Annotated in this window: 51 protein-coding genes and 1 pseudogene (1 of these 52 only partly in view); 34 read left to right on the top strand and 18 right to left on the bottom strand. The window is 56.9% G+C overall.

The window, feature by feature from the left end; all coding sequences use genetic code 11:
* Both ACTF5F_RS06430 and tgt read right to left on the bottom strand, forming a co-directional pair.
* Positions 1–655, bottom strand: a 655-nt coding sequence (locus ACTF5F_RS06430) for an LON peptidase substrate-binding domain-containing protein (RefSeq protein WP_438956049.1), incomplete at its 3' end; no start/stop codon positions are given.
* Between the two features lie 466 nt (positions 656–1,121).
* Positions 1,122–2,249 carry a tRNA guanosine(34) transglycosylase Tgt gene (gene tgt / locus ACTF5F_RS06425; protein WP_438956048.1) on the bottom strand — a complete coding sequence of 376 codons (1,128 nt, stop codon included), beginning with the start codon at positions 2,247–2,249 and terminating at the stop codon, positions 1,122–1,124.
* Between the two features lie 130 nt (positions 2,250–2,379).
* Between tgt and ACTF5F_RS06420 the strand changes: the two genes are divergently transcribed.
* The 3 genes from ACTF5F_RS06420 (at position 2,380) to ACTF5F_RS06410 (ending at position 3,468) form a co-directional block, all read left to right on the top strand.
* A complete protein-coding gene (locus ACTF5F_RS06420; RefSeq protein ID WP_438956047.1) occupies positions 2,380–2,742 on the top strand; it encodes an SUF system Fe-S cluster assembly protein in 363 nt (120 codons plus the stop codon).
* A gap of 69 nt (positions 2,743–2,811) precedes the next feature.
* The gene (locus ACTF5F_RS06415) at positions 2,812–3,174 is read left to right on the top strand and encodes a HesB/IscA family protein (RefSeq protein WP_438956046.1); all 363 of its coding nucleotides are present in this window, start codon (positions 2,812–2,814) and stop codon (positions 3,172–3,174) included.
* 24 nt (positions 3,175–3,198) lie between these two features.
* A complete protein-coding gene (locus ACTF5F_RS06410) occupies positions 3,199–3,468 on the top strand; it encodes a TfoX/Sxy family protein (RefSeq protein ID WP_438956045.1) in 270 nt (89 codons plus the stop codon).
* Here the strand turns inward: ACTF5F_RS06410 and ACTF5F_RS06405 are convergent.
* On the bottom strand, positions 3,465–4,388 hold the full coding sequence (locus tag ACTF5F_RS06405) for an isopenicillin N synthase family dioxygenase (RefSeq protein WP_438956044.1): 924 nt from the start codon (positions 4,386–4,388) through the stop codon (positions 3,465–3,467). The two genes, ACTF5F_RS06410 and ACTF5F_RS06405, sit on opposite strands and share 4 nt — an antisense overlap.
* 122 nt (positions 4,389–4,510) lie before the next feature.
* Between ACTF5F_RS06405 and tpiA the strand changes: the two genes are divergently transcribed.
* Positions 4,511–5,248 (top strand): triose-phosphate isomerase, encoded by a 738-nt coding sequence (tpiA, locus tag ACTF5F_RS06400; protein WP_438956043.1) that lies wholly within the window; start codon positions 4,511–4,513, stop codon positions 5,246–5,248.
* Here tpiA and ACTF5F_RS06395 read toward each other — a convergent pair.
* Entirely contained in the window at positions 5,245–6,069 is an 825-nt protein-coding gene (locus tag ACTF5F_RS06395; RefSeq protein WP_438956042.1) for a cobalamin B12-binding domain-containing protein, read from the bottom strand. The genes tpiA and ACTF5F_RS06395 overlap by 4 nt on opposite strands.
* A gap of 212 nt (positions 6,070–6,281) precedes the next feature.
* On the opposite strand from ACTF5F_RS06395, the gene ACTF5F_RS06390 reads away from it, so the two are divergent.
* On the top strand, positions 6,282–7,445 hold the full coding sequence (locus ACTF5F_RS06390; RefSeq protein WP_438956041.1) for a cytochrome P450: 1,164 nt from the start codon (positions 6,282–6,284) through the stop codon (positions 7,443–7,445).
* Here the strand turns inward: ACTF5F_RS06390 and ACTF5F_RS06385 are convergent.
* Positions 7,442–7,903 carry an Lrp/AsnC family transcriptional regulator gene (locus tag ACTF5F_RS06385; RefSeq protein ID WP_438956040.1) on the bottom strand — a complete coding sequence of 154 codons (462 nt, stop codon included), beginning with the start codon at positions 7,901–7,903 and terminating at the stop codon, positions 7,442–7,444. The two genes, ACTF5F_RS06390 and ACTF5F_RS06385, sit on opposite strands and share 4 nt — an antisense overlap.
* 139 nt (positions 7,904–8,042) lie before the next feature.
* Here ACTF5F_RS06385 and cysG point away from each other — a divergent pair, with 139 nt between their 5' ends.
* The 6 genes from cysG to ACTF5F_RS06355 all read left to right on the top strand — a co-directional run bounded on the left by cysG (position 8,043) and on the right by ACTF5F_RS06355 (position 13,447).
* Positions 8,043–9,440, top strand: a complete 1,398-nt coding sequence (gene cysG / locus ACTF5F_RS06380; protein WP_438956039.1) for a siroheme synthase CysG — start codon at positions 8,043–8,045, stop codon at positions 9,438–9,440.
* Complete coding sequence (locus ACTF5F_RS06375) at positions 9,440–9,739, top strand: DUF2849 domain-containing protein (RefSeq protein ID WP_438956038.1); 300 nt, start codon at positions 9,440–9,442, stop codon at positions 9,737–9,739. Before cysG ends, ACTF5F_RS06375 begins: the two co-directional genes overlap by 1 nt.
* A 3-nt stretch (positions 9,740–9,742) precedes the next feature.
* Positions 9,743–11,410 carry a nitrite/sulfite reductase gene (locus ACTF5F_RS06370; protein WP_438956037.1) on the top strand — a complete coding sequence of 556 codons (1,668 nt, stop codon included), beginning with the start codon at positions 9,743–9,745 and terminating at the stop codon, positions 11,408–11,410.
* A complete protein-coding gene (locus ACTF5F_RS06365; protein ID WP_438956036.1) occupies positions 11,400–12,122 on the top strand; it encodes a phosphoadenylyl-sulfate reductase in 723 nt (240 codons plus the stop codon). Before ACTF5F_RS06370 ends, ACTF5F_RS06365 begins: the two co-directional genes overlap by 11 nt.
* A complete protein-coding gene (locus tag ACTF5F_RS06360; RefSeq protein WP_438956035.1) occupies positions 12,119–12,529 on the top strand; it encodes a DUF934 domain-containing protein in 411 nt (136 codons plus the stop codon). The genes ACTF5F_RS06365 and ACTF5F_RS06360 overlap by 4 nt, the downstream gene beginning before the upstream one ends.
* A 69-nt stretch (positions 12,530–12,598) precedes the next feature.
* Entirely contained in the window at positions 12,599–13,447 is an 849-nt protein-coding gene (locus ACTF5F_RS06355; RefSeq protein ID WP_438956034.1) for a ferredoxin--NADP reductase, read from the top strand.
* Between the two features lie 69 nt (positions 13,448–13,516).
* On the opposite strand, the gene ACTF5F_RS06350 is transcribed toward ACTF5F_RS06355, so the two are convergent.
* Entirely contained in the window at positions 13,517–14,005 is a 489-nt protein-coding gene (locus ACTF5F_RS06350) for a hypothetical protein (protein WP_438956033.1), read from the bottom strand.
* 268 nt (positions 14,006–14,273) lie between these two features.
* Here ACTF5F_RS06350 and infC point away from each other — a divergent pair, with 268 nt between their 5' ends.
* The gene (gene infC, locus ACTF5F_RS06345) at positions 14,274–14,819 is read left to right on the top strand and encodes a translation initiation factor IF-3 (RefSeq protein WP_438956093.1); all 546 of its coding nucleotides are present in this window, start codon (positions 14,274–14,276) and stop codon (positions 14,817–14,819) included.
* A gap of 13 nt (positions 14,820–14,832) precedes the next feature.
* Here the strand turns inward: infC and ACTF5F_RS06340 are convergent, their stop codons facing one another.
* Entirely contained in the window at positions 14,833–15,882 is a 1,050-nt protein-coding gene (locus ACTF5F_RS06340; RefSeq protein WP_438956032.1) for a LacI family DNA-binding transcriptional regulator, read from the bottom strand.
* Between the two features lie 77 nt (positions 15,883–15,959).
* Here ACTF5F_RS06340 and ACTF5F_RS06335 point away from each other — a divergent pair, with 77 nt between their 5' ends.
* Positions 15,960–17,105 carry a phytanoyl-CoA dioxygenase family protein gene (locus ACTF5F_RS06335; protein ID WP_438956031.1) on the top strand — a complete coding sequence of 382 codons (1,146 nt, stop codon included), beginning with the start codon at positions 15,960–15,962 and terminating at the stop codon, positions 17,103–17,105.
* Positions 17,106–17,180: 75 nt separating this feature from the next.
* A complete protein-coding gene (locus tag ACTF5F_RS06330) occupies positions 17,181–17,645 on the top strand; it encodes a hypothetical protein (RefSeq protein WP_438956030.1) in 465 nt (154 codons plus the stop codon).
* On the opposite strand, the gene ACTF5F_RS06325 is transcribed toward ACTF5F_RS06330, so the two are convergent.
* Entirely contained in the window at positions 17,642–17,926 is a 285-nt protein-coding gene (locus tag ACTF5F_RS06325; protein ID WP_438956029.1) for a hypothetical protein, read from the bottom strand. The two genes, ACTF5F_RS06330 and ACTF5F_RS06325, sit on opposite strands and share 4 nt — an antisense overlap.
* Positions 17,927–18,036: 110 nt before the next feature.
* Here ACTF5F_RS06325 and pyrC point away from each other — a divergent pair, with 110 nt between their 5' ends.
* From pyrC to ACTF5F_RS06310, 3 genes are all read left to right on the top strand, one after another.
* Positions 18,037–19,092, top strand: a complete 1,056-nt coding sequence (gene pyrC, locus ACTF5F_RS06320) for a dihydroorotase (RefSeq protein ID WP_438956028.1) — start codon at positions 18,037–18,039, stop codon at positions 19,090–19,092.
* A gap of 12 nt (positions 19,093–19,104) precedes the next feature.
* The gene (locus ACTF5F_RS06315) at positions 19,105–19,773 is read left to right on the top strand and encodes an orotate phosphoribosyltransferase (RefSeq protein WP_438956027.1); all 669 of its coding nucleotides are present in this window, start codon (positions 19,105–19,107) and stop codon (positions 19,771–19,773) included.
* 215 nt (positions 19,774–19,988) lie between these two features.
* Positions 19,989–21,482, top strand: coding sequence for a replicative DNA helicase (locus ACTF5F_RS06310; protein ID WP_438956026.1), 1,494 nt, complete (start codon positions 19,989–19,991; stop codon positions 21,480–21,482).
* A gap of 102 nt (positions 21,483–21,584) precedes the next feature.
* On the opposite strand, the gene ACTF5F_RS06305 is transcribed toward ACTF5F_RS06310, so the two are convergent.
* Positions 21,585–21,791: a hypothetical protein gene (locus tag ACTF5F_RS06305; protein WP_438956025.1), complete on the bottom strand. Its 207-nt coding sequence runs from the start codon at positions 21,789–21,791 to the stop codon at positions 21,585–21,587.
* A gap of 109 nt (positions 21,792–21,900) precedes the next feature.
* Between ACTF5F_RS06305 and alr the strand changes: the two genes are divergently transcribed.
* From alr to ACTF5F_RS06240, 13 genes and pseudogenes are all read left to right on the top strand, one after another.
* Entirely contained in the window at positions 21,901–22,938 is a 1,038-nt protein-coding gene (alr, locus tag ACTF5F_RS06300) for an alanine racemase (RefSeq protein ID WP_438956024.1), read from the top strand.
* Positions 22,935–23,711: an MlaE family ABC transporter permease gene (locus ACTF5F_RS06295; protein ID WP_438956023.1), complete on the top strand. Its 777-nt coding sequence runs from the start codon at positions 22,935–22,937 to the stop codon at positions 23,709–23,711. The genes alr and ACTF5F_RS06295 overlap by 4 nt, the downstream gene beginning before the upstream one ends.
* Positions 23,708–24,418 (top strand): ABC transporter ATP-binding protein, encoded by a 711-nt coding sequence (locus ACTF5F_RS06290; RefSeq protein ID WP_438956022.1) that lies wholly within the window; start codon positions 23,708–23,710, stop codon positions 24,416–24,418. The genes ACTF5F_RS06295 and ACTF5F_RS06290 overlap by 4 nt, the downstream gene beginning before the upstream one ends.
* Positions 24,419–24,430: 12 nt before the next feature.
* Positions 24,431–24,886: pseudogene (locus ACTF5F_RS06285) on the top strand (paraquat-inducible protein A).
* 51 nt (positions 24,887–24,937) lie between these two features.
* Positions 24,938–26,302 (top strand): DNA repair protein RadA, encoded by a 1,365-nt coding sequence (gene radA, locus ACTF5F_RS06280; RefSeq protein WP_438956021.1) that lies wholly within the window; start codon positions 24,938–24,940, stop codon positions 26,300–26,302.
* A gap of 22 nt (positions 26,303–26,324) precedes the next feature.
* Positions 26,325–26,891: a CvpA family protein gene (locus ACTF5F_RS06275; protein ID WP_438956020.1), complete on the top strand. Its 567-nt coding sequence runs from the start codon at positions 26,325–26,327 to the stop codon at positions 26,889–26,891.
* A gap of 252 nt (positions 26,892–27,143) precedes the next feature.
* Entirely contained in the window at positions 27,144–27,392 is a 249-nt protein-coding gene (locus ACTF5F_RS06270; RefSeq protein WP_438956019.1) for a hypothetical protein, read from the top strand.
* A gap of 69 nt (positions 27,393–27,461) precedes the next feature.
* Positions 27,462–27,578 carry a PEP-CTERM sorting domain-containing protein gene (locus ACTF5F_RS06265; protein ID WP_438956018.1) on the top strand — a complete coding sequence of 39 codons (117 nt, stop codon included), beginning with the start codon at positions 27,462–27,464 and terminating at the stop codon, positions 27,576–27,578.
* Between the two features lie 143 nt (positions 27,579–27,721).
* Positions 27,722–29,191: an amidophosphoribosyltransferase gene (purF, locus tag ACTF5F_RS06260; protein WP_438956017.1), complete on the top strand. Its 1,470-nt coding sequence runs from the start codon at positions 27,722–27,724 to the stop codon at positions 29,189–29,191.
* 24 nt (positions 29,192–29,215) lie between these two features.
* Positions 29,216–29,860: an SDR family NAD(P)-dependent oxidoreductase gene (locus tag ACTF5F_RS06255; RefSeq protein ID WP_438956016.1), complete on the top strand. Its 645-nt coding sequence runs from the start codon at positions 29,216–29,218 to the stop codon at positions 29,858–29,860.
* Between the two features lie 105 nt (positions 29,861–29,965).
* Positions 29,966–30,751 (top strand): 5'/3'-nucleotidase SurE, encoded by a 786-nt coding sequence (surE, locus tag ACTF5F_RS06250; protein WP_438956015.1) that lies wholly within the window; start codon positions 29,966–29,968, stop codon positions 30,749–30,751.
* Complete coding sequence (locus tag ACTF5F_RS06245) at positions 30,748–31,389, top strand: protein-L-isoaspartate(D-aspartate) O-methyltransferase (protein ID WP_438956014.1); 642 nt, start codon at positions 30,748–30,750, stop codon at positions 31,387–31,389. Before surE ends, ACTF5F_RS06245 begins: the two co-directional genes overlap by 4 nt.
* 54 nt (positions 31,390–31,443) lie before the next feature.
* Positions 31,444–32,613 (top strand): peptidoglycan DD-metalloendopeptidase family protein, encoded by a 1,170-nt coding sequence (locus ACTF5F_RS06240; protein ID WP_438956013.1) that lies wholly within the window; start codon positions 31,444–31,446, stop codon positions 32,611–32,613.
* Positions 32,614–32,656: 43 nt separating this feature from the next.
* Here the strand turns inward: ACTF5F_RS06240 and ACTF5F_RS06235 are convergent, their stop codons facing one another.
* From ACTF5F_RS06235 to ACTF5F_RS06215, 5 genes are all read right to left on the bottom strand, one after another.
* Positions 32,657–33,157, bottom strand: a complete 501-nt coding sequence (locus tag ACTF5F_RS06235) for a hypothetical protein (protein ID WP_438956012.1) — start codon at positions 33,155–33,157, stop codon at positions 32,657–32,659.
* Between the two features lie 79 nt (positions 33,158–33,236).
* Positions 33,237–34,073: an ATP-binding protein gene (locus ACTF5F_RS06230; protein ID WP_438956011.1), complete on the bottom strand. Its 837-nt coding sequence runs from the start codon at positions 34,071–34,073 to the stop codon at positions 33,237–33,239.
* Positions 34,070–35,035: a twin-arginine translocase subunit TatC gene (tatC, locus tag ACTF5F_RS06225; RefSeq protein ID WP_438956010.1), complete on the bottom strand. Its 966-nt coding sequence runs from the start codon at positions 35,033–35,035 to the stop codon at positions 34,070–34,072. Before tatC ends, ACTF5F_RS06230 begins: the two co-directional genes overlap by 4 nt.
* Positions 35,032–35,538: a Sec-independent protein translocase protein TatB gene (tatB, locus tag ACTF5F_RS06220; protein ID WP_438956009.1), complete on the bottom strand. Its 507-nt coding sequence runs from the start codon at positions 35,536–35,538 to the stop codon at positions 35,032–35,034. The genes tatC and tatB overlap by 4 nt, the downstream gene beginning before the upstream one ends.
* A 6-nt stretch (positions 35,539–35,544) precedes the next feature.
* A complete protein-coding gene (locus ACTF5F_RS06215; RefSeq protein WP_438956008.1) occupies positions 35,545–35,757 on the bottom strand; it encodes a twin-arginine translocase TatA/TatE family subunit in 213 nt (70 codons plus the stop codon).
* A gap of 183 nt (positions 35,758–35,940) precedes the next feature.
* Between ACTF5F_RS06215 and ACTF5F_RS06210 the strand changes: the two genes are divergently transcribed.
* Complete coding sequence (locus tag ACTF5F_RS06210; protein WP_438956007.1) at positions 35,941–36,648, top strand: helix-turn-helix transcriptional regulator; 708 nt, start codon at positions 35,941–35,943, stop codon at positions 36,646–36,648.
* Here ACTF5F_RS06210 and ACTF5F_RS06205 read toward each other — a convergent pair.
* Together ACTF5F_RS06205 and dusA are read right to left on the bottom strand one after the other, a co-directional pair.
* On the bottom strand, positions 36,606–37,352 hold the full coding sequence (locus tag ACTF5F_RS06205; RefSeq protein WP_438956006.1) for a hypothetical protein: 747 nt from the start codon (positions 37,350–37,352) through the stop codon (positions 36,606–36,608). The two genes, ACTF5F_RS06210 and ACTF5F_RS06205, sit on opposite strands and share 43 nt — an antisense overlap.
* A 37-nt stretch (positions 37,353–37,389) precedes the next feature.
* A complete protein-coding gene (dusA, locus tag ACTF5F_RS06200) occupies positions 37,390–38,385 on the bottom strand; it encodes a tRNA dihydrouridine(20/20a) synthase DusA (protein WP_438956005.1) in 996 nt (331 codons plus the stop codon).
* A 106-nt stretch (positions 38,386–38,491) separates the two neighbouring features.
* Here dusA and ACTF5F_RS06195 point away from each other — a divergent pair, with 106 nt between their 5' ends.
* Positions 38,492–39,598: a THUMP domain-containing class I SAM-dependent RNA methyltransferase gene (locus ACTF5F_RS06195; RefSeq protein ID WP_438956004.1), complete on the top strand. Its 1,107-nt coding sequence runs from the start codon at positions 38,492–38,494 to the stop codon at positions 39,596–39,598.
* A gap of 58 nt (positions 39,599–39,656) precedes the next feature.
* On the opposite strand, the gene ACTF5F_RS06190 is transcribed toward ACTF5F_RS06195, so the two are convergent.
* Complete coding sequence (locus ACTF5F_RS06190; protein WP_438956003.1) at positions 39,657–40,745, bottom strand: Gfo/Idh/MocA family protein; 1,089 nt, start codon at positions 40,743–40,745, stop codon at positions 39,657–39,659.
* Between the two features lie 5 nt (positions 40,746–40,750).
* Positions 40,751–41,467 carry a GntR family transcriptional regulator gene (locus tag ACTF5F_RS06185; RefSeq protein WP_438956002.1) on the bottom strand — a complete coding sequence of 239 codons (717 nt, stop codon included), beginning with the start codon at positions 41,465–41,467 and terminating at the stop codon, positions 40,751–40,753.
* Positions 41,468–41,567: 100 nt separating this feature from the next.
* On the opposite strand from ACTF5F_RS06185, the gene ACTF5F_RS06180 reads away from it, so the two are divergent.
* Both ACTF5F_RS06180 and ACTF5F_RS06175 read left to right on the top strand, forming a co-directional pair.
* The gene (locus ACTF5F_RS06180) at positions 41,568–42,728 is read left to right on the top strand and encodes an LLM class flavin-dependent oxidoreductase (protein WP_438956001.1); all 1,161 of its coding nucleotides are present in this window, start codon (positions 41,568–41,570) and stop codon (positions 42,726–42,728) included.
* Positions 42,725–42,907: the 5' end (the start) of an aldo/keto reductase gene (locus ACTF5F_RS06175; protein WP_438956000.1), read on the top strand. Its footprint extends 708 nt past the window's final position; 183 of the gene's 891 nt are visible here — the first part of the coding sequence; it begins with the start codon at positions 42,725–42,727; its stop codon lies off the right edge, out of view. Before ACTF5F_RS06180 ends, ACTF5F_RS06175 begins: the two co-directional genes overlap by 4 nt.

The raw sequence follows: 42,907 nt of genomic DNA, 5'->3' as shown, positions 1-42,907 counted from the left end.
TCTGGGTTTTGACACGGGTTTTAATCTTTTTCTCAACCTGTAAGACGGACATTTCGCCTTGCATCAGGCCAAAGACCTTTTCCAAGCGTTCGGTCACAACCAGTGTTTCCAAAAGCTCCTGCTTTTGGTTCACCTCGATCCCAAGATGGCCCGCTACGAGATCGGCCAGCTTGTCAGCCTCTGTTGTCTCACCGACAGCGGCCATCGCTTCTTCGGGGATGTTCTTTTTAACTTTGGCGTAGCGCTCAAACTCATTGGCCACAGACCGCACAAGCGCGTCGATTTCGTCCAAATTGCCGGGCTCTTCGGTCAGATACTCGGCAGAGGCTTCAAAGAAGTTCGGATTGTCGTAAAATTCTGTGATCTGCACACGACTGCGCCCTTCGACCAGCACTTTTACTGTGCCATCGGGCAGCTTCAATAGCTGCAACACGTTGGCCAGCACGCCGGTCCGGTAGATGCCGTCAACCTGCGGATCATCCTCCCCTGCATCTATTTGACTGGACAAGAGGATTTGTTTGTCGTCCTGCATCACCTCTTCCAGCGCGCGCACGGATTTGTCGCGGCCCACGAAAAGCGGAACGATCATATGTGGGAAAACCACAATGTCGCGTAAAGGCAGGACTGGGTAAGACGAACTCAACGGTTCTTGCATGCTCAATTTCCTTTTTTCGCAAGACATCCCGTCCCGCCTGGCGGCAACATCGATATCTCTGTTCCGGAGTTATTATCTGGGGGTCGAAATAGCAGTTTCAACCATCAACGCGACCGCACTATGTAGTTGTGCCAGCGTGGGCAGAGCAGGGCAAGGGCCTGCAACGATTTTCCTGTGAATCAAATAGGAAATTCACCCATCAGGCGATCAATCCCCTGTGAGACCCTGAATTGTTCTGATTTGAAGCTGGGTTAACCCAGCATCGCAACGGCGACGCCGGTGGCTGCGGCCCAAGACAAAGACACAAACAAAAATGGCATGACGTAAAACCTGACAAACACTCACTAACGAAAGGTTAACGCTGCAGGCGCGCACCTGAAATGGAGCGATTCCTTACCATTCGTGCAGACGGGACGGTGGGCGGGGCGCGTTTGGCGCTGCCAAATAGCGGCGCCCGTCCCATCGCTTAAAGCAGCTCGATATCGCCGTTAGCGCGACCCGCGTGGAAATCGGCCTCCCATGCGGCGAAAGTCCCCGCCGCAATTGCGTCCCGCATATCCTGCATAATATCTTGAAAATATTGTAAATTATGCCATGTCATCAGCATACCAGAAATCATCTCTTGCGAGCGGAAGACGTGATGCAGATAGGCCCGTGAATAATTAGAGCAGGCCGGACAACTGCAATTCTCATCCAATGGGCGCGGATCATCGGCGTGGCGAGCGTTTTTTATGTTCACAACGCCGTGCCGTGTGAAGCACTGTCCTGTGCGGCCTGATCTCGACGGCAGCACGCAGTCCATCATATCCACGCCGCGCTTCACAGCGCCCACGATGTCATCCGGCTTGCCCACGCCCATCAGATATCGCGGCTTGTCTTCCGGCAGCTGATCCGGCGCAAAGTCGAGGCAACGAAACATCGCCTCCTGCCCCTCGCCCACAGCCAATCCACCGATGGCATAGCCTTCAAATCCAATCTCGCGCAGTGCTTCGGCGCTTTCGGCGCGGAAATCTTCTTCTAGACCGCCTTGCTGAATACCAAAAAGCGCATAGCCCGGACGGTCGCCAAATGCCTCCCGCGACCGCTCCGCCCACCGCATCGATAGGCGCATGCTTTCGGCAATTCGGTCACGTTCCGCTGGCAGCGCGGGGCATTCATCAAAACACATCACGATGTTGGAACCCAACAGCCGCTGAATTTCCATCGATCGCTCTGGCGTCAACTCATGCTTTGACCCGTCGATGTGGGATTGGAAGGTGACGCCCTTCTCAGTCAGCTTTCTAAGCCCCGCAAGGCTCATCACCTGAAAGCCACCGCTGTCGGTGAGGATGGGCTTGTCCCAATTCATAAACTTATGCAGGCCACCCAGTGCGTGAATCCGCTCCGCCGTCGGGCGCAGCATCAGGTGATAGGTGTTTCCCAAAAGGATATCTGCGCCAGTCGCCGCCACGCTTTCAGGCATCATCGCCTTCACCGTCGCTGCCGTTCCCACAGGCATAAAGGCAGGTGTGCAAATGTCGCCGCGCGGCGTCGAAATCATGCCTGTCCGCGCCTTGCCGTCTTGGCGGGTTTTCTGGAACTGAAACTGCGTCATATCCTGTCCGTTCTCTGCCACGCCCCTATGCACAAAGTTCCAAAGCGACGCAATCTTTGTCCAATTGCGCTTTACCGTGGCGGTGTCCCTTCCTATATCGGTGGTCGAGACATGCGTTTGGAACCACTCAATGACCGACGACACACCCATGATGGAAGGGACACCCCTGATCAAACCGTCAACAACGGAACACCCGTTATTCGATACGATCGTTGAGGCGTGCAAGACGGTCTACGACCCAGAAATTCCAGTGAATATTTACGATCTGGGCCTGATCTATACGATCACGATTGATGACGAGTCCGCTGTAAACGTCATCATGACCCTAACAGCACCTGGGTGCCCCGTCGCTGGCGAGATGCCTGGATGGGTCGCCGATGCGATTGAGCCGATCCCTGGTGTGAAACAGGTCGATGTGAAAATGACGTTTGAGCCGCAATGGGGCATGGAAAACATGTCGGATGAGGCGCGGCTTGAATTGGGCTTTATGTAAGCCAATCCCTCGAAAGGCTTGAGCCAAAGCCGCCTACCCCCTATCTCTTATCTGTAAGGAGATACGATCATGTTCTGTATTCCCGGCAAACAAGCCGTCACCCTGACAGACAAAGCCGCTGCGCAGATTGCCAAACTGATGGCGAAAGACGCGCATGAAGGCTTGCGCATTGGCGTCAAGAAAGGCGGTTGCGCGGGTATGGAATACACGTTGGAATACGTGACGGAGGTTGATCCGCTCGACGAGGTTGTCGAGCAGGATGGCGCCCGCGTGATGATTGCACCGATGGCGCAGATGTTCCTTTTTGGAACAGAGATTGATTATGAAGTCAGCCTCCTCGAAAGCGGCTTCAAATTCCACAACCCGAACGTCGTGGATGCTTGCGGGTGTGGGGAGTCCATTAAATTTAATGAGACGATCACCGCCAAATGATCATGTCAGAGGCGGATATCGCCTTTGCGCTTGAACTCTTTGATCCTTTGGGGGGGGCTGACCGTCCGCAAGATGTTTGGCGGGATGTGCCTTTATCACGACGGAACGGTCTTTGCGTTGATGAGCGCGGATAGGCGCCTCTACCTCAAAGCCAAAGACGACGTCGCAGCCGATTTGATTGCTGAAGGCGGTGAGCAGTTTCACAAGATGCCTTACTGGTCCTTGCCAGAAGATGCGCTTGAAGATCTAGGATCCGCACTCGTTTGGGCCAAACGAACGCTTGCGACGCTTTAGCTCGCCTTTTGTAGGTGAACGTAGGTTTCTTTGTAGCGTTGCTCCAAATGATCCCCGGCTGAGATCGGCTCCTTCCCCTCAGGCGCGACATTGGCGTCGTAATTCGGATTAAAGAACAGTGGGATAGAAATGCGTTCCGCATTCGTGCCGACAACACGGTGCGGTGTCGCCTTAACCTTGCCACCAGTCCAGAACTCCAACATTTCACCAAAGTTGATGACAAACTCACCGGGCGAGGCTGAGACAGGGATCCAGCCCCCACCACGTTTGCGCACCTCAAGTCCTGGCGAGCCATCCGTCGCCAGCAGAATCAGACAGCCATAGTCCGTATGGGTCGCAATTCCAAAATCCTTCTCCCCCGCCCAAGCAGGGCGTTCGGGATAGAAATTCCCGCGCAGAAGGGACATAGGATAGCTGAACTGTGTGCGGAAATAGTCAGCATCGGACCCAATCGCATCGGCAATGCCACACAGCAAACCGAGCGCAAAACCAGTGCTGGCATAATAATAGTTCCGCAGCGCATCCGCGAAGCCTTCCGGCGCATCCGGCCAGATGTTTGGCGCATAGCACAACAGGCCCTTCGTCCCCTCAGGTGTTGCATCCGGCAGGATCGAACCGATGTCGAAGACCTGTTTGTAGTCAGGATTGGCATTCGGGTCGACTTGTTCAGACCCCGGCGCGCCCCAACCCCGGTTGGAGCCGGTCTTGGCCATATCGTACTGCGCCTTTTCCGCAGCGGGCAGATGAAAGAACGCGCGGTAGCGCTCAATCAAATCGCGGACCCACTCTTCTGAAATGGGCGTGTTGTGGACGGTCATAAACCCAATACTGGTCGCGGCGTCGGCCACTCGCGCGCGCATTTCCTCGTGACGCTCATGCGTTGGATCAAGCAAGGCTGCTGCATCAATGCGCGGGATCATATTGGTCCGCCTCCGTCGTTTTGGTCGGGCTTCACATGCGAGACAATGTCCAAAAATGCAAGCGGTTACGCTCCGCCACAAAGGTTGGTAAAGAGGGCGAAACAGTTTTGAAGGGGCCCGTCATGCCAAGAAAGATCGCCGCAGGAAATTGGAAAATGAATGGGACTGCGGAGGATTTGTTGCAACTGACTGCCCTGAGTTCTGCGCACCCAGACCCCACTGTTGATGTCATCATTTGCCCACCTGCCACGCTGATTTCTCAGGCCCGTACCAACGCTGGCAAAATTGGCATCGGTGGTCAGGATTGTAACACGGCGGTAAGTGGCGCGCATACCGGCGAAATCTCTGCCTCCATGATGAAAGCGGCAGGTGCCACAAGCATCATCGTCGGACATTCGGAGCGACGCACGGATCACGGCGAATCCGACGCGCTGATCGCGAAGAAGGCGCAAGCCGCCTACGCCGCCGGATTGGTTGCGATTATTTGTATCGGTGAGACGCTGGCAGAGCGTGAGGCTGGCACAACATTGGACGTGATGGATGTGCAATTAGCGGGGTCCGTGCCAGATGATGCCACCGCTGCTAACACAGTGATTGCCTACGAACCTGTTTGGGCCATCGGAACGGGAAAAGTCCCTTCGACCGAACAGATCGCAGAGGTACATGCGCATATTCGCAGAGTGCTGAAAGTGCGCTTCGCTGACGCGAACGAAATACCCTTGCTGTATGGCGGGTCCGTCAAAGACAGCAATGCGGCGGAGATTTTTGCCGTCGATAACGTCGACGGTGCTCTGGTCGGTGGGGCGAGCCTGAAAGCCGTGGACTTCTCACCAATCATCAGCGCGCTGGAAAAAGCCTAGCCCATATCGACGATAGCCCCCAGTCGGGCCACCGCGCTTTCCATGTCAGGAATAACGTCATCGGCCCCCACAAGGGTCGTGACGTCTTTGACTACATCGACAATTTTACCCGCGACAACGACATAGGCTAAAGGCTGCGTGATCCGGACAGCCAACACGAGGCTGATGAGGTTGGCCAACATATGTTCGGAATGGGCGACCAGCACGATTGAGCGGAACCGCCGCTGTTGAGTGACTGCAACAATCGCGTCATGGGTCTCGCCAACCAGCATTTCAGCTTCCCAGCCTTCGCGTCGGAACACTTCAGTAGCGATTTCGATCCCGAGCGTATGAGACTCGTCGGGGACGAGTGCGAACAGCACATTGCGGTCGGGTCCGGGCAAGCTAACAGTTTCATCGACCACGTGGCGCAGGCCACGGATGATGCGGTAGAGACGTCCAGACGCAATTGTGACTTCGACAAAGGACACGCGGTCGTCGTCCCACATTTCCCCCAGCATCCGCGCCGCGCCCGCAACGTAGCCAAGGTTCAGCATTTCAGGGCTGACGCCATCGCGCCGCGCGGCAAGAATGATGCGGTCAGCTGCGATCTCATCTTTGGACAACAGGGCTTCACACAGCGCCATAATTTCGGCTTCTGTCGGTGCGTGGTCTGGGGGGAGGTTCCGCGGAAGTCGGAAAGCGATGCGCACCACCACTTCTTTGGCGAGCGCTTCAACGGCATCTTTCGACAAGCGGTTTCGGACAAGCCGGAAGTGTTCCTCCGCTTGTTCATAAGCTAGACGGTCAATCTGTTCGTCGTCCAATGGCGTCTGTGCCACTTTACGACCTCCCTGGTTTTGTCGGACCCTTCTAGTTGGCCAAACCGTGCGTCCCTAACGTCGGTGTACCATAGAATGCAAAATCACAGAAGCGTCAGAAGGTCGCGATTCCAGAAAATTTGGCGGGAGGACGCGATTCCAGAAAATTTGGCGGGAGGACGCAACGTCGAACGACCCTTGCCAACGCGCGGCCGAACGCCCATCAGAGTTTTATGAAACACGCGGCGCAATCCCCGACCGATCCGACGTTCGTCCAAAACCCTTACCCCTTCTATGACCGGATGCGGGCCGCAGGTGACGTGTTCTGGTGGGATGACTACGATATGCCCTGCGCGGTCAGCCATGCCGCTGTGATGGCCGCGCTGAAAGACCGTCGGATGGGGCGGGAGGCACCGACCGAGATGGCACCCAACCATGCAGAACACCTCAAGCCCTTTTATGATATCGAGGCACACTCGATGCTAGAGCTTGAGCCACCCCGCCACACACGCCTGCGCGGCTTGGTTCTGCGGTCCTTCACCAGCCGCCGGATTGCGGCTTTGGAGCCTGAGATTGATGCTCTCGCCCGCGACCTTCTTGGCAATGTGCCAGATAGACCCTTCGATCTGCTCAAGCAGTTCGCGCAACCCCTTCCCGCAATCGTTATTGCGCGGCTGATCGGTGTCCCCGACAGCGCCGCGCCCGATTTGCTGCGCTGGTCCAACGCAATGGTCGCAATGTACCAAGCGTGCCGCACCCGCGCCGTTGAAGACGCCGCCGTTGCAGCGACGCAGGAGTTCAAAGCCTTTCTCGAAGATGTGCTAACGGAGAAACGACAGAAACCCGCAGACGATCTTATCTCGGCCCTGCTTGCGGCGGAGGAGGATGGCGACCGCTTGAGCAAAGATGAGTTAACGACAACCGTTATCCTTTTGCTCAATGCTGGGCATGAGGCGACGGTCCACACGATGGGCAATGGGGTGAAAGCCCTTTTGGAGCGTGACATTCGCAGCATCACTCCTAGCGTCGTGGAAGAGGTGATGCGATTCGATCCGCCCCTGCACATGTTCACGCGCTGGGTCTATGAGGACATCGATTTTTTCGGGCACTCGCTCAACCGCGGCCAACAAATCGCCTGCCTCTTGGGTGCCGCCAATCGGGATCCCGCAGCCTTTGATGACCCAAACGTGTTTCGACCGGAACGCAACAAGCCCGCACATGCGGCCTTTGGCGGCGGCATTCACTTCTGCGTCGGCGCGCCGCTCGCCCGTTTGGAATTGCTCGTCGGTCTCAGGGTTTTGTCTGAGACCTTTCCAAACCTCACCTTGGCGGAGCCGCCGCAATACGCCGACGTCTTCCACTTTCACGGGCTGAAGTCGTTGAGGGTGACCTCCTAAAGCGGCAGCGCCACGGTCAACTTCAATTCTTCCATTGACAGCAGTGCAGTTACGTTGTGCACGCGCACCTCTGATATCAAAGCTTGATAAAACTTGTCATAGGCCCTCGCATTGGCGACGCGCACTTTAAGGATGTAGTCAATGTCGCCCGCCAGACGGTGCGCCTCTTGCACTTCCGGCCTGTCTCTCAGCGCCTTGAGAAACTTCGCTTGCCAGCTCGCCTCATGCTCTGACGTGCGGATCAGCACAAAAAAACATGCCTCAAACCCCAAAGCCTCCGCATCCAGCAAAACGGTCTGCTGGCCGATGATTTTCGCTTCCCGCATCTTCTTGATGCGGTTCCAGACAGGCGTCTTGGAACTACTCACATTCTTGGCGATTTCATCCAAAGACTGCGCCGCGTCGCGCTGAAGCTCTGCGAGTATTTTCCGATCTGTGTCGTCAATCCGGACCGCCATTCCGAAATTCCCCAATTCTAAGGCCAAAAGGCCTGATTCGCCGCATATATGGAATAATAATTCTTAATTATCCGGATATATGGGCAATTAATAGAACAATATTCTATAGTGAGCACAAGAAACTATGAAAGCCCTTCCCATGGACCACTTTCCTATCTTCATGGCAGTTGCTGGTCGTCGCATTGTTTTGGCGGGTGGCGGTGATGCTGCTTTGGCGAAACTGCGGTTGATCTTAAAGACTACCGCGAAAGTAACTGTTTTCGCAGAAAAGGCCGCAGCTGAAATCCATGCTTGGGCGGCGGAGGGCAAACTCACGTTTATTCCGCGTGCTTTGGAAGCAGGCGACGCGATGTGTGCGGTCTTGTTCTACGCCGCGAATGAGGATGACGCAGAAGATGCGCGCGTTGCGGACTTGGCCCACGCGGATGGGGCTAAGGTGAACATAGTCGATAATCTCGCAGACAGCCAATTCATCACGCCCGCCATCGTCGATCGTGATCCCGTCACCATCGCCATTGGTACCGAAGGCGCGGCGCCAGTTCTGGCCCGCGCGATCAAGGCTGATCTGGAGGAGCGTCTTCCCTCCTCTCTCGGTCTGCTGGCTCGAATTGGTAAGACCTTCCGTCACGCAGTTGACGTCCTGCCAATGGGTCTCAAGCGCCGGGCGTTCTGGTCAGAGTTCTATTTCAAAGACGGGCCCGAAACCGTTGAGACAGAGGGGGCTGAGGGCATTCTTCCGGCCCTTGGCACCCTTCTGGACAAACATGTGATGGCAGAGACCAATTCAGGTCACGTCGATCTTGTTGGCGCTGGCCCCGGTGATCCCGAGCTTTTAACGCTGAAAGCGCGTAAGGCTTTGGACAAGGCAGATGTGGTGATCCACGACCGGTTGGTCACGCCTGAAATCCTTGAACTGGCACGCCGCGAGGCGACGATCATTGACGCGGGCAAAGAAGGCTTTGGCAAAGCGGTGAAGCAGTCCGACATTGACGCGTTGATCGTAGGCTACGCCGCAGCAGGCGCACATGTCGTGCGCTTGAAAGCGGGTGATCCGACAGTGTTCGGACGACTGGATGAAGAGATTGAGGCCTGCGATGCCGCGGGTGTTAGCTGGCGCGTTGTACCAGGGATCACGGCGGCCTCCGCTGCGGTCGCCTCCATCGGGCAGTCGCTGACCAAACGGAACCGCAATTCCGCCGTCCGTCTGATCACAGGCCATGACACGAAGGGGTATGCCGATCAGGATTGGCGCGTACTGGCAGAGCCGGGACAAGTGGCGGCGATCTACATGGGCAAGAAAGCCGCGCGGTTCATTCAAGGACGCCTACTGATGCAAGGGGCCGATCCCGCGACGCCTGTCACGATCATCGAAAACGTCAGCCGCACCGATCAGCGCGTGATCGCCACAACACTGGCGGAGATGGAGCCGACGATGTCCAAAGCGGGTCTCACCGGCCCAGCCCTCACATTCTACGGTCTTGCCCCACGTGACGCGGTTGCGGCCAGCTATGACATTCAAGAACAGGAGTTTGCATAATGCCGCGTGCCTTCACCCCAAAAGTCATCACCGCCAACGCCTTGTTGGAAGGCGATGCGATCTGGCTCACCGAGACCAATGACTGGTCCCGCGACATCGCGGATGCCGAGCTTCTGACGGATGAGGCCCACGCGGAATTGCGTTTGATCGAGGCCCAAGCCTTCACCGATCAAATCGCTGGTGCCTATTTGGCCGACGCCAAACAGACCGCCGATGGCCCCGCACCCACGCATTTCCGCGAGTCGTTCCGTACACGCGGACCATCCAACTACCCCCACGGCAAACAGGCAGAGGTCTAAGCCATGTATCTATACAATGATTTTGACGAAGCCTTTGTGCGCGAACGTGTGGCGCAATTCCGCGATCAGGTGGAGCGCCGCGTTGATGGCTCTTTGACCGAGGATGAGTTCAAGCCGTTCCGTTTGATGAACGGCCTTTATTTGCAACTGCACGCCTACATGCTCCGCGTAGCCATCCCATATGGCACGTTGAACAGCCGCCAAATGACCCAGTTGGCCTACATCTCTGAGACGTGGGACAAGGGTTACGGCCACTTCACCACCCGCCAGAATATCCAGTACAACTGGCCGAAGCTGCCCGATGTGCCGGATATGTTGGAGGCACTGGCGGATGTGGAGATGCACGCCATCCAAACCTCCGGCAACACGATCCGAAACGTGACAGCCGACCATTTCGCAGGGGCCGCGGGCGATGAAATCTTGGATCCCCGTCCGGTGGCGGAGCTTTTGCGCCAATGGTCGACCGACCATCCAGAGTTTCAAGCCCTGCCCCGCAAATTCAAAATCGCCGTCTCTGGGGCAGAGAATGACCGCGCCGTGATGCGCGCCCATGACGTCGCTGTTCAGATCGTCGAAAAAAACGATGCGCGCGGCTACCGGATCTTTGTTGGCGGCGGGCTTGGCAGGACACCGATGATTGGCAAAGTGCTGCGCGATTTCCTCCCCGAAGCGGACCTGCTGCCATACGTCGAAGCTGTCGTCAGCGTTTGGAACCTGCTTGGCCGGCGCGACAACAAATACAAAGCGCGGATCAAAATCACCGTGCATGAGAATGGCATCGATAGGATTTCTGAACTCGTGGAAGCGCGGTTTGACGAGATCCGCAAAGGCTTCACAGGTGTGGATCAGGAGCTTTACTCTCAGATCCAAGACCATTTTGCAGAACCGACCTACAAGTCCGGCAGCGTGGAAGCTTTTGACGCCTACAAAGCCGCCAACCCTGCTTTCCGTTCTTGGGCGGATACCAATTTGGCCGCGCATAAAAACAGCGAATACGCGATCGTCTCCATCTCGCTGAAAGCACATGGCGCAACGCCTGGTGACGCGAGCGCTGACCAGATGCGCTTGATTGCTGACCTTGCTTTGCGTTTGGGCCACGACGAACTGCGCATCAGCCACGAACAGAACGTGATCCTGCCGCATGTCCATAAATCCGACCTGCCAGAGATCTATAACGCCCTGCGCGAGCATGGTTTGGCGACGGCCAACATCGGTCTCATCAGCGACATTATCGCTTGCCCCGGCATGGATTATTGCGCCTTGGCGACCGCGCGCTCCATCCCCATCGCGCAGGAGATTGCGACGCGCTTTGACGAACTAAAACTCGAGCATGAGGTTGGCCCGCTGAAGATCAAAATCTCCGGCTGCATCAACGCTTGTGGCCATCACCATGTTGGGCACATCGGCATCCTTGGCCTCGACCGCGCGGGTATTGAAAACTACCAGATCACGCTCGGCGGTGACGGGACAGAGGACGCAGCTATTGGGGAGCGGGCCGGCCCCGGTTTTTCCGCCGATGAGATTGTGCCCGCCATTGAGCGCCTCGTGCTCGGCTACCTCGATCTCCGCGAAAACGCGGAGGAGACATTCCTCCAAACCTATCGCCGTGTCGGAATGGAGCCGTTCAAGGCTGTGCTTTATCCAGAAAAGGTTGCCGCCAATGCCGCTTAAAGAACTCGCAGAGCGCCGCAACCTGCTGCACCGCAAAAGCGACGCGCAAACCGTTCTGAAGCACGCGCTTGACGACGTGCAAATCGGGCCGGTGGCCTTAGTCAGCTCCTTCGGTGCGGAAAGCGTTGTGTTGTTGCATATGATCGCTCAGATCAATCAAGCGACACCTGTGATCTTTTTCGACACCGAGATGTTGTTTGAAGAAACGCTACAGTATCAAAAGGACGTCAGCGCCAAGCTGGGCCTCACAGATGTACGCATCGTGCGCCCCGCCCGCGCCGCTGTTTTTGAACGTGATGTCGATGGGTTGCTGTATCAGGCGGACATTGATGCTTGCTGCACACTGCGCAAAGTTGAACCGCTCGAGCGTGCGTTGAAAGAGTTCGGCGGTTGGATCAACGGCCGCAAACAATTCCAAAGCGGGCAGCGGACGAAGCTTCCGCTTTTTGAAAAGGACGGCTTTAAAATCAGGATCAACCCGCTGGCTAACTGGACGCGCGACGGCATCGCGGCCTACATGGATCAGTACGACCTGCCGCGCCATCCGCTCGTCGCGCAAGGGTATCCATCGATCGGCTGCATGCCGTGCACAACCCGTGTGGGCGACCATGAAGACCCACGCGCCGTACGTTGGCGGGATAAATCCAAAACCGAGTGCGGCATTCATTTTGACGGCGGCAAAGTCACCCGCACCGAAGAGGTTTCAGCATGATTACGATTGTGACCGATACAGGCTTTGCACCTGATGATTGGACTGGCCATTTTGTGGGTCCGGATGCCTGCGCCGCAAATGACTGCGACTATGCGGTTGATCTGGCGTCCGACACCGCACCCGATGTCTTGGCGGGTCTCGTCAACGCCCCCATGATCCGCATTGATTTTCCAACCTACGCCGACGGACGCGGCTTCACGCTGGCTGCGATATTGCGCCGTGCGGGGTTCAATGGCCGCCTGCGGGCCAAAGGACATCTGCTGGCTGACCAATACGCGATGGCCCGCCGCAGCGGCTTTGACGAAGTTGAAATCGACGCGGCACTGGCCGCGCGTCAACCTGAAGAGCAATGGCTGCGCCGCGCGGATTGGCAAGCGCACGACTATCAGGCTCGCCTGCGCGGATAAGACAAGCTTTATTCCACCCTCCAAACAGACTAATTGTAAGGCGCGGCGCGTTTGCCGCGAAGATGAAACATGACAGAGCAATCACCCGTGGACCAAGTCGCCGCAAAACCAGCGCCAACCTTGCCTGACGCGCAAACCGTTACAGAGGTGAAGCATTATACTCACCGCCTTTTTTCATTCCGCGTGACACGGCCTGCGTCGTTGCGGTTTCGGTCCGGCGAGTTTGTGATGATCGGCTTGATGGGCGATCCACATTTTGAGACCGGCAAGCAAAAGCCTCTTTTGCGGGCCTACTCCATCGCTTCACCTTCTTGGGATGAAGAGTTGGAGTTTTACTCGATCAAGGTGCCTGATGGCCCGCTGACATCAAAGCTGCAGCACATCCAACCGGGCGACGAGATCATCTTGCGTCCGAAACCCGTGGGCACGTTGGTCCATGATGCCCTCCTCCCCGGCAAACGGCTTTATTTCTTTGCGACCGGCACAGGCTTTGCACCTTTTGCATCGCTCTTGCGGGAGCCCGAAACCTATGAGGACTATGATGAGGTGATCATCACGCACACCTGCCGTGATGTGGATGAGCTGACCTATGGCCGCGACCTGATCGAAGGTTTGAAGACGGATGAATTGCTGAACGAGCTGATCGGCGAAGGGTTCGCCGACAAGATCCGCTACTATCCGACGACGACACGGGAAGAGAGCCCGAAAATGGGCCGGATCACCACATTGATCGAAAATGGTGAGTTGTATTCAGACCTTGGCGTCCCTCCGCTGAACCCAGAAACCGACCGCGCGATGGTTTGCGGGTCACTAGCCTTCAACCTCGACATCAAAGCGTTGCTTGAGAAAGCGGGCTTAGAGGAAGGTGCAAACTCCGACCCGAAGCAATTCGTGATTGAAAAAGCCTTCGTTGGCTAAGTTCACGTTCATCTGAAACGAAAACGGCCGCAGTGGGAAGCTGCCGCCTTTCTTGATTGATCTTTAGGCTTAGTGGCCCAGAGCTTCTTTGACTTGATCAAAAACCTGCTCCCGCAGTTCTGAGTTATCTTTCGCCGCATCCTGCGCCGCACCCAATGTAGATTTCTGGAATTCGCCAAAGTCGGAATTCTGGATCAATTCGCTGACTTTCTCGGCATCGAACCCATCTGCGGACAGAAGTTGCGAGATCAGGTTGTCGGAACCTTCCGCAGCGGCGTCAGCCGCGTCAGCGGCAGTATCGGTAACCGTTTCGGCTGCGTCAGTGGCAGTATCAGCCGCATCGATTACAGTCGCAGTCACCGCGTCCGCGGCGTCACCAGCTACGTCAGTTGCGCTTTCAACAGCATCCGTCACACTTGATGCCGCATCACCAGCACCCTCGACCGCGTCACCGGTCGAAGCGGTTGCCGCATCTCCGGCATCGCTTGCCATTTCACCAGCGGAGTCGGACATATCTCCTGCTGCATCGGTGGTTTCGCTCACCGCCTTGGCCAGCATGTTACCATCTACAAAATATTGATACCCAAAAAATCACAACACAGCTGCGACAGCAATGATCAGTAGTGCTCTCCTTGGGTCTATCCTCTTAATTTAGTTCTCTCGGCCTTACGCAGGCTATTGGCGCGTCTATGTCAGCTAGATGGGGAGAGGTGAATGTCTGTTTAAGGGGAATTCTGCTTGCATAAGCGCTTTTTTGCGGGTTGAAGGCATCAGGCTGCCTCATTAGTTTGAGGCGACGCTATTCATTGCTTGAAGGACGAAAACCATAGCACGCAGACCCCACAACGCGCCTCCACAGCGCGATACCGGCCCACGCATCAACGATCGCATCCAGGCCTCCGAAATCCGCCTTATTGGCGCAGAGGGCGAAAATGTCGGAGTTGTCACTCCAGAACGTGCCCTGATAATGGCCGAAGATGCCGGTTTGGACCTGGTGGAGATTTCACCAAACGCCAACCCACCCGTCTGCAAGATCATGGACTATGGTAAGTTCAAGTACGAGACGCAGAAGAAAGAAGCTGAGGCTCGCAAAAAGCAAAAGACCATCGAAATCAAAGAAGTGAAGTTCCGCCCCAACACGGACAACCACGACTATGATGTGAAGATGCGCAACGTTTTCAAGTTTTTGGAAAACGGCGATAAAGTCAAAGTCACGCTCCGTTTCCGCGGGCGTGAGATGGCACACCAAGAGCTAGGTCGCCAATTGCTAGAGCGCGTGGCCGAAGACACCAAAGAGTCTGGTAAGGTCGAAAACTTCCCGAAGATGGAAGGCCGCCAAATGGTCATGTTGATCGGGCCGCTGCCAAAGTAAGCGGGCCCATAAATCATTCGAAACTCCGTCTTCTGGCGGCGTTTTTATTTGCTTGGAAACGTTTTGGAATGTTGCTCCTCATAACAATCTGGACGTCAGACATGTTTGCTGCCGGAGCGGCTGATACCGCTCTGTGAAATCCGCACAACTGACGAAACACTTGAGCCATGTCATCGGCGAGATCGTGGTAAAGCACGTGACTGATCTCACCCGACCTCAACAAACAGACATTATCGCTGTCCAAATCATGCGCAATATAAAGACTGGGCGCCACACCATGGTCGTCCAGCGCCGCGCGGATCGCACGGTTGCCCCCGCTCATCGAATAGACAGCAATAGGTCTAAGCCCAGCAGTCAATACCTTTCGAACGGCAGAGCTCGCATCAGTATTCAAGCCTCCAAAATCCCGAATGAGATGCAGGTCGAACAAATCCGATAACTCTGCCGAGAACGCGGCCCATCGCGCATCTTCGCCCTCGAATGCCTGATTGCTTATGGTGCCAAGGATCTGACCCTTGAAGACCTCTCGCTTGATTAATCCAGCCGCCGTACGTCCCGCTTGCGCGTTGTCCAATCCTGCGTAGGCGATACGGTCGGTCGCCGGTACATCGGTCACAAAGGTCACGACCGGTATGCCTTTTGCACAAAGCATGGCGATGCCATCGCGTACATCAGGTATATCGCGCGCTTTCAGAATGATTCCGTCGCTACCGCGTTTGGCAATTCTTGCAAGGATTGCCAAAATCTGGGCCCCGGTCAGAACTTCGGCCCCAGCAAATCGAGCCCGTAGGTTGAGCGGGGCGAAGCTTGGCAAGACATGCTCGACTGCATGCCGAACCTCTCGCGCAAACCGCTCCGGAGCCTCTACAACAACGTCAAAGAACATGCGGCGTCCACGGGACGACACTTGCTGTTCTTGTTGTACTAATTCTGCAATAGCGGCATGCACCCGCATTCGCGTCTGAACACTCACATTGGCACGATCATTCAGGACGCGATCAACAGTTGCGGTGCCCAACCCGGCCTGTGCGGCAATAAGTTTGATTGGAAATCGATGTGTCATTGATGGTTTTTTGATGTGTTTTGAACCTGACGAAAAGGTTTTTTTTGCTCAATCTACAATCAAAATGGGGAGTTCGAATGACAGCATATTTTGACAGAACACATTGCGACATCGCCGGTTTCGATAAACATGTCGGGGGCACGACGAAAAAGGTCAACACACCCTTCGCAGCAGACATCGTCAAGAATGTCCCGGTTTATGACATCCCCACTCTCGCCAATGCGATGCGGGGCGCGGACCGCAAAGCTCTGATGGCCGAATGGGCTCGCGTGATGCGTGAGGGCGCGGGTGTGATTGCGTTGCGCAGTGCGTATAAGGACACCTCCGCTATTGATGCCGCGACCATGGTGTATGAAGAGATTATCGCCGAGGAAAAAGAACATGGCGGTGACGGTGCGGATCATTTCGCTGCAGCTGGCAGCAATGACCGCGTTTGGAACTCCCTCCAAAAACTGTGCTTACGCGATCCAGAGCTTTTTGCCCGCTATTTCGGCAATGAAGCGATTCAAACGGCGAGCGAGGCTTGGCTCGGCCCCTTCTACCAGATGACGGCGCAGGTGAACCTCGTACATCCGGGAGGTGCGGCGCAGCACGCGCATCGGGACTACCACCTTGGCTTTCAAACTGAAGAGATTGCCGGTGCCTTCCCAGCGCATGTCCACGACCTATCGCCAGTGTTGACGCTGCAAGGCGGGATCGCGCATTGCGATATGTCGGTGGAGAGCGGGCCGACGAAGCTGTTGCCCTTTTCGCAGTCCTACCGCCCCGGCTACATGGCCTATCGGTTGCCCGAATTCCGCGACTATTTTGAGGAACATCACGTCCAGATCCCGCTGTCGAAAGGCGATGTGATCTTTTTCAATCCCGCCCTTTTCCATGCAGCGGGTGAGAACCGGTCGAAAGATGTACACCGGATGGTAAACCTGTTACAGGTTGGGTCGGCTCTCGGCCGCTCGATTGAAACCGTGGACAGAACGGCCATGTGCAAGGCGCTCTATCCCACAATCCGGAACATAGAGATGTCGGAAGCGGAGAGAGACGCGGCCATCGCGTGCTGTGCGGAAGGCTATTCCTTTCCCACAAACCTCGACAGCGATCCTCCCATTGGCGGGCTGGTACCAAAGATGCAGGCGGACCTGTTTTATGAAGCATTAGCGACAGGCATGTCTCCCGAAGACTTCAACGCGGCTTTGGACACGATGGACGCGCGCCGGCGCGCATAAAAAGGGCGCTCTCGGCGCCCTCTTCCCTCACAACTTGTTGCGGTCTAGCTCACGGCAGCAACCGCACGGCCTGTTATGACGTTGACCAGATGCGCGGGGTTGGCCATTTGCACGCAGGCCACTCTAGATCCACTTATTGTAAGTTTTGACAACCGCTACAAAGAATTCCGCCGCTACGATTTCACAAGCCGCTATGGATTTTCCCCTGCGATGATTGACGCCGCACAACAGGCTTATATCGTTTATGAGCCGACCCAAGTGTTGGATGCTGCACATGCAGCCCTCTTCGCCCACCCAAATGTGTCGTTCTTGCACGCGAAAAGCATGGGCCACGATATTGAGAAAGCCTTCGACGGATTAGACATCCACGACGACATGTTGTTGGCCACGATGGATGGTCGGCTGACAACCCTGTTCTTCGCCCGCCTAATGCGCGTGCGCGAGGACACGTATTTCTACAAACAGCTTCAAGTGCTGAAAAAAGACGGGATCAAACCACAACAAGCGCGGCTGGCACGCGAAGTGGCTGGCAAAACCTAGTCTTTGGGGCGTCCGTCCACCGCCGCTTTCACCATCTCCACGATCCGGGTGCCAAAGTATCCAAGCGACGTGCCGATCACGACACTGAACATACCGCCCGCATCAAGTGCCGCGCAGACAACCGCTGCGATCAAAAGCGCCAGCATGAATGCCAAAAGACGCATTTCGGAGTGTTCAATCTTGATCTGCTGACCGATGGCCTTTGCCAGCGGCTCCGCCAAAGGCTTTTCAAAATAGGGCGTCAAAAACCCTGCGACGAGCGAAATGAGAAGTCCAAACATCCTGTGCTCCTAATTGAATGGCTCGTCCCATCATGGGAAATGTGCCGGTTTCCATCAAGGGGAGGCATTGGCCTATGGTCACCGTCGAAAATGCGGTGTAATCGGTGCCTATGCCTGACAAAGACCTGACAGAAATCACGCTGCGTCGCCCTGACGACTGGCATCTTCATTTGCGCGACGGTGCGATGCTCAAGGCCGTTTTGCCGGAAACCACACGGCATTTTGAGCGGGCGATTGTAATGCCCAACTTGGTACCACCGGTTGTGACCGCCAAAGAGGCAGCGGCTTACCGAGCTCGCATCTTGGCTGCCCGTCCTGATGGCTCAACCTTTACACCGCTGATGATGCTTTATCTGACGGAGGACACTGATCCAAACGATGTGGAGTATGCGCATAAGAACGGCATCGCGACAGCCGTGAAGCTCTACCCCGCTGGTGCAACAACAAATTCTGCCTCCGGCGTGCGGGACTTTGACAAGGTGCGGCCCGTTTTGGACCGCATGGCCGAAATCGGGATGCCGCTTTGCGTCCATGGGGAAGTGACCGACAGCGAGATCGATATCTTTGATCGGGAGGCGGTGTTCATTGACCGCGTCTTGAAACCCATACGCAAAAAGAACCCCGATTTGCGCGTTGTGATGGAACACGTCACGACCGAGGATGCTGTGGACTACGTCCGCGATCACCGCAAAAACCTCGCCGCAACGATCACAACGCATCACCTGATCATCAACCGCAACCACATCCTCGCCGGTGGAATCAGGCCGCATTACTACTGCTTGCCCGTCGCGAAGCGCGAAAAGCATCGCGTAGCCTTGGTGCAGGCCGCCATCTCTGGCGACAAACGATTCTTTCTTGGCACCGACAGCGCCCCGCATACGGATGTTAACAAACTGCAGGAATGCGGCTGCGCAGGTGTCTTTTCAGCAACCAACACCATGTCCTGCTTGGCAGAAGTGTTCGAAGCGGCAGGTGCGCTTGGCAAACTTGAAGCCTTCACATCCCTCAACGGTCCAGCTTTCTACGGTATGGAGCCGAATGAGGCGACCATCACCCTGCGCAAAGGCGACGCCGCCAACTACCCCGCACAGATCCAATCTGGCGATGGCCCGGTCACTGTGTTTGACCCAGGCTTCCCGCTCCACTGGCACGTTCACACCACATAGAAAGGCACATCAATGATCCCCACTTCGTTTCCCAGCAAAGAAGAAATCGCCCGTCTGACTGCGGGAATGCTGATCGAAATTGGGGCCATTGATTTCAATGCGAAGGAGCCGTTTACCCACGCCTCCGGCAAGCAGGCCCCGACGTATGTGGATTGTCGCAAGCTCATCTCCTTCCCGCGAATTCGTGCAACTTTGATGGATTTCCTCGCCGTGACGATCATGCGCGAAGCGGGATTTGAGTCATTTGACAACGTGGCGGGCGGCGAAACCGCCGGCATCCCCTTTGGCGCAATGATTGCGGAGCGTTTGGCGCTGCCGATGACCTACGTGCGCAAGAAACCCAAAGGCTACGGCCGGAACGCGCGGATCGAAGGGGTGATGACCGAAGGCCAGCGCGTTATCTTGGTCGAAGACCTCACGACAGATGGCGGATCGAAACTGTCCTTTGTCGAAGCCATCCGCGAAACGGGTGCGACCTGTAACGCGACAGCGGTGATCTTTTACTACGGGATTTTCGACGGTGTGGAGAAGACATTGGGCGACCACGGCGTGCAGCTTCTTAGCCTCTGCACGTGGTGGGACGTATTGGCCGTGGCCAAGGAGAAAGGCGCATATGACGCCCAAACCCTTGTAGCGGTTGAGGCTTATCTAAACGATCCGAACGGCTGGTCGCCAGCCTGATTTTCTTATCCACAGGCGGCGCGACTCGGCAATTGTCGAATCGACAGCCAGCACCAGATTTGGTAAGCTAAAGCCCGGTTTGGGCCACATATCGCTGTTTGGGATCGACCCCCAGCTTTGTTCATAGCAGTTCAGGGTCACTTATCCCCAGACTTAATCAGATGGCCGCTCCGCTTGAATTGGTGCTAAACCCAGGCTGAGCCAAGGGAAGACAGATGAACGAGATCACGCAATTCAACGCGACCGGCGCGAGCGAGGCGGACGGCGACACGCTCCCCCATTCGGTGGAAGCTGAACAACAGCTCTTGGGCGCGATTCTCACCAATAACGACATTTTCGATCGGATCGCCTCGATCGTTGGGCCCCAACACTTTTATGACCCTGTACACGCGCGGATTTTTGAGACGGCCTCGACCCGCATCGCTAAGAACGCGCTCGCTTCTCCGGTGACGTTGAAAGCCTTCCTTGAAGACGACGAAGGCCTAAAAGAACTGGGTGGTCCGGCCTATCTTGCTCGTCTGGCGGGGGCTGCGATTTCTGCTTTTGCGGCGCGGGATTACGCGCAAATGATCTATGACCTCGCCATCCGGCGAGAGTTGATCCAAGTGGGTCAGACGATTGCGGAAAAAGCCAGCCGCGTAGCTGTCGATAGCGAACCAAAAGATCAAATTGTCGAAGCAGAACAAGAGCTTTATCGGCTGGCAGAGCAAGGCAGCTCTGAAAGCGGATTTCAAAGCTTTTTGAAGGCCGTAACGGATGCTGTTAATGTCGCTAATGCCGCCTATCAGCGGGATGGGCAGCTCTCCGGCGTGTCCACCGGACTCATCGACATGGACCGCAAGCTTGGCGGGCTTCACAAGTCCGACCTGTTGATCCTAGCAGGGCGGCCATCGATGGGCAAAACCTCCCTCGCGACCAACATCGCGTTCAATATTGCGAAGGCCTACAGGAAGGGCCTCCTCCACGATGGGACCGAAGGCGCCGTGAATGGCGGCGTTGTCGGGTTCTACTCCCTTGAAATGAGTGCCGAGCAGCTCGCCGCACGGATCCTGTCAGAGGCATCAGAAGTGCCCTCAGAACAGATCCGGCGCGGCGACATGACGGAGGCGGAATTCCGACGTTTCGTCGAAGCGGCAAAAGCCTTGGAAGCCTGCCCGCTTTTCATCGACGACACACCTGCGCTGCCCATTTCTCAGCTTGCCGCACGCGCGCGCCGTTTGAAGCGGACACACGGCCTTGATGTGTTGATGGTCGACTATCTTCAGCTGGTGCGCGGAACAGGCCGGTCAGAGAACCGCGTGAACGAAATTTCTGAAATCACTATGGGGCTCAAAGCGATAGCCAAGGAACTTAACATTCCAGTCATCGCGCTATCGCAGCTATCGCGTCAAGTCGAAGCACGCGAAGACAAGCGGCCGCAGTTGTCGGACTTGCGTGAATCAGGATCAATCGAGCAAGACGCCGACGTCGTCATGTTCGTGTTCCGAGAGGAATACTATGCCGAGCGCGAAAAGCCAGGCGATCACGAGATGGAAAAGATGGCCGAATGGCAGGAAAAGATGGAGCGTCTGCACGGCAAGGCCGAAGTCGTCATCGGCAAACAGCGTCACGGGCCAATTGGCACGGTCGAGCTTAGCTTTGAAGGCCGCTTCACCCGCTTTGGTAACCTCGTGAAACCGTGGCAACAGGGCGGTGAGCAGGAGTTTTAAGCTCTAGCCCAGAAGAATCCGCTGCGGGCTGACGCCTTCCATACGTTTCAGATCACCAGCGACCTCAAGCTCAAACTTTACCGACATGCTGTGCCAGCCGAGTTAGCCAAGCTTGCTCTTTTGCGCATCCGTGATCCGTTCTCCGGCCGCTGACGCCAAATCTTGAAACGGAAATCCATGAGGTTCGGCGCCGCCGCCGACAGCCAAAATATGTTCCCGCTTCAGATCAAATTTCCATGTGGGGATGCGCGTCACGCTTGATTTGCCCTTGGCGGGCGCGCGGCACGCTGTTCGGACATCCTCTGGCATATCCACCCCTTGCTAACACTAGGCCCTCAATCGGCAATCCATTGGACACCCATCCGAATTTCAAAAGCAACCCCTTGCCGCGATAACCGTCCCCTGTCACAACGCCGATATGAGTACGGGATATCTGACAATTGATCTTGATGCGCTGGTGGCAAACTGGCGTGCGCTGGATGCCAAAACCAACTGCGAAACGGCAGCCGTGGTGAAGGCAAACGGCTACGGTCTGGGCTCTGGCAAGGTTGCCACCGCTTTGGCCCGCGCAGGCGCGCGCAAGTTCTTTGTGGCCGTCGCCGAAGAAGGTGCCGCCGTGCGCGAAGCCTTGGGTCCGGGTCCAGAAATTTCTGTCTTTGGTGGGCATATGCGCGGTGACACTGACATGATCGGCGATCTTAGTCTTACGCCGATGCTCAATTCCGTTGAACAAGTGACGCGCCACCTCGAAGCCCTGCCCGGTCATGCCTTTGGCATGCAGCTTGATACCGGTATGAACCGCCTTGGGGTGGAATGGGATGAATGGGCCGCGGTCGCGAAAATCACTCTTGCCCAGAAACCCACGCTGGTGATGAGCCACCTTGCCTGTGCAGATGAGCCCGATCACCCAATGAACGCTTATCAACTGGACGTGTTTCACCAGATGACCGACGGGATCAGCACACCACGGTCCTTGGCCGCGACGGGGGGCATTCTGTTGGGCAAGGACTATCACTTCGACCTTTGCCGTCCGGGAATCGGGCTTTATGGCGGGATGCCCTTTGCCGAGGCGCGCGATGTCATTCAGATCGACCTACCCGTCATCCAAATCCGGCATTTGGAAGAGGGCGAAGTCGTGGGCTATGGCAACGCATGGCAATGCAAGAGACCGTCGAAAATTGCTACAGTGTCGGCGGGTTATGCGGATGGATTGATCCGCGCCATCTCTGACAAAGCGACCTTTTGGTACGGCGATCAGAGCTGCCCACTGGTCGGCCGCGTGTCGATGGACCTCATAACCGTCGATGTGACCGATCTTTCCGAAACCCCGCAAGCATTGACACTTATTGGCCCGCAGCAAGGGGTCGATCAGCTTGCCGATGTTGCAGGCACGATCGGCTATGAAATCCTGACCTCGCTCGGCGCGCGATATGCGCGGCGCTACAAGGGATCATGACAGCCGCTCTCGCGACCCTTGGCGCAGCGGTTTTGTCCGCTTTAGCCGCCATTGGACGCGTCGCGATCTTCACCGCACAGACGGTTTGGGATACTGTAACGCCGCCATTCTATGGACGTGCGTTTATGCAAGCGCTCTACCAACTTGGGTACTTGTCCCTGCCCGTCATTGGCCTCGCCGCGCTTTTCACAGGCGGGGCGCTTGCCCTGCAAATCTACTCCGGCGGCGCGCGTTTTGAAGCAGAAGAAGCCGTCCCTCAGATTGTCGCCATCGGTATGGTGCGGGAGCTTGGGCCAGTGTTGGTCGGTTTGATGCTAGTGGCGCGTGTCACCTCCTCCATCGCGGCGGAGATTGCGACGATGAAAGTGACGGAGCAGATCGACGCGCTCGTCACCCTCTCCACCAATCCCAGCAAATATCTGACTGTACCCCGGGTGCTTGCCGCGACGCTTGTGACGCCCGTTTTGGTGGCTGTTGGCGACATCATCGGCATCCTGGGCGGGTATCTGGTTGCAACCAGCCGCCTTGGGTTTTCATCGGCCAGCTATCTGCACAACACCATGTCGTATCTTGAAGCGCACGACATCACATCGTCCCTCATCAAAGGCGCTTTGTTCGGTGCAATCGCCGCTTTGATAGGCTGCTACTTCGGCATGCGGTCGGATCGCGGGGCTTTGGGGGTAGGCGTTGCCACCAAAACAGCGGTCGTCGCCGCATCGGTCCTGATCCTTGCCGCAAACTTCTTACTGACGGAGGCGTTCTTCTCCGCATGATTGATGTTCGTGACCTCCATAAGACGTTCGAAGGTACCAACGTTCTAAAGGGCGTGGACCTATCGATTGCAAAAGGACAAAGCCTTGTGCTGATTGGTGCGTCCGGTAGCGGCAAATCGGTTCTTCTAAAATGCATCCTTGGGTTGGAGACACCCGACCGCGGCACCATCACCGTTGGTGGACAGCCCACGCTTCCGCCAAAATTCCTCGACCGGTTCGGAATGCTGTTCCAAGGTGCAGCGCTGTTCGATGGGATGCAGGTGTGGGAGAACGTCGCCTTTCGCCCGTTGCAATCCGGAATGGCCCGCGACAAAGCCCGCGCTTTGGCTATTGAGAAACTGGATCGCGTCGGCCTCAGCGCCGCCACAGCCGATCAATTCCCATCAGAGCTTTCGGGTGGCATGCAAAAACGCGCAGGGCTCGCACGCGCGATTGCGACGAACCCAGAGATCATCTTTTTCGATGAACCAACCACCGGCCTCGACCCGATCCGCGCAAGGCAAATTAACGCGCTGATAAGGGAGGTTGTGGACGACCTTGGAGCGACCACCCTGACCATCACCCACGATATGACCTGCGTCCACGCGATTGCGGACAATGTTGCTTTTTTGAAAGACGGACGGATTGAGTGGGCCGGAACACCCGAAGAAATATTCAATATTGACCAGCCCTACCTAAAGGCTTTCATCACGGGAACGCCGACTTAGTAAAGGCCATCCATGCAGAACGTTCTGCGCATTGCCAACCTCAGCCTGTTGATCCTATTCCCAATTGCATGGTTCGCACCACTCATGCGGGCTGGCCTTCTGCCGCTTTTCGACCTGTCTAAGATCAGCGTCATTTCCGGTCTGCAAGCGCTCCAGGAAATCGATATCGCCCTAGCACTGCTCGTCACAGCCTTCGCGCTTTTCGCGCCGTATCTCAAAACCATCGGGCTTGGTCTCGTGCATTTTGGATTGCTCAAGGACAAAACCCCGCCGTTTCTCAACTAGATGGGAAAGCTGGCGATGGCAGATGTGTTCCTCATCGCGCTTTACATCGTTGTTGTGAAAGGCGTCGGCATCGGCAAGGTAGAGACGGCATGGGGACTTTACCTTTTCACCGCCTGCATCCTCGCCTCAATCCTGATTTCAGCCATGACATGCCGCAAAGAACGCTCCGCCGAAACGGACTAAACCCACCGCCCAAACCATTGCGGGCCGCGCCCCAATCAGGCACAAGACGCTATGGCGAAAGATATCAGTTATTCCTGCACCGATTGCGGCGCTGTCACCTCCAAATGGTCAGGGCGCTGCGAAAGCTGTGGCGCGTGGAATACGATTGAAGAGGATCAGCCGCTATCCTCTGGCCCAAAGTCGAAATCGTTGGGCAAACATCGTGGCAAACCCATCGAACTGACCGATCTGGCGACCGAACAAAAGGACCCGCCGCGCACGCTGGCTGGTGTTTCTGAACTGGACCGCGTGCTCGGGGGCGGCTTGGTCAAAGCCTCCGCCCTTTTGGTCGGTGGTGATCCGGGGATCGGAAAGTCTACACTGTTGTTGCAGGCCGCCGCCCGCTTTGCGCGAAACGGGCTGAAAGTCGTTTATATCTCCGGTGAAGAATCCTCTGCCCAAGTGCAAATGCGCGCCCGCAGGCTTGGCTTGACCGAAAGCCCTGTGCAATTGGCAGCCGCAACAAATCTGCGCAACATACTGACAACGCTTGAGGCGGAAAAACCCGACCTCGCCATCATCGATTCCATCCAAACCATGTGGGCCGACAATGTCGACAGCGCCCCCGGCAGTGTGTCGCAAGTGCGCGCATCTGCCCATGAGCTGACAACCTTCGCCAAAAGCCAAGGCATTTCCGTCGTGATGGTGGGCCACGTCACTAAAGAAGGCGCATTGGCCGGGCCCCGCGTGGTGGAGCATATGGTCGACACCGTGCTCTATTTCGAAGGGGAACGCGGCCATCAATTCCGCCTCCTCCGCGCGGTTAAAAACCGGTTCGGCCCTGCGGATGAGATTGGCGTTTTTGAAATGACCGGCAAAGGGCTGGCCGAGGTTAAGAACCCCTCTGCCCTGTTCCTGTCAGACCGTGGCGATCCGGCACCTGGATCCGTGGTCTTCGCGGGGATCGAGGGCAACCGCCCCATGCTGTGCGAGATCCAAGCACTTGTGGCACCTTCGCCACACAGCCAACCGCGCCGATCCGTGGTCGGATGGGACGGTGCGCGACTTGCCATGATCCTTGCCGTGCTTGAATCCCGTTGCGGCCTCGCCTTTGCCGGATTGGACGTTTACCTCAACGTTGCAGGAGGTTTGCGCATTTCCGAGCCTGGTGCAGACCTCGCCATTGCAGCTGCACTCGTCTCGGCACGAGAGGAATCAGCCTTACCGAAAGAGGCCGTGGTTTTTGGCGAAATCTCCCTTTCCGGCGCGCTCAGACCTGTTGCGCAGACGGAAAATAGATTGAAAGAAGCCGAAAAACTTGGTTTTACATCCGCAATTTCGTCGCAATCACAAAAGAAAAGAGCGGCGTCTGGGCTGGAGCTGCGCGAAATGGCAGATTTGGCAACATTTATAAAAGAGGTTTTCGGCGCGCAGTGAAAGCGCCCGTAGGAGTAGGACCATGGAAGGCTTCACCCTGATCGACGGCATCGTTGCCGCAGTCATCATCGTATCGGCACTACTGGCTTACAGCCGCGGCTTTGTTCGCGAAGCAATGGCCATTGCAGGGTGGATCGGCGCCACGATCTTGGCCTTTATCTTTGCCGATCAGGTTGAACCTTTGATCAAACAAACGCCCATCTTGGGCGATTTCATTGGCGACAGCTGTGAACTTTCCATCATTGCCGCATTTGCAGCCGTGTTTGCGGTCGCGCTGGTGGTCGTTTCGATCTTCACGCCGCTCTTCTCCACAGTCGTGCAAAGGTCAGCCCTTGGTGGTTTGGACCAAGGGGCAGGCTTCCTTTTCGGTGTCCTACGAGGCATTCTTTTGGTGGCTACGGCGTTCTTTGTGTACCAAACGGTTCTTGCCACACAGGACATCGCGATGATCGAAGACAGCCGGTCGGCGAAAGTTTTTGCTCGCATAACGGGTCAGCTTGAAAACCAAGATCCGGAAGCAACTTTGAGCTGGATAACGACCCAGTATGAGCAGCTTGTCGGAAGCTGTGGGGCGGCAGAAGAGCAATAAAGTTTCTTGGCTATCGCCTAGGTCTTGCCACATTTGAACCATCTTAACGCCAAAGTTCTCGGCTAGCTTCCGCCTGCGTGTCTATTAGGACGGCTAGTTATCGCAGTTTTGAGAACACTTCTTACGACTATTTTTGTGATTGCATTCGCGACCACAGCAAATGCGATTACGATTCTTTATAATTTTGAGAACAACGGCAACGACACATTCTCTGAACTCCAGTTTGATGGCGTGACATCGTCTGGGACTCTGATGACGATTAACTCTTTCGGTGAGGCCATCAACCAAGGCAATCGCGGTCTTGGCGTCTCCGGTGCCCCTGTGGGAGGTCGCCTCGGACTGGGCGAAGCGCTGATATTTTCCGTCACCGGATACAACATTGAGGCGGTTACCGCGACGTTCTTCGAAACAGGCAATCAAGATGAAGACCTGTTTTTCGGAACCCAAGCAGTGACCGTTCTAGGTGGAGGCGGTGGTGCATCGACGCAATCTTTCTCTTAGACCTTTGCTGCGCCACTTTCCAGCTTCAGCGTTTTGGGATTGGAACCAAATGCTGCAGGCAATCGCGGCGTGCGAGTCGCTAGTATTGAGCTGACGCTCCTGTCAGTGCCCGTCCCTGCAAGCGGCGGTCTGCTTCTGTTGGCCCTGATCGGGCTGTTGCTGAACAATAAGCTTCGCAAGCGTTAAAATCAGCAAAACACAGCATCTAAAATTTCAGAGCGCCTGGCCGATCAACGTCCGGGCGCTTTTGCATGACAAGCACATGACACCGTGTGCGTTAACAGGTATGAAGTCTCCAAACTGTGCAATAGGATTCGGAGCTGCTCGCCTTGTCCGCGAATTTACCGCCCGCCCACCCGTTTGATGATGACAAATTACGCGAAGAATGCGGGGTCTTTGGGGTCATAGGCGTCGCTGACGCGGCAAACTTCATCGCACTTGGCCTTCACGCGCTGCAACACCGTGGACAAGAAGCAGGCGGCATCGTCACCCATGACCCCGACACTGGTTTCAACCAGATGCGCCGCTTTGGTCTGGTGCGTGACAACTTCACATCTCCCGGCAGCATGGCACAGCTTCCCGGTTCAATCGGAATCGGTCACGTGCGGTACTCCACCGCAGGCTCAAAGGGGCAAACCGCGATCCGCGATGTGCAGCCATTCTTTGGTGAGTTTTCCATGGGCGGCGCGGCCATTGCGCATAATGGCAACATCACCAACGCTCTGTCCCTGCGGCGCGAGTTGATCGAGCGGGGTTCGATCTTTCAAAGTTCTTCTGACAGCGAATGCATCGTACACCTGATGGCCCGCTCTATGGGCCGCAACATCCCTGACCGAATGGAAGAAGCCCTGCGCAAGGTCGAAGGTGCCTTCTCCGTCGTGGCAATGACACGAACGAAACTAATTGGCTGCCGCGATCCTTTGGGCGTTCGGCCACTGGTCTTGGGCCAAGTCGGTGAGGGTTGGGTACTAGCATCAGAGACCTGCGCGCTTGATATCATCGGTGCTGAGTTCGTGCGGGAAATTGAGCCTGGCGAAATGGTCGTCATCAACGGCAACGGCGTGCAAAGTCATTTCCCGTTCCGTCAGGCCGCACCTCGGTTCTGCATTTTTGAGCATGTCTACTTCAGCCGCCCCGACAGCCAATTGGGCGGCCGGTCTGTCTATGAAACCCGCGAAAACATCGGGCGGGAATTGGCCAAAGAAAACCCTGTTGAGGCGGACCTTGTCTGCCCTGTGCCAGACAGCGGCACGCCAGCAGCGATCGGCTACAGTCTTGAGAGCGGGATTCCCTACGCAATGGGCATCATCCGCAACAATTACATGGGCCGGACGTTCATCGAACCGACAGAGCAGATCCGCAACATGGGCGTACGCCTCAAGCTCAACGTCAATCGGGCGCTGATCAAAGGCAAGCGCGTCATCCTGGTCGACGACAGCGTCGTGCGCGGCACCACGAGCCGTAAGATCAAGGAAATGATCCTTGATGCTGGCGCGGCGGAAGTGCATTTCCGCATCGCATCACCCCCAACATCATGGCCGTGCTTCTACGGTGTCGACACACCACAGCGCGAAAAGCTTTTGGCCGCCACAATGTCGGAAGAGGAGATGCGCGATCACCTTGGTGTGGATTCGCTCAAATTCATCTCCCTCGACGGGCTTTATCGTGCGGTGGGCGAAGCCAACGGGCGCGACTCCAACTGCCCTGCTTATTGCGACGCCTGCTTCTCTGGCGAATATCCGGTGGCCCCGTCCGATATGATCGAAGACGGTTTCCAAATGAAAACGGCGGCAGAGTAGCTCCGCTCAAACGGCACATTCATTATGACAAAAACAGCCCTTATCACTGGTGCCTCGCGTGGCCTTGGCGCGGCTATGGCGAAAGCCTTAGCTCCCACGCACCACATCATAGCCGTTGCCAAAACAACTGGCGCGCTCGAAGACCTCGACGATCATATCCAAGCGGCAGGCGGTCAGGCGACGCTGGCCCCAATGGACATTACCAAGGACGCAGCCATGCAGCAGCTCTGCCGGTCGATTTATGATCGTTGGGGCAGCATTGACCTGTGGCTGCACCCTGCAATCCACGCAGCCCCCCTGTCCCCCGCGAGCCATATCGGCGAAAAGGATTTTGACAAGTCGGTGAACACGAATGTCACCGCCACATCGCGCCTGATCCGGTATGTGGCGCCCCTGCTCGGCACCAATGGTCAAGTGGTCTTCTTTGGCGACCCCTCCGCTGGGGAAAGCTTTTTCGGCAGCTACGGTGCCACCAAAGCGGCGCAAATCGCGCTTGCCCAAAGCTGGCAGAAAGAGACACGGAACACTGGCCCAAAGGTTCACATCACAACGCCAAACCCCATGCCCACCGCCGCCCGCGCGCGGTTCCACCCGGGCGAAGATCGCGCACCACTTGCTGACACGGACGCTGAAGCAGTCCGTATTCTGGGTGAACTTGGCATCGTCTGAATTGCGCCTTCGCAGTCACATTTCACGCCCTGCCGCTGCGACCCTCTTGTGACTGCCCCCTTGCCTGACTAACAAAACAGCAAGAACAAAGCGGGCGGGCACAGCATGCGCATCATGATCACCAATGACGACGGCATCAACGCGCCGGGTCTCGCTGTGTTGGAAGAGATCGCGGCAAAGGTCGCTGGCCCTGCCGGAGAAGTTTGGGTCGTCGCCCCAGCGACCGAACAGTCGGGCGTCGGGCATTGCATCAACTACACCCGCCCCACAATGGTCGCGCAACATGGAAACCGCCGGTTCGCTGTCGAAGGCTCACCCGCCGATTGTGTGTTGGCGGGTCTGCATCATTTCATGAAAGACACGCCGCCCAATATCATCTTGTCTGGCATCAATCGCGGGAACAACTCCGCCGAAAATACGCTCTATTCCGGCACGATCGGCGCTGCGATGGAGGCGGCATTGCAAGGCGTTAACGCCATCGCGCTTTCCCAGTACTACGGCCCCGCCAACAGGGATCTTGCCGACCAATTCGAAGCCTCCCGCAACTTTGGGGCTGACCTGATCAAAACCCTGATCCAAGAGGGCCGCTGGGATGATGCAGATTACCGGCTCTTCTATAATGTCAACTTCCCACCTGTCCCTGCTGCGGAGGTAAAAGGCACCAAAGCCGTCCGCCAAGGTTTCCGCCGCGATTTGTCCTTTGGCGTCAAAGACCAGTCCGCCCCGAACGGACGCACGTTCCTTTGGGTCGTTGGTTGCCCGCAGCATGTCCCGACTGCTCCCGAAACGGACGCACATGCCAACCTTGACGGCTATATCTCCGTCACGCCGATGCGCGTTGATCTGACGGATGAGGCTGTCTTAGCTGACCTGCAAGGTGTCTTCCCGTGACCTTCGACGCCGAAACCAAGATGCAGTTTCTTTATGCGTTGCGCTCCAAAGGCGTTACAGACGCCCGCGTCCTCAACGCAATGGAAAAGGTTGACCGCGCTGTGTTTCTGCAAGGCATCTTTTCAGAACGCGCCTATGAAGACACACCGCTGCCAATCCCGTGCGGCCAAACAATCAGCCAACCCTCTATCGTGGCGCTGATGACGCAAGCGTTGCAGGTCAATGACCGATGTAAGGTGTTGGAGGTCGGCACTGGCTCCGGCTATCAAGCGGCGATCCTCAGCCAGTTGGCCCGACGGATCTATACAGTTGACCGTTTCCGCCGTTTGGTGAAGGAGGCGCAGGCTGCATTCGATGCGCTGGCCATCACCAACATCACCGCGATGACCGCCGATGGCAGCCGCGGATTGCCCGAACAGGCCCCGTTTGATCGCATCCTATTGACCGCGGCGGCAGAGGACCCACCCGGCCCCCTCTTGGCGCAATTGCGCGTAGGGGGTATTATGGTGCTACCCGTCGGTCAGTCCGACGCGGTACAAAGTTTGATTAAAGTGACCCGCAATGAAGACGGGTATGATTATGAAGAGCTTAGAAACGTGAGGTTTGTGCCCTTGATTGACGGGCTTGGCGCAGACTAAACCAACCGCGAGGTGTTCCGGCCAACAAGGAACCCCGTGATGAGGAGCAGAGACATGGCACCCAACCGCATTCTGTTTTGTGGGGCGGCAGCACTTGCGCTGGCCGCGTGCGACGGCATCCCCGATTTCGATTTGCGCAACCTTGGTAATGGCTTTGACACCAGCGCTGCGGTGGCAAACCTGCCTGACCGCCCTGCGCCTGATGATCGCGGTGTGATCTCCTACCCGAACTATCAGGTGGTGGTGGCTCGCCAAGGCGACACAATCACTACCATTGCAAACCGCGTTGGATTGGATGCCGCCGAATTGGCCCGGTACAACGGCATGGACTTGAATATTCCTCTGCGGAGCGAAGAAGTCATCGCCCTGCCGCGTCGTGTGGCAGAACCCGCTGGCGGAAGGATTGAAACCTTCGACATCACAGATGTGGCCACAACCGCCTTGGACCGTGTGGACAGTCAGGCACCGACGGTCACAACGCTCCCCTCAGCCACGCCGCAAGCAGCACCAGCGCCACAGGCGCAATCCACTGCACCAGCTGAACCGCTTCAGCACAAAATCGCTGCGGGTGAGACGATTTTCTCCATTAGCCGTCTCTATGGTGTGCCTGTGCAAAACTTGGCCGAATGGAACGGCCTCGGCTCTGACCTGACAATCCGCGAAGGAGCTTTCCTGCTGATCCCGCAATCGAACGCGCGGCCACCAGCAGCCGTCGAAACTCTGACAGAGGTGATCACGACACCCGGCACGGGATCAGAAACACCGCTGCCACCAAGCGCGTCGCAACCGCTGCCAGAAGATGACACAACAGCGGAGGCGAATGCGCCCGACGCGCCAGAGGCCCCCGACCTTGGCACGCAGACTACGACCGAGACCGCCCGCCTGCTCCGCCCTGTCGAAGGCAGCGTGATCCGCGCCTATGCACCAGGCCGTAATGAGGGAATCGACATTGGTGTACCCGCTGGAACGTCTGTCAAAGCCGCAGACGGAGGAACCGTCGCGGCGGTCACAACCGACACGAACGGAGTCGCGATTGTGGTCATCAAACACCCAGACAACCTGCTGACCGTCTATACCAACCTTGAAGAGCTGACCGTCTCCAAGAACGTAACAGTCGCCCGTGGCCAGACCATCGGCAGCGTCAGTGCAGGAGATCCAAGCTTCCTACACTTTGAGGTGAGGCGCGGCCTGCAATCCGTTGATCCAGCTGACTTTCTTCCATAACTGAACGACCCTGCGCAGCTCGTTTTCCGCCCGGGGGCTTCGATCAATTGTTGTCGGGAATGGTTTCACCCGCAGCCATCAGCGCGTCCATGAAACCGGATTCCTGCATCCGCTTCACCTGAATGGCCATCAGGCCGCAGTCCTGTGAAATGTCAAAGACCAAGTCTTCACCCAGACCTGGAGGCGACATCGCATCGGCGATATCGGATTCGGAAAATTCCGTCATCGTCATTTCGGCCATCAGCGGCATCGCCTGCTCCATCCGATCAAGCATTTCACCGACAACCTCTTCGCCCAACTCTGCTTCGTATCGCGCCAACAAACATTCACTTGCCGCTGTGCTTTCTTGATCGAAAATCTGCTTAGGCACCGCTGCACGAATGATGTCACCGTCGCCCCCCTGCGCATCGATTTCCTTGGCCATCATCTCCGCCATAAGGTCATTCATCTCTGCAGAAATGGCCTCAAACCGGTCCATCCGGTCGGCCATCGCGCTGGCGGGGATAAAGGCCACAGCGGCGCACAATAGGAGCTTTTTCATCATATCACTCTTCGTTTGAAATTCGGTTGGCTCATCCTGTCCCGAAGGATGGTGCGATACAAGGACCAAGCGCTTGAAAGGGCTAAAGGGTCACACCCCGACGACCGGTCAGATCGACGAAATACTGCCAAGCAACGCGGCCAGACCGGCTGCCGCGCGTGGCCTGCCATTCAATCGCTTCGGCCCGCAGGGTGTCCTCATCGATCTCAACCCCATGTGCATCACAATACCCACGGATCATGGCGAGATATTGATCCTGATCACACGGATGGAACCCAAGCCAGAGCCCGAAGCGGTCTGACAGGGAGACTTTCTCTTCCACCGCCTCACCGGGGGTAATGGCTGTTGAGCGCTCATTCTCGATCATATCGCGTGGCATCAGGTGGCGGCGGTTGGATGTGGCGTAGAGCACGACATTCTCCGGCCGACCTTCGATCCCGCCGTCCAGAACCGCCTTCAACGATTTGTAATGCGCATCATCATGATTGAACGACAAATCGTCACAAAACAGGATAAAGCGTTTGTCGACGCCGCGCAGAATGTTGAGGCAACGTCCTATGGCCGGCAAATCCTCACGCTGCACTTCCACGATCTTCAGATCGGCATGATCTGCGTGAAGCTTTCCATGCACAGCTTTGATAAGGCTGGATTTTCCCATCCCCCGTGCGCCCCACAGCAAGGCGTTATTGGCAGGCAATCCTTTGGCGAATTGCAAGGTGTTTGCCATCAACGTATCGCGGGAACGATTAATACCGACCAGCAAATCCACATCGACGCGATTGACTTTGGAAACCGGCGCCAAGCGGTCTGGATCAGGGTGCCAGACAAAAGCCGATGCACTGTCGAAGTCAGGCGCGTCAGAGGGCGGCGGGCTAATCCGTTCCAACGCTGCAGCAATGCGGACCAGCGGGTCACTCACGCTTGGGATTCCTCAATCTCATCATCCTCATCTTCGGTCTCATCGAATAGGCTTTCACCTTCCCCAATGATCCCCTCGGCCCGTGCCGCGCGGTCCTTGCGACGCTCAACACCGGCCACCAGATGGATCGAGATTTCATAAAGCCCATAGACGACGACGAAGAGGATCACCTGAGTGATCACGTCAGGCGGTGTGATTAGGGCGGCCACGACAAGAATGCCCACAATCGCGTATTTCCGCGTGTTGCGCAGCCCGCGCGAGCTGGCGAGACCCGCCTTGCCCATCAACGTCAGCAAAACCGGCAACTGAAAGCAGAGGCCGAAGGCCACAATCATTTTCAACGTTATATCAAGGCTTTCGTTGACTTTGCCGTTGAACACGATGTCGATGCCTACATCCGGCTGTGGCATCGGCAACGCCCCATCCACACCTGACCCCGGCAACAGCTCAGATCCATCCGTCTGCGGCGGGAAATTCTCTGTAATCAGCGCTTGCACCATCGACGGGATGTCCGCAAATCCCAAGAAGAACGCCATTGCAAGCGGCACAACGACATAATGCGCGAACGCTGCGCCGAGGATAAACAGGAATGGCGAAGCAATCAGAAACGGCAGGAACGCTTGCTTTTCGTTCTTATAGAGACCCGGGGCCACGAACCGCCAAAGCTGATGCGCGATGACGGGGAATGATAGGCAAAGCCCGCCGACCACAGAAATCCGCACAAGGGTAAAGAAATACTCCTGCGGCGCAGTGTATTGCATCACTGGGTTCGGATCACCCAAGGCGCGCATCGTGTTCTCAATCGGGATCAACAGGAAGTCGAGGATCGAGCTGCCGAATGTGAAGCAAATGATCATCGCCACCAAGAACGCACCGACAGAGCGGATCAACCGCGTGCGCAGTTCGGCCAAATGCTCAATCAGCGGGGCGGAGCTGTCTTCGATATCTTCGGCGGCGCTCATGTATCAGCCTTTGGTTTGGCTTTCGCTTTTTGCTTGGCTTTTATTGTGGTCTTTTTTGCAGGGGCTTTCTTGGCCGATGCTTTCTTCGCCACAGGCTTTCGGGCTTCTGCTGCGGCTGCGGCCTCTGCCGCGCGCTCCCGCTCCATCCGTTCGTTGGCAGCCTTCCGCATCGACGCGTCTATTTTGGCCTTCTCGGCCTTATGCTCGTCAGACAGGGTCGATTCATCGTCACCCGGTTTCAGGCTCGACGCGACGGAGTCACGGATGGCGTCGGTTCCAAACTTCACGGGGTTCGTCGCGGCGCGGATCGTCTTATTTATGTCGTTGACGCCGGATTCGTCCGCCGCCTGCTCCATCGCGCGGCTGAACTCACGCGCCATGCGCCGTGCCTTACCGGTGAACTCACCCAATGTGCGGAACATTCCGGGTAAGTCTTTCGGTCCGATCACAATGAGGGCGACGACACCCACCACCAATAACTCGCCCCAGCTTAGTCCAAACATGGGGGCTTAAGCGTTGTCTTTTTCTTCTGCAGGCGTGACGTCCTTGGCATCTGCCAAGCCGTCCTCGATCTCTTTCTTGCCGTCATCCACGCCCTTCTTGAACGCGGTGATGCCTTTGCCCACTTCGCCCATCAGGGATGAGATTTTGCCGCGGCCAAACAGAACCAGCACGACAACTGCAATTAGCAGCAGACCTGGCAATCCGATGTTGTTGAGCATTGTACGTCTCCTCATGTTGGGCCGTGGCCCACATCTTCCTACGTCAGAGATAGGGACCTTACTGCAGCCAGGAAAGGGAAAAGAGCGTATTCCTCCTCTGCTAGCCCCTTTTTTTCTTTAAGAAACTCAAATTTACTGACAAAATATTGTCAGTTGTCAGAAATATGACAAAAGGAACCTTAAATGCGCCGTGCCGACCGACTGATGGATTTGATCCAAATCCTGCGCGACGGCACACTTCACAAGGCGGAGGAATTGGCAAGACGCACGGGCGTCTCCCTCCGTACGATCTACCGCGACATGGAAACGCTCGCGGCGTCCGGCGTTCCCATCGAAGGGGAGCGAGGGATTGGGTACCGCGTCACGGCTGCGATCACCCTTCCCCCGCTCAATATGACGATGCTGGAGGTTGAGGCGCTGCATCTTGGCCTTCTCGCCGTGTCCCGCGCCGATGATCCTGACCTCGCGCAAGCGGCGCACTCTTTGTCACGACGACTAGAAGGCGTCTTGCCGGAAGACCGCACGAGGACGCCCGATGGTTTCAACCTTGCGGTTTATCCTTTCGCTGAAGCCTCCAAAGGGTTCCAGCACTTGCCCTTCATCCGCCAAGCGATCCGCACACGGCAAAAAATCATGGCGCGGATTGGCGACAAACGCCAAACTTTACGGCCTCTGCAACTCGACTACTGGGGCCGACTATGGACCTGCATCGCATGGAGCGAGACAGCCAAGAAGTTCGTCCAACTGCGCTTAGACCAGATCACAGCAATCCGCGCACTGCCCGGTCTTTTTGTCGATGAACCCGGCAAATCGCTGGAAGATTACTGGGACCAGCATGCCGCTGGCGATCACAGCCAGTCGGGAAGCTCTGACACCAACGGCCGGAAATAGGCGACCTGACGCCCCTCTACCACGGCCGGACCGGCCCACGGTGCCACCCCATGCACCAAATGCCGATGCAGAAGCACCGCCTGACCCGGCACCAGCGGTACCTCCACCCGCTCGCATGTTTCAAAAACCTGACGTCGTGCCGCCTGATAGGGCTCCGTCACATCGAGACCGCCCCAACTTGCTGGCGGGTGCTTCTCCAATAGACCTCGAAACGCCTCTTGCATAATCACATGGCTGCTTGGCCAGACGACCAAAGGGCTCGCTACAACTGCGTTGAGCGGCATTCCCACGATAAAGGCGTGCGCCTCCCGCAGATGGCGTCTCCGCTCTGGTCCCTCTGGCAAAAGTCCATCCATATGCGCCGCATCACGATTGACGCGAAACCGATGCGCCGCCTCACTCTCCTCCGCGTCGCGCTTGGGATAGCCGTCATAAACGATGGAGACCTGCGCCGCGTGCCAGCCGTCAAACCGTGGATGGTCTTCCAACCGCTCCATCCATGTGCCCGCCAGCGGCACCCCATTGACTGAGCCATCCGCCTCATTGGGGAGGGCATCGACCCCCACAAACCACGTCCGCCCATGCCGGCGTTCGCTGGTATCGATCTTCAGAACGGCATTGCCTGCAGAATCCGCCCAGCGCAGAACACCCGGTTCGACGTCAAAGACTTCAAAGCCATCGATCAAAACCCAACGACCTTCCACAACATGACCGCCATCACGGCCAACAACCCCATATCCACTACGCCGCCTCCCGCGTGACAAAGCCCAAGGCAGTCTCGACCACCTCAACGCCTGCTGCATCCTTATGCGCATTCTCTGACAAATACCGCCGCCACAACCGCGCACCTGGCCGCCCTTGGAAAAGGCCCAGCATATGGCGCGTCACATGATGCAACCGCCCTCCTTGCGAAATATGCGCGGCGATGTAGGGCAACATCTCCCCAACAGCGTCCTCCGTTGTCGGACCTTCTGCTCCTCCAAATATCCTGCGATCGGCGTCGAGAAGAATGTCAGACGGTGCATGATACGCCGCGCGCCCGATCATCGCCCCGTCGAGGCTTTCCAAAGCCGCCTCCGCCTGATCCAGCGTCTCGATCCCACCGTTTAGCGACAGATGCAAATGCGGGAAGACCGCTTTCATCTCCCGCACCAGATCATAGTCCAACGGCGGGATGTCACGATTTTCCTTGGGGCTCAGCCCCTGCAACCATGCTTTGCGCGCATGAACCGTAAACCGCCCGACGCCCGCAGCCGAGACCCGCGCAAGGAAGTCTGGCAAAACCTCTTCCGGCTCCTGATCGTCGACCCCGATCCGGCATTTGACGGTCACAGGCAGAGCGACCGCTTCGATCATCGCGGCACAACACTCCGCCACCAGCGCAGGTGTTTCCATCAACACCGCTCCAAAGGCACCAGACTGCACGCGGTCGGAGGGGCACCCGCAATTGAGATTCACCTCGTCATAACCGAAATCCTCGGCAATCTTCGCGGCTTCGGCGAGCTGCACAGGATCAGATCCACCCAGCTGCACCGCCACCGGATGCTCCGTATCATCGAAACCCAACAACCGCTCCCGATCGCCGTGGATCACGGCCGGAGCTGTCACCATCTCCGTATAAAGCAACGCATGTTTCGTCATCTGCCGATGCAGATAACGGCAATGCCTATCCGTCCAATCCATCATCGGGGCGACGGAAAGGCGTGCGGCAGTCTCTAATCGGGTTTCAGAAACCATGTTTTGTAATGCTCACGGCAGTTCAGCACAGGCCAAATCTACCAAATCTCTCATCATGTCCAGAGTTTCACTGTGCATCCATCGCCCAACAAGATAGTACGCCCGCATGAGCAAGCCATTCGAAATCTTCGCAATCACCGTCCCCGGGATGGAGGAAACGTTGTGCGATGAGGCCATCGAGGCAGGGTTCAAGAACGCACAAGCCGTCCCCGGTGGGGTGACATTCATGGGACATTGGACGACGGTTTGGAAGGCAAACCTCTGGCTGCGCGGGGCCACGCGCATCCTCGCCCGCATCGGCCAGTTCCGTGTGTTTCACCTGGCAGAGCTTGACCGCAAGGCGTCCGAGTTTGATTGGGCGGACCATTTCAAACCGAGCACGCGCGTCACTGTCGACGTCACCTGCAAAAATTCCAAAATCTACCACCAAGGTGCGGCAGCCGAACGGATCAGCACTGCGCTGACAAAAGTGCTTAGCCCGACGCAGGATGGACCAGTGGTTGCCTTGAAAGTGCGAATTGAGAACAACCTCTGCACACTCTCCATCGACACATCCGGCGCACCGCTTCACCGGCGTGGCTTCAAATCCTTCGTCGGCAAAGCGCCGATGCGCGAAACGCTCGTGGCGCTATTTCTGCGCCAATGCGGTTATACTGGGGATGAGCCGGTCCTCGACCCCATGTGCGGCTCTGGCACCTTCCTGCTCGAAGCCGCGGATATCGCCACAGGCCGCGCCCCGGGGCGATATCGCAGCTTTGCGTTCGAACAGCTCGCTCCGTTTCAACCGGACCGCTGGGCGGCTCTCAAGGCGGACCTCTCAGACACCCAAAAGCAGCACACCTTCTATGGCAGCGACCGGAACGAAGGGGCAATCACAGGCGCAACACAGAACGCCAAACGCGCGGATCTCGCCGACCGGATCCACTTCACCCATCAAAGCCTGAGCGATCTGACACGCCCCAACGGGCCAAACGGTCTGGTCATCCTAAACCCGCCCTACGGCGACCGGATTGGCGACAAGAAACGGCTCTTTGGCCTTTACGCCACCCTTGGCAAGGTCCTGAAAGAGCGTTTCGCGGGCTGGCGCGTGGGCCTAGTGACCGCTGAGCGGCAGCTCGCGCAGGCGACAGAGCTGCCCTTCAAGCCCCAATCAGCGCCGATCCCACATGGCGGCATTCGCATCACCCTTTATCAAACAGATCCATTGCCCTGAGCTGATGGGATGGTGGGTGGGGCGCCTCTTTCCGGCAGGAAAGAGAGCGCCATCCCCCTCACAGTGTTACAGCCTGCCCTGTCGCTGCACTCTCCTGAGCGGCTAATCCGATTTCAACCGCGCGTGCGCCGTCGCGCACCGTGACCTCGACACCGCCCTGTCCGCGCACAGCCGCATTGAACCGTATGTGCTGGTAATAGGTCGATCCATTGTGATCCCCCGCCATCAGCAGTTTCGGATCAACGGGTATCTCGGATTCCAACGGCCCTTTCGGCGCACGGGGGGAGATCACCAATTTCGGCACCGGCGGCTTGCCCAGCGCCTTGGGCCAGAACCGCCCCGGTCCCGGTACGAAACACTCAATCTTGCCTTTGGGGCCCACGGCAGAAATTTCCTCCTGAAACTCCGACCCTTCAGCAAACATACACAACTCCAGCATCGCTCGCGAGCCATTGTCGAAGTCAATAATGACATAGCCGTTGTCCCAAATGTCGGGCACGCGACCATCATAGCGCTCATCCAAATGGTTCATCGCTTGTCCAGAGGACGCCATCACGCGCACAGGCTCGGCCTTCAAGATAAACCGCATCAGATCAAAGAAATGGCAGCACTTTTCGACCAAGGTGCCACCTGTGTTCTCATTGAAGCGGTTCCAATCGCCTATCTTGGGCAGGAACGGAAAGCGATGTTCCCGAACCGTCAGCATAGCGATGCCGCCTGTCGCATGATCCGCCTGTTCAATCAGCGCGGCCACCGGCGGCATATAGCGATACTCCATCGCGACCCAGACCGGATGCGGGTAGCCGTCAAACAGCGCCTCAAGCTCCGCCTTCTGTTCGGGCCGCGTATAAAGCGGTTTCTCACAAAGGATCGGCAGCGGTCGCTTTGCGACAATCTCCTTCAATTGCCCCACATGCTCAAAGTTTGGGCTGACGATCACCAGCGCGTCGAGGTCATCACGCGCTAAAAGGTCATCAAGGCTCTGCGCGACATAGGCCCCGCCTGCCAGTTCCGCAGACACCTCTGCCAGCTCTATAAAGGGATCATAAACAGCCGTCACCTCTCCGGTCGGGAGCAGGTTAATATTCTTGACATGCTCTTGGCCCATCATGCCGCATCCGATCAGACCATACTTGACGTTTTCCAATATCTTTATCCTTTTCCCATCCGCGACAGGTATCGCGCCTTATTGTAATCGAACCAAGTGCGCGAAAACTCGACAGGGGATGACGCGCTGTCCCAACTCACCCGTTCGATATAGCCGCAGGCCGAACCAGCCGTGAGCCCGAACCGCTCATCGGCCCAAGCGGGCACGCTGTCCACCCCTATTTCATCGGCCACCGAGGCAATGATGACACCGAGCTTTTCGCGGTAATAGAGGTAAAGCGAGTCCGACAAATCCTCCGTCGTGATTTCTGGCGCGGCATCGCCATCGAGCCAAATCTCTTCCACCGCGATCACATCATCATCTAACCGCCGCAGCCGCCGGATCCGATGCCCCTGACGCGATGCACCAAAGCTCGGCGCCCCATCAGGTTTTTGCATCCGATCAACCGACAAAACCTCCGCCGTCGGCAAGCCACCGCCCTCGATCTTCTCTAACCGGAAGAAGGCATAGACAGAGGCCACCTGCGGTTTGTGCCGCACATAATTGCCAGAGCCTTGGATCCGCTCCAGCATCCCCTTGCTCTCCAAATCCGCCAAGGCTTTGCGCAACGTGCCCACCGCGATCCCCAAATCAGCGGCCATGTCGCGTTCCGGCGGCAAGCGCGCGCCATCCACAATGTGACCCGCCGCGATTTCGCGGATCAATCGCTCGCTGATCTGCACATAAATTGGCAGCGCTTGAGGTGTCGCGGATTGCGCCATGACGACCGCCCCTCCTGTGGCACCGCCAAATTGATCTACTATTGCTACACATAAAAGCCCGTGCTACGCATTTGGCAAGAGGATTCTTCGGGGGGACAGCATGAACCAAGTTGCACCGGCCACAAGCGCTGATCTGGATGCGGCTGAGGTCAGCTGGTTTTCTGCTTTATGTTCCGACGATTACCAATTTTTGGGCGTCCCTGGCGGCGATCTGCGCTCGTCTTGGGAACATTGCCGCGACATCGCCCTGACAGCGGAGGAGCAAGGCTTCCGCAACATCCTTGCCCCGTCGTCTTACCAAGTGGGCCAAGACACGCTCAGCTTCGTCGCGGGCATGGCACCCCTGACCAGCAAGATGAACTTTCTCGCCGCGATCCGCTGCGGGGAAATGCAGCCGATCATGCTGGCACGCACCGTGGCCACGCTTGACCACATGCTCAAAGGTCGCCTGACGCTGAACGTCATTTCCTCCGATTTTCCGGGCGAGGTCGCCGAAAGCGCTTACCGCTACAAGCGCAGCCATGAGGTCGTCGAAATCCTACGCCAAGCCTGGACGCAGGATGAGATCAATTTCAGAGGCGACGTCTACAATTTTGAGAACGTCCCCACCGGCCCCGCCAAACCCTACCAACAAAACGGCGGTCCGCTGCTTTACTTCGGCGGTTACTCCCCTGCTGCGCTCGAACTTTGCGGCGCGCAGTGTGATGTCTATCTGATGTGGCCCGAAACCAAAGACATGCTGGCCCAACGGATGAGGGATGCGCATGCCGTCGCAGAACGCCACGGGCGGACGCTTGATTATGGCCTGCGGGTCCACATGATCGTGCGCGATACTGAACAAGAAGCGAAAGAATACGCCGATTACATCGCCTCCAAACTCGACGACGAATACGGTAAACTGATCCGTGACCGTGCCCATGACAGCATCAGCTTGGGCGTTGCACATCAGGCCCGCGCCCGCGAACTGGCTGACAAATACGGCTATACTGAGCCCGGCCTCTGGACCGGTGTCGGCCGCGCCCGCTCTGGCTGCGGCGCAGCGCTTGTCGGCTCGACCGATCAAATCCTCAGCAAAATCGAGGACTACCAAAAGATGGGCATCCGTGCTTTCATCTTCTCAGGCTACCCCCACATCGACGAAGCCAAACATTTCGGCAAACGGGTGATGCCAGAACTCAAGACCTGCTCGCTGCCCCATGCCTATGGCCGGGTGCCAGCTGACACTCCCGCAACTCCCTTGGGCACAGGACCACGTACGTGAAGCGCATACCAATCACCAAAGACCTTTCCTTCAGCCAGATTATCTACGGCATGTGGCGCTTGGCGGAGGCGGACGACACCTCCCCCGCTCACGTGCAGGCCAAGATCGAGGCCTGCCTCGAACAAGGCATCACCACGATGGACCAGGCCGACATCTACGGCGGTTATGAAGCGGAAGAA

Origin of the sequence: Cognatiyoonia sp., assembly GCF_965661665.1 — a bacterium.
Taxonomy (GTDB): domain Bacteria; phylum Pseudomonadota; class Alphaproteobacteria; order Rhodobacterales; family Rhodobacteraceae; genus Cognatiyoonia.
This window is presented reverse-complemented; position numbering and strand designations above follow the sequence as displayed.

Coding starts and splice junctions, on each gene's coding strand:
- tgt (WP_438956048.1), bottom strand. CDS start 2,249: ATGACGCAGTTTCAGTTCCAGAAAACCCGCCAAGACGGCAAGGCGCGG.
- ACTF5F_RS06420 (WP_438956047.1), top strand. CDS start 2,380: ATGACCGACGACACACCCATGATGGAAGGGACACCCCTGATCAAACCG.
- ACTF5F_RS06415 (WP_438956046.1), top strand. CDS start 2,812: ATGTTCTGTATTCCCGGCAAACAAGCCGTCACCCTGACAGACAAAGCC.
- ACTF5F_RS06405 (WP_438956044.1), bottom strand. CDS start 4,388: ATGATCCCGCGCATTGATGCAGCAGCCTTGCTTGATCCAACGCATGAG.
- tpiA (WP_438956043.1), top strand. CDS start 4,511: ATGCCAAGAAAGATCGCCGCAGGAAATTGGAAAATGAATGGGACTGCG.
- ACTF5F_RS06390 (WP_438956041.1), top strand. CDS start 6,282: ATGAAACACGCGGCGCAATCCCCGACCGATCCGACGTTCGTCCAAAAC.
- ACTF5F_RS06385 (WP_438956040.1), bottom strand. CDS start 7,903: ATGGCGGTCCGGATTGACGACACAGATCGGAAAATACTCGCAGAGCTT.
- cysG (WP_438956039.1), top strand. CDS start 8,043: ATGGACCACTTTCCTATCTTCATGGCAGTTGCTGGTCGTCGCATTGTT.
- ACTF5F_RS06375 (WP_438956038.1), top strand. CDS start 9,440: ATGCCGCGTGCCTTCACCCCAAAAGTCATCACCGCCAACGCCTTGTTG.
- ACTF5F_RS06370 (WP_438956037.1), top strand. CDS start 9,743: ATGTATCTATACAATGATTTTGACGAAGCCTTTGTGCGCGAACGTGTG.
- ACTF5F_RS06365 (WP_438956036.1), top strand. CDS start 11,400: ATGCCGCTTAAAGAACTCGCAGAGCGCCGCAACCTGCTGCACCGCAAA.
- ACTF5F_RS06360 (WP_438956035.1), top strand. CDS start 12,119: ATGATTACGATTGTGACCGATACAGGCTTTGCACCTGATGATTGGACT.
- ACTF5F_RS06355 (WP_438956034.1), top strand. CDS start 12,599: ATGACAGAGCAATCACCCGTGGACCAAGTCGCCGCAAAACCAGCGCCA.
- ACTF5F_RS06350 (WP_438956033.1), bottom strand. CDS start 14,005: ATGCTGGCCAAGGCGGTGAGCGAAACCACCGATGCAGCAGGAGATATG.
- ACTF5F_RS06340 (WP_438956032.1), bottom strand. CDS start 15,882: ATGACACATCGATTTCCAATCAAACTTATTGCCGCACAGGCCGGGTTG.
- ACTF5F_RS06335 (WP_438956031.1), top strand. CDS start 15,960: ATGACAGCATATTTTGACAGAACACATTGCGACATCGCCGGTTTCGAT.
- ACTF5F_RS06330 (WP_438956030.1), top strand. CDS start 17,181: ATGACGTTGACCAGATGCGCGGGGTTGGCCATTTGCACGCAGGCCACT.
- ACTF5F_RS06325 (WP_438956029.1), bottom strand. CDS start 17,926: ATGTTTGGACTTCTCATTTCGCTCGTCGCAGGGTTTTTGACGCCCTAT.
- pyrC (WP_438956028.1), top strand. CDS start 18,037: ATGCCTGACAAAGACCTGACAGAAATCACGCTGCGTCGCCCTGACGAC.
- ACTF5F_RS06315 (WP_438956027.1), top strand. CDS start 19,105: ATGATCCCCACTTCGTTTCCCAGCAAAGAAGAAATCGCCCGTCTGACT.
- ACTF5F_RS06310 (WP_438956026.1), top strand. CDS start 19,989: ATGAACGAGATCACGCAATTCAACGCGACCGGCGCGAGCGAGGCGGAC.
- ACTF5F_RS06305 (WP_438956025.1), bottom strand. CDS start 21,791: ATGCCAGAGGATGTCCGAACAGCGTGCCGCGCGCCCGCCAAGGGCAAA.
- alr (WP_438956024.1), top strand. CDS start 21,901: ATGAGTACGGGATATCTGACAATTGATCTTGATGCGCTGGTGGCAAAC.
- ACTF5F_RS06295 (WP_438956023.1), top strand. CDS start 22,935: ATGACAGCCGCTCTCGCGACCCTTGGCGCAGCGGTTTTGTCCGCTTTA.
- ACTF5F_RS06290 (WP_438956022.1), top strand. CDS start 23,708: ATGATTGATGTTCGTGACCTCCATAAGACGTTCGAAGGTACCAACGTT.
- radA (WP_438956021.1), top strand. CDS start 24,938: ATGGCGAAAGATATCAGTTATTCCTGCACCGATTGCGGCGCTGTCACC.
- ACTF5F_RS06275 (WP_438956020.1), top strand. CDS start 26,325: ATGGAAGGCTTCACCCTGATCGACGGCATCGTTGCCGCAGTCATCATC.
- ACTF5F_RS06270 (WP_438956019.1), top strand. CDS start 27,144: ATGACGATTAACTCTTTCGGTGAGGCCATCAACCAAGGCAATCGCGGT.
- ACTF5F_RS06255 (WP_438956016.1), top strand. CDS start 29,216: ATGACAAAAACAGCCCTTATCACTGGTGCCTCGCGTGGCCTTGGCGCG.
- surE (WP_438956015.1), top strand. CDS start 29,966: ATGCGCATCATGATCACCAATGACGACGGCATCAACGCGCCGGGTCTC.
- ACTF5F_RS06240 (WP_438956013.1), top strand. CDS start 31,444: ATGGCACCCAACCGCATTCTGTTTTGTGGGGCGGCAGCACTTGCGCTG.
- ACTF5F_RS06235 (WP_438956012.1), bottom strand. CDS start 33,157: ATGATGAAAAAGCTCCTATTGTGCGCCGCTGTGGCCTTTATCCCCGCC.
- tatC (WP_438956010.1), bottom strand. CDS start 35,035: ATGAGCGCCGCCGAAGATATCGAAGACAGCTCCGCCCCGCTGATTGAG.
- tatB (WP_438956009.1), bottom strand. CDS start 35,538: ATGTTTGGACTAAGCTGGGGCGAGTTATTGGTGGTGGGTGTCGTCGCC.
- ACTF5F_RS06215 (WP_438956008.1), bottom strand. CDS start 35,757: ATGCTCAACAACATCGGATTGCCAGGTCTGCTGCTAATTGCAGTTGTC.
- ACTF5F_RS06210 (WP_438956007.1), top strand. CDS start 35,941: ATGCGCCGTGCCGACCGACTGATGGATTTGATCCAAATCCTGCGCGAC.
- dusA (WP_438956005.1), bottom strand. CDS start 38,385: ATGGTTTCTGAAACCCGATTAGAGACTGCCGCACGCCTTTCCGTCGCC.
- ACTF5F_RS06195 (WP_438956004.1), top strand. CDS start 38,492: ATGAGCAAGCCATTCGAAATCTTCGCAATCACCGTCCCCGGGATGGAG.
- ACTF5F_RS06185 (WP_438956002.1), bottom strand. CDS start 41,467: ATGGCGCAATCCGCGACACCTCAAGCGCTGCCAATTTATGTGCAGATC.
- ACTF5F_RS06180 (WP_438956001.1), top strand. CDS start 41,568: ATGAACCAAGTTGCACCGGCCACAAGCGCTGATCTGGATGCGGCTGAG.